The sequence below is a fragment of the Streptomyces sp. NPDC005423 genome (assembly GCF_040606415.1).
Lineage (GTDB): Bacteria > Actinomycetota > Actinomycetes > Streptomycetales > Streptomycetaceae > Streptomyces.
Genome location: NZ_JBEXET010000057.1, coordinates 1 through 42528 on the forward strand (window position 1 = coordinate 1; position 42528 = coordinate 42528).

Sequence of the window (42528 nt, forward strand, 5' to 3'; positions counted from 1 at the left end):
GTCGGGGTGACCGGCGAGACCCTGCGGAGCTGGGTGCGCCAGGCCGATGAAGACGCGGGCCGCGATCACGGCTGCGGTGAGCAGAGCGCGGAGAGTCGGGACGAGGAACTGGCCCGGCTGCGTGCGGAGAACGGCCGACTGCGCAAGGCAGAGAAGGAATGGGAACTCGAGCGGGAGGTCCTGCGCCGGGCAGCCGCCTATTTCGCGAAGGAGATGGAGATGAAGTGAAGACCCGCCGCTGGGACTTCGTCTCCGCCCACGCGCAGAGGTCTTCGGCGTCCAGCGGATATGCCGGGTCCTGCAGGTCTCGCGCTCGGGCTACTACGGGTGGCTCGCCGGCGCGAAGGCCCGCCGAGAGCGGCAGGCCGCCGACGACGCCCTGCTCGGGGAGATCCGCGAGATCCATACCGAGCACAAGGGCGCCTGCGGAGTCCGGCGCGTTCATGCCGAACTGCGCGGTTTCGGGCACGCCATCCACCGCAAGCGCGTCGAGCGCCTGATGCGCCGGCACGGCATCGAGGGCCGGCACCTACGGCGCCGCAAGCGCACCACGGTCCCCGACCGGCATGCACCACCGGCCCCGGATCTCGTCCAGCGCAACTTCTCCGCCAGGCAGTTGAACGAGAAGTGGTGCGGCGACATCACATACGTGCAGGTCGGCGGGACGTGGCTGTATCTCGCCTGCGTCATCGACATCTGTTCACGCCGACTGCTCGGCTGGTCGATGGCCACGCACATGCGCACAGAACTGGTCATCGACGCCCTGAATATGGCTGTGGCGACCCGCGGCGGCCACGTGGACGGGGTGATCTTCCATGCGGACAGGGGCTCGCAGTACACATCGGCCGCGTTCGCGCAGGTCTGCGACGGTTTCGGGATCCGCAGGAGTATGGGCCGGGTCGGCTCGAGCTACGACTGTCAGTCTCTTTGCACCGGATCCCGCAAGGATCGGGTAGCCCCGGCTGAGGCGGTCTGACTCTTGCTTATGACTGACCCCGTGAGTGTCCTGGCGTTGATCTGTCGACCACCCGGCCGGGCACGCAGCAAGCGCTGCCGCCGGACGGACGTGACCTGATAAGAGCCTGGAGCCGACTCGCCAAAGCGTCCCCGTGACAGTCCTGTCCGTCCGACCGGCGACAGCGTGAACCCCACGCTACCGAGCGGAAGGACCACCCGTGCCCAACAGCGAGCAGCCCAGGTCCGGGCATGTTGTGATCGGCGTCGACACGCACAAGCACGTGCACGTCGCAGCGGTGATGGACACGATCGGCGGGATCCTGGCGACGTTGACGATTCCCACCGACACCGGCGGCTTCCGGCAACTGGCGGACTGGGCCGCCTCGTTCGGCACCATCCTGGCCTTCGGGATCGAGGGCACCGGCTCCTACGGTGCCACGCTGACCTCATTCCTGCGCAGGGCCGGCCACAAGGTCGTCGAGGCCGGACGCCCAGACCGGCGACTGCGCCGGATGAACGGCAAGTCCGACACCCTGGACGCCGAGAACGCCGCCCGCGCCGTGCTGGCCGGGTTCGCGACAGCCACGCCGAAGACCGCCGATGGCGAGGCCGAGATGATCCGCCAGCTCAAGATCGCCCATGACCAGGCCGTTGAACAGCGAACAGGCGCGATGGTCACGATAAAGGCGATGCTCGTCCACGCCCCCGATGCCCTGCGCCAGGAGACCACCGGAAAGACCCAGATCACCCTGGCACGACAGCTGGCAGCCCTGCGCCCTCGCCGCCTGGCGGAACCCGAGGACGCACTTCGCCACACGCTGCGGACGCTCGCCAAACGGTGGCAGTACCTGGACACCGAGGCCAAGGAGCTGACGAAGCTGATCGGCGACCTGGTCCAGCGGATCGCCCCGCAGCTGGTCGAACCCTTCGGCATCGGCGTGGACACCGCCGCGGAGATCCTCGTCGTGACCGGCGACAACCCTGAGCGGATCAAGTCCGAGGCCGCTCTCGCCAAGCTCGCGGGCATCGCCCCGGTGCCCACCGGCTCCGGCATGACCAGCGGCAGGCATCGCATCAACCACGGCGGCCATCGACAGCTCAACGCCGCAATCTACCGAACCGTCATCGTCCGGATGCGCTTCCACCAGCCCACGATCGACTACGTCGCGCGCCGCACCGCCGAAGGCAAGACGAAACGCGAGATCATTCGCTGCCTCAAGCGCTATGTCATCCGCGAGGTCTACCACCTGCTCCGACCCGCGCCACGGACGCCCTCCGCAGCGAGTTGACAACTATAGGAGCGTCAACGCCCTCGCCGAGAGCTTCTGGCAGGGACTCAAGAGGGAGACGCGCCAGAGACTGTTCTCCACGATGCGTCAGACGAGACTGGAGATCTTCCAGTGGCTCACGTACTACAACGTCCGCAGGCGCCACAGCGCCCTCAACTACCTCTCACCAGTCGAGTTCGAACAACAACAAAGAGCACGTAAACTCACACTCGCAGCATGAACCCCCGTGTCCACACTCCGGGGGACGCCTCAACCGGGCCCATTCACCGCGTCCTGTACCGGACCTTCGATTCGGTTCGCATCGTCCGGGCCGAGAAATCGACCACCGCGCCGACCTCTACCGCCCCTGAAACGCATGCCGCGCACAGGGCCGTCCCCGATCAGGGACGGCCCTTCGCTCGCCCGGAAATTCATGACACTTCCTGGACTGCCGCCTGGTCAGCGGTGAGCCGGGATGGCTGTGCCGTTGTGGCTGATCCCTTCGGGATCGGCGTTCGCCAGGGCCTGCAGCAGCGCTGAGTGGTAGTCGGTGATCAGCCCTGGAATCCTGCCCAGGATGGCGGTCAGGCGTTGTCCTTGTTTGACGGTGTCTGTGCCGGACTGCTCGAACTCGATGACCCCGTCGCGGAGGATCGAGCTGAGCTTGGCCATGAAGGCAAGGTCGTGTTCGCGGATTGTCTCGCACACCGCTCGCAGGGTGAGCCATGTTCCTGGACCGATGTCGGCCGGATCGTCTGATACCGATTGGTAGGCAGTGCGGAACTGTTCGGCGAAGCGGCTGGCCGCCGTGGCTTGTGGCGAGGACATGACCGTGGTGAGGGCGTCGGCCAGGACCGGCAGGGAAGCCGGATCGACGTGGGTTGCGGCCAGTGTGAGGGAGTCCAGGGCCGGGAGTTCCTGCGTGGTCAGCGGTATGAAGTAGCTGTCGAGGAATCGCTGGTGGGTGCTGGCGCCGTGAAGGATCTTGAGCGCGTTCAGCGTTTCGGGGTCGTCGCCGCGGGTCATGGTGCCGGTCAGGAAGTCCCAGTCGTTCTTCAGTGCGTTCGACATTGCGGTGACCAGGTGAAGGAGTTTCACCCAGGCCTGGTACAGGGCGGCCGGAGAGATGCCGGTCCCAGGTTCGTCGGGGCCAAGGTCTAGGGCGCGGACCGCTCCGATGCGATACATGGCCAGCATCGCGTTGATTTCGCTGTTCTCGTGGTGCAGGACGGCGGCGTACTCGGCGGTGGCGTCCAGTCCGACGCTCTCGGTCAGGATCCGCGGTCCGCCGGGGTGGAGTTGGAGGAAGTCCGTCACGTCGTAGACCTGGCCGCCGATGATCAGCCATTGGCCGGCTTCCGGCGTGGTCCGTAGCGCAACCTCCGAGACGTCGAAAAAGGGGCCCTCGGCGGTCGCGGGACTGAAGGAGGTAAAGATGTCCTGCATGAGGCGGCCCTCGGCCATGAGGCGCGGCACGGCCATTCGGGCACGCTCGGGGCCGTCTGCGAAGCGTTCGGCAACCGCTGTCAAGAGCTGGATGATGTTGGCGGCGAACTCCGCGCGCCCGCAGATGTAGAAGTACGCCCCGGGGCCGCCATCGTGGCGGCCGCGCATCAGCTCCCACAGCCGCCGCTGCGTCTCTTCGTCGGCCGCGAGCACGTCATGCAGCCAACCTGCCGAGTGGGTGCCCCCCTGGATCTGGCCGCCAGGTGTCGCACGCATTCCGCCGTCCTGCGCCGAGTAGGCGACATAGAGTCCAAGCTGCCCGTTGCCCACGGCCGACCGGATCTCCGGTTCACCGTACAGGTGGTGCTGGGTACGGGTGCCGAAGAAGAGCCAGTCCGCCGTGGCCTGAGAACCGGCGGCATCAGCGTTGCGCTGCGCGATGAAGCTCAGGAACGGTGATATCCCGACGCCGGCGGCGAACATGACGAGCGGGCGCGACGGGTCCCAGGGGAGCCGGAACCGGTTCGGCCGAATCATCTGCAGCGGAACGGTCGTCGTGCTGCACTCGTCTGAGGTCAAATAGGTGGAGGCTGTCCCCAGCAGTTCGACGCCGTGGCGATCACCATCGGGGTCGGCGGAGTGACGCAGCTGTGCGACGGTGAGTCGCACGTCGTCGCTGACCCGGTCGGCCCCGCCGGTGGGGCGGGAAGACGCGGAGTACATGCGGAAGTCCTCGGGTGGCACCAGCCGGGCCAGCATCTCCGGGTCCGCGAGATCTGCCGTCGTCAGCCGGGCGGTGTCGTAGCCTTCGGTACGCAGGAGGTTCAAGGCGTCGCACAGCTCCCACTTGTCCGTGCCGCCCGCTATCGCGGCGCGCAGCCCCGGGGATCCGGTCACGTTCAGGAGCGCGAGCGCCGTGGACCGGCTGAGCGGCCGGAGTTTGGCGTAGGACAGGAACGTGGCAAGGGGCAGGGCTTCCGTGCTCGGGGGGTAGCCGGTGCGGTAGCGCAGTGCCTCCCTCCAGGTGGCGGTCAGGGGCACGTGCTCGGTTCCGGTCGCCCCGAGGGCGAGCAGTGTGGCCTGGACGGCTTCGGCCCGGTTGACCGGCAGTACGCCGACCCGGTCACCCGGCCGGTAGATGACTCCCGAATCCTTTGCATCCAGCACGACGTGCGTGACATCCCCGAGCGCCGCCGCAGGCTCCTGGGAGCAAATCGTCGCCTGCTGCACGTGCGGCGGCAGCTGAAGGAACCGCTCCAGGCGGGTCTCTTCCAAGATTGCGTCCAGGGTCCGCCAGTGCCCGTCTTTGAAATCGCCGACAATCCCGGAGATGGTCTTGTTCCGGCCGATTTTGAATGCGAGTTCGAGGAATCCGTAGACCTTGGTGCGGTGGATGCCGAGGTAGCCCCGGCGCCCGGCATAGGTCTCGAACAGCGTTGCGAAGAGGTTCTGCAGGCGCCGGTTGCCGCTCGCAGCCGCGTACTCCCGCACCGAGACCTCCTCGACCGCGTCAAGGAACGCCACGTGGTGTGCGGGGAACCACTCGCGGATCTCCTCGACCTCACGGGCAAGCCGGGCCCGCTTGTGCTTGCGGCCGAGGAACGCATCCATGAGATGGAAGGCCGGCGAAGCCTCACCGCCAGGGCCGACGACCCCGTCAAAGATCGGTACCGCCAACGGCGCGACGGTTTTGGACCAGATCACCTGGTCGACGTAGGTCGCGGACAACGGGTTCGGGTCGACCTTGCGGAACGACAGTTCGATGATGTCACGCCAGGTCTCGCTCATCAGGATCAGCTCGTCGGCGAGCGCCTCGTCATCGCCGCGTACTACGGCCTCCTGCGCCCTGACCACCGCCGTCACGAGCGGCGTGGCCCGCGCAAGGATCTCGACCTGGGCCAGGTAGAACCGGCGCTCCTCGATGTTGTCAACACTTGGGATGAGCAGTTCCATATTCTCGATCACGTACGGCTCGCCGACCGCCGCATCGACTAGCCGGTGGTTGTACACAATCAGGTCGTTGTACGACATGTGGGGCTTGCGACGTCCTAGGCGCCGGCTGACCTCGGCCCAGGGGGCGGTGATGGACCGCGGCAGTTCCGTAGCCGCGGGCTCGACGCGAATATAGGCATGGGCGGACATTGCCATCGCCACGGAGGCCCGCCACACGTACGCGTCGGGCAACTCCTCGGCCGAGGCACCAAGGACCGGCATCTGCTCAAGAGTCCTGCGCAGTGTGACATCCCGCCACAACCGGGGCATCGATGCCGCTACCTCGTCCCAGGCCGCGTGGCTCGACGGAAAAGCACGCACCGTCGGATACATCGGGATGAAGCCTTTGTCGGCCGAGAGGAAACCTTCCAGCTCGTGGCCAGCGGACCGGTTGTAGTCCTCCGCAGCTTCCAGGAGCCTTCGGCTCGGCACACGGACATCCGCCAAGTTTAGGGGGGGCAACACTATTGATCCGCACTCCATGATCAGCGGCGCAACCCTGGGGTCAGTGCACCGCGAACGAAACTGTCATCAAGTGCTGTCCCAGGCGTGCGTCGGCACGGCGCCCACCCTGCTCCCGCCCTCGGGCAAGCAGTGGCCTGATCGCTCCCCCGGTCGGGACTGAGGGATGCTCATCCGTCCGCGGTGATCGACGTCGACCCACCTCTGGCCCAGTCCTCAACTCCAGCGAGAATGTTTAATTATTACCAGCCAGCCAGGGTGGCGTGATCAGTAACTGGTACTCGTTTTGATCATTAACCTCGCCGCCGGATTGAGCTGCAGAGATTCGCGGGTTACGGGACGAGGGACGCGCGGCCGCCCCTCACGCTTCGAAATGTCGAGTAACGGAGCGCGTAGAACGGCCGCTGGCATGCGTCTTCCGGTTGCTGTCTCGGACCGGCGTCTGTCTACCACGGCAGCTGTAGTTCGTGATCTGGATGGTATTGGTGCTGGTCAGGGCATTGTGTCGGCGTAGGTGTGCCAGGTGAGGTGGCAGGTTCGGGCTCGGTGTTGGTGGTGTCGGCGCCAGCTGGACCAGGGCAGGACGTGGTCGGCGTCGCGCCGGGGGGCAGGACGAGTGACCGCAGTAGGCGCAGGAGTTCGGGGCAGGTGAGCGGGATCAGCCGTACCTGGTCGCCGGGGTGGTGGGCGCGTTCGAGGGCGGTGGCGACGGCGAGGAAGGCGTAGGCGGTCAGGGCGGCGGTGCTCCAGCGGTGCCAGGAGGTCCAGCTCGTGACCTGGCCCTTGTCCAGGCCGGCGACGCTCTTCGCGATCTGGAAGTCCTCCTCGATCGTCCAGCGGCGGCACACCACCTGGACGAGTCGGGCGAGTGGGACCGGGGCTGGTGACCAGCAGCGGAAGTAGGACACGGTGCGGGTGTAGCGGTGCCGGCGGGCCATCAGCACGCTGGTGCCGATGTCGTCCTGTCCGTCGGGGGTGTCGTCCGCGGTGACCTCGAGCATCGCCCAGTCGTAGTCACGGGTGCCCTTGAAGCCGGTGCCGGTGCGCATCCGCTGCCAGGCCCGCGCCGGGATCAGCTTGAGCGCGTCCTTGCAGGTCATCGCCCCGCTGGGGATGGTGACCGCCTGGTTTGAGCGGACCGCGATCGCATAGCCCAGTGCCAGGGAGCGGCAGGTCGAGCGCAGGGCACGGGAGCCGTAGACCTCGTCGGCGGCGAAGAACGCGGCCCGGACACCGGTGTCGGCCACCGCCCTGGTCAGCAGGGCGGCGGCCAGCCCCGGCTTGGTCGCGGAGCCCGCCTCGTCGGGAACACCTGCCAGCTCACGGCGTTCCTCGTCACCGGCCCAGTCCCTCGGCAGGTACAGGGCCCGGTCGATCACCGCGTGCCCGCGGCCGGTGGCGAAGGCGTGGGTGCACTTTGATCCGCTGCGTCACGACCCACACATCTTGCGCCAGCGGCCCCGCGGCGTTGCCGGCACGGAGCGGGACACGGAGAGCGTGATGGCCGACCTCCGCCTGGGCCCGAGGCGGACGGAGTGCGCCACGCCGGGGTGCGGCAACGGGAGCGCCTCGCAGGTCCCCGAGGGGTGGGTGTGCTCGTTCTGTCAACGTAGGCGGGAGCGCCGCGACCGCACCCATCAGAAATGGGCCGACCCCCAAGGTCCGCGTACAAGGCGGTCTCGGCGGGACAGGTGCGGCTGAGTCCCTCACGTCCGCTGTGCGCCGCCGAGACCGGCCGCGTCTCCTGCAAAGGGCATTCAGGGGTGGCGGGTCACCGTAGTGGTCACCTGAGGGCGACCGCGTCCCCGGCCGACACCTTCAGCGAGGTTGTCGTGGTGCCGGGGAAGTACCAGCGCCAGCTGCCCGCCGCCGTGGCGGTCACCTTAAGCCTGTGGGGCGGGGGAGCGGGACGCTGGGTGGGCAGGGTCACTCGTTCGGAGGACGGTGCTGTGGCCGTGGTGGTCCCTCTGCACGGGGGCGTCGCCTTCAGTTTCCGGTGGCGGCCAGGGCCCGGGTGGTGGTTGTGGTGAGAGATGCGGAACGCCTCCGCCCGGCGGCGGTGTTCGGCGTCGGTGTGGGATACCTCCACTTGAGCGGAGGTATTCCGTACTTCACGGGGCTGATCGCCCTGTACCTCGTGTTCGCTCCGCGCGAGCGGAGGTGTTCTGAGCGACGACGGCACCGAAACCGTGATTGTTTCGTTCGTGAGGGGAGGTGTTCCGCTGTCGGCCGGGCTGGCGAAGGTCCCCAGGGAGTTCGCTCCGCGCGAGCGGAGGAGTGGCGCATCACGCCGGCTCGAACCGTTTCCGGAACTGGTTCGCTCCGCTCTCTGCGGAGCGGGGGCGTCACCCGCTTCCGCCCACCGCGTGAGCGAATGGGCGGAAGCGGGGCGGTCCCCTTCGGTGGTTCTTGAGCACAAGGGGGCCGCGTGGCCTTCCAGACCGGAAGGTGCGACGCCGGGGGAGGCGTCCGTCTTCCATGGTGCGTCATCCCGTCGGCGTTACAACCAGAAGTACGGTTTCGCCATCAAAAGCGTTCATTCGGTCATGGTTTGCTAGTACTCGCGGCTTTCGGGAAGTGACGGAGCGGGGCGCGAAGGGGCCTATTTGTTTCGTAACCCTCGGATCACGTTGAGTGGTGTGCGCCCGGCGCACCATGCTGTCGGTCAACTCCTCCGGGGCGCTTGAGCACCGTCCCGGGGGAGCCTTTCCAGACTCTTCTCCCTTTCAGGGAAGGTGCAATGACGAGCAAGCAGGTGTTGACCGTGGCCGTGCTGGCGGCGGTCCTCGCATGGAGCACGGTGATGGCCGTGCTGGGGCAACTCGCGGCCGTGGCCGCGCTGTTGCCCTCGCTGGGACTCCTCATCCAGCAGATCGTCTCCGCGTTGAACGGTACGGCGTCCCGGCCGGGCATGCCCCCGGCCGGTGCGGCCGGGAGTGAGGAGCCGTCGCGGTGAGGCCGCCCCAGGTGCCCGAGCAGTCGGGAGGGGAGCCTCCCAGTCGCCGCGGCCGTCCGCCGGAGCCGATCGACGAGATGGCCGGGAAGACGCACCGGACGTGGCTGGAGCCGGTCCGTAGCCGGCTTACCGAGAGTGGGCTGACCCTGGACGACCTCGTGGGCCGTTCCGGATATTCCAAGGCCCAGCTCTCCAAGCTCCTGCGCGGCAAGGGCTACTACCCGGGCTGGGAGATCACCTACAGCGTGGTCCGTGCGCTGGACATCCCCGTCGACCCGACGCGCCGTCTGTGGACGGCGGCGGCCGTGGAGGCTGCCAAGGACGCCGCCTGGATCCAGAAGCGTCTCGGTGACGTCCCGCAGTCCGGCCTGGAGGAACAGCCCCTCGCCCATCTGGGTCTCACTCAGGCCATGTGGCACCCCTACGTCGCTTACGCACGCGCCTTTCTGCAGTCCGACCATCGTGCCCAGCAGGTGGTTGCGGAGACGTTCGACATCCTCTGGCTCACCTGGGACGAGGCGACCAGGAGCCCGAACACCCCGCGTCACGCCTGGCTGCTGCTGCGCAAGCGGGTCATCTCCCGCGCCCCGCAGCGGCCCGGCGGCCACCCAGACCTGCGCGCGGCGGCGTTCTCCACCGTCACCCAGGCCGGCATAGGCGACCTCACCGAGCGTCTGGCCCGGATCGATGTCGTGGCCCGCTTCTTCGACACGGTCGCCTGCCTGCCCCCCGACCAACTGGACGTCACGGTCCTGCGTTACCTGTGTGGCATACGCAGGGACGCCGTCCCCGGCATCGTCGGTCTGTCTCCGGCGATCACCCACAGCGTGGACCGTCACGCCCGAGGGGCGCTGCAGGGTCTCTATCCCGACACCGACACCCAGGAGTGATCACCCGGCCATGAGCACCATCGACGACCTCCTCGCCCAGTCCCTGCTGTTGCACCAGCCTGACGTCCCCTCCGACGTCGTCCCCTATGACGACCTCGCCTATGTCGACCTCACCTACGCAGGTCTCGCAGAAAGCCATCTGCTGTGGGACGTGGGGCCAGAGGCGGCCGACGATGGCGCTGCGCAGAACCTCACCGCCCTGTGCGAGGCGGTCGTCGCCCACTGCACCGCCGAGCAGCTCGCCGACTTTCTCACCGACCAGGTGCCCCAGCCGCGGGCGGCGTGGATCCTCGGCTGCGCCCTGCAGATCGCCGGCGTGGATGACGGCGCCCGTTTCTGGTGGCAGTACGCGGCCGGCGCCGAAGACGCGCCCGCCTCCTACTGCCTCTACTTGCAGCACCTCGCCCAAGGCGACGCCCACGCCGCCGCCTTGTGGCAGGCCCAGGCTGGCGCCCACGCACCGCAGACCCGAACGGACACCGGCCGGGGCGACGACGCCCCTGCCTACCGGATGATGACCGCGGACGCCAGCTTCCCCACCGTCCTGCGCATCCTCAGCCGCCTTACCCGGACAGCCCCGCGCCGCCACACGCCGATGGCGCGGGCCGTCATCGAGTTCGTCGCGACTGCCGTCGCCGTCGGCTACGACCAGCACCCTGACTTCGAAATCCCGGTGCCGGGCACTGATTTCGCCGAACAGCTGGAGATTGTCGCCAGTGCGGCCTCCGGCCGGGGCAAGCGCACCTGTTCCACCGAAGCGGCGGCTGCTGGGACGGAGGAACTACCAAACCGGCCCCCGGTGGGCAGCGATGTCGAGCACACCCGCGCGAACGGACCAGAGCGGCTGCGCGTGGAAGTCACCACCGACGACGAGGAGGAGTCCGCGAGCGCGGCCACATTCTTCCGGGAGGCGAGCGCCGTCAACTTCTGGGAGACGGCGAGCGCCGAGAGCGGCACGGAGGAACACGGCCGCCGCGTTGCCTACTACCTCAGCCGTCTGCGCATCCGGGCTGCCAGGACGTTCTCTTCCGCTCCGTCCGGATTCGGGGTCACGGTCACCTCGGGGTTCGGCTCACCGAGTTTTCGGGGGTTGTAGTGGACGTTTCGGAGTCTTTCCGGCGCGACCGGGAACCGGCCAGTCTCCGGAAGGCGTCACCAGCCCGCAGATGCGCTTCAACGTCGTCCTCGCCCCGGTGCCGCGAGCTGCCGACGCCTATCACCGCACCCACGGCGCCATCGAGACCATTTACGAACGCACGGCGTTAGAGGTCGGCCGCCCAAGCCTGGCCCGCGTGCAGGGCAGGGCAGAGCAGGGATGAGCCTGCCCTGCGCATCCGCTGGGAGATCCGCGACGACATCCACGACGCGGTGTCGACGCTGTCGCCAGGCGAAGCCGATCTGCGAGACGGCCCGCCGGATCTGGCAGGAGCCGGTCCGTAGCCGCTTGGCCGCGAGCGGCCTGACTCTCGATGACCTCGGCCCAGGCCGTCGCGCTGGCGCGATGCGTCGAGCCGACCATCGCGGAGGCAGTGGAGCGGCGGTCCCGCGCGATGGGGGTGCTGCAGCAGCAGGGGTTCCCCAAGGCTGCAGCCGCACGCGGCGATGCGCCGCCCCCGATCGAAACGTCCCGTACCCAGCGTCGCCGCGAAGCAGACGCAGTCCGGGCCAAGACTTTGCTCCGCGCCCGAATCGAAGGCGCGGGCCAAGCGCGGCAGGGGGCCGTGGGGAGGTTCGAAGGCGTCCTGCTCGTCCACTTGTTCGTGTGCTTCGAACCCAGTGTGATGGCTTTGCTGCGACGGTTACTGCTGCGTGACGGTCCGTCCGGTCTGCCCTGGTGCCGCAGTCGGCGGATGCATGCTCGTTTCTGCGAACCACCAGAAGGGGAAATTATGCTGAGTAAAGTCCGGGGCACGGTTGCGGCAGCGGTGATGTTGGGGGCGCTCCTGGTGCCTGTAGCCGTGGCGAGTGACGCGGCGGCTGCGTCTTGCGCGCGGCACACGACGGGAGTGTGCCAGGCGAACTCGCCGCATCCGCGCGGCGCTACCGCGAAGTGCAAGGACGGCTCGTACTCCTACAGTGCCCACGCCCGCGGGACGTGCTCGCACCACCGGGGCGTCAAGTACTGGTACCGGTAGAGGGCACATGCCGCCGCTGCCCGGACGGACTACGGGCAGCGGATGATGTCCCGCCGAGTGGTGTAACGGGTCAAGGTAAGTGAAGGCTGCTGTCGGCAGACTTCTGCGGGCCAGAGTGGACCTTGAGCTGACTGGCGCAACTCCGGTCGACTGAAGCTGCGTTGATGGTCCAAGGCCAGACGTCCCGCTTCCTGCGGGGAGATGCAGGTGCAAGGCCTGCCCGGCGCTCGGTTACGAATCGAATCCCCGTCCCGCATTGCGCGGGGCGGGAATTTCGTGTCGCACGCCGCCACCGCCGCAGCGTGCGACAGGCGTGCACCTATGCGCGGTACCCCGCCCGGTAGAACGGCAATCGGATAGGGCAGCATCTGCTCAGCGATCGCCTGCCCATGAGGGGTCATCATGCCTTCCACCCGCTGTTTCGCTCCGTCTGTCCTGCTCACCTGCCTCATGCTCACGGGCTGCTCGCCCACTGCGTTGGGCAGTTCCGCGCCGTCCGGGAGCGCGAGTGGGGCGCCGGGGCCCTCGGGCGCTGCCGGAGCCACGCGGGCGATCGCGGCGGGAGCGGGCCCGCAAAAGCAGTACACGGTGCAGAAGCAGCCGACCGCGGGCACCTGCCACTACCGGTACGAAAAGGGGGAGCCGTTGGAGGATCCGACGTGCACGCCGGGCGCGGTCTCCCCGGCGGTCACCCAGTCCAATTTGAAGTCGACGATCTGCCGCAAGGGCGGCTACACCTCAGGCATCCGCCCCTCCACCTATGTGACGGGCAAGGAAAAGAAGCTGAACGCCGCCTCCTACGGCTACACGGGCCCCATAGGAGATGCCGAGTACGACCATCTCATCAGCCTCCAGCTCGGGGGTGACCCCAACGACTACCGCAACCTGTGGGTGGAACCAGCCGACCCCGGCCACCAGAAAGGTGTTGGGGTCAACAATCTGAAGGACCCGGTGGAGACGAAGCTGCACACCGCGGTCTGCAAGGGCACGGTCACCCTCGCCGCCGCGCAGCAGGCCATCATCACCGACTGGACCACCGCACTCAGCCGCCTCGGCCTCGGTTGAGGGCTATCAGCAGTCCGCGAGCGCCTTGAGGATGCGCTGGTAGTCCACCGACAACGCCGACCACGCAAGCCCTTCACGCCACACCGGCACTTGCGACTTCACCTTCGCTGCTTCCGGCGTTGACGATGCCTCCTCGGCCTGCCCGCCGGCGGTTGGTGCTGTCCGGTCGGCCTGGTCGTGGCCATGCTCGGTCTCGTCTGCCGGGGCAAGCACCTCGCCCACCCGCGAGCGAGCGATGGCCCATTCCTTCCAGTCCCGCTCAGCTACGGCCAGTTCAGCCTGGATGCGGTCGGCCTCCTCCCGCAGCTCGTCCACACGACGGCGAGCGACGAGTTCGCGCTGTTCCAGCAGCCCCACGACCGACGGCATCCATGACCTCCACAGCAGCGGCGACACGACAGACCACCGCTCCCACAGGATCGTCGACCCTATGCCCGACCAGCGAAAAAGCCGTCCTCAAGCATAGAAAGACAACAGCTTCTCAAACAGTTGCGGGCTGCCAGAGGAGTCCTGTACCGCACCAGTTCTGCTGGTGGAGATGGTCGAGCATGGCCGTCTCCGCCGCGCCCGGATTACGCCGCACGCCGACGAGGACGGGCTCGGTCAGGGAGGGCAGTAGCGGGCAGGCCAGTTCTTCGAAGCCTTCGGGGATGGCCGAGGCCGGCACCACGGTGACGCCTAGGCCCTGCGCCACGAGCCGCACCGCGGTGGAGATCTGTGACGCTCGGGCCACTGTGTGCGGGCTGAGGCCCGCGTCGGCGAGCAGGCGGGCGAGGTAGTCGTCGAGCAGGCTGCCGCGCCGGAACCGGATCCACCCCTGTGACGCCAAGTCCTCCAGGCGCAGGGCGGCGCCGTCCGAGAGGAGCGGGTGCCCCTTCGGCAGGACGGCGACGTAGGCTTCCTCGCCCAGCGGGTGAACGTCGAAGGTGCATCCGGCGGGGAATCGGTGCACGAGGATCATGTCGAGGGTTCCCTGGCGGACCAGTCGTTCCATGTCCGTGGGGTCGGGTTCCTCGTGGAGAGTCACCTGCAGCTTCGGGTGGCGCTTGCGCAACTGCCCCAGTACCTGGGGCAGTTGGCGTGCTCCCAGGCCCATGTGGACGGCCATGATGAGTTCGCCCGCCAGTTCCCCGTCGGCGGCGCGGGCGGCCGTGATGGCACGCCGGGACGCGGTCGTCGCGATCTTCGCCTCCGCGAGGAAAGCCCTCCCTGGCACTGTCACCGTCACCCCGCTCGGGGTGCGGGTGAACAGCTGCACCCCGAGGTGCTTCTCCAAGGTGGCGATCTGCTGCGACAGCGAGGGCTGAGTGACCCCCAGGCGTTCTGCCGCCGCTGTCATGGAGCCCTCGTCGGCGACGGCCAGGGCGTACTCGTACTGGCGCAGGTTCATTCGAATCCAACCTTCGACATGACATAGGAGGTGTCAATGCAGAGTATACGTTGCCACTATTTGCCTCTATGTCTGGCCGGTCCTACCGTGGTGCCCACCCAGCGCAGCCACCAGGGCCGGGAAGCTGCCACCCGATCTCGGTGCGCGCAGCCAGACATTTTTTCTTTTCGAGGAGCACACGATGGATTTTGCGGGCAAGAGCGTTCTGGTTACGGGTGCGGGGTCGCGAGGAGGTATCGGCGCCGCGACGGCGCACGCGTTCGCACGCGACGGAGCGTCGGTGGTGATCACTGGCCGCAACGCTGAGCGCGGGGCCGAGGTGGTGGACGACATCACCTCCGGCGGAGGAAAGGCCCGGTTCATCCTCGCTGATCTGAGTGATCTCGCCGACGTCGAGCGGTTGGCCGGGGAGGCGGGTGAAATCGACGTGCTGGTCAACAACGCGGCAAGCTACAGGGCCAGCATCAAGCCGACCCTCGACCAGGACAGCGAAGCGAACGCGGAGTCATGGGACACCAACGTGCGCGCCACCTTCGTCCTCAGCACACGACTCGTACGGGGGATGATCGAGCGGGGCGGCGGCAACATCATCAACATCAGCAGTATCGCCGCCGCGATCGCCATGCCGCACATGGCGACGTACGGAGCGCAGAAGGCGGCCGTCGAATCCTTCACCCGCAGTTGGGCCGCGGAGTGGGGCCCGCACGGCATACGCGTCAACGCGGTGGCTCCTGGGAACGTGAACAGCGACAACGTGGTGGACTTCATCGGCGCCGACCAGTTCACGACCTGGTCCGAGGTCAACCCCCTCAAGCGCAACGCCACGCCCGAAGAACTCGCCGAGGTCATCGCGTTCGTGGCGAGCGAGCGCGCGAGCTTCGTCACCGGCCAGGTGATCGTGGCCGACGGTGGCCGCCTCGCCGTCTGAGCGACGCGGCGACCACCGCCACTGCGGAAGGTCTCCGGCCGCCCGTCCGTGTGCGGCCGGAGACCGAACCGGGTCACGACGCCGACCACCGGCCGGGCCGACGACGCACCCGCCTCAGTTTTTCAGGGCGCGGCCCGTCCTTCCCGACGGTTTCGGCGGCCTTCACCGACTGGGAGTCAATGGCGGTGGCCGCTGCCCCGGGTGCCCGGCCCATCTCGCGGCGGATGCGTTTACAGAGCTGGTCACGGATCTGGCCTCCGGTGAAGCCGTAGTGCACCCACAGCCTTCTTCGTCGCTGGTGCCGGGACGGGGTGCCAGAACACTGGTCTTTAGACGGTGTCCTACATGGTCAGTTTGCGGAGCCGTTTGTAACAGCAGAGGGTTGCCGCCGGACAGGAACACGCGGCTGACGCCCGTGAGGTGCTGGCGCATCGTGTCGAGTTGCTCGAGGGTGGGTTCCGGCATCTGCAGAGTCTCGGAGCAGAACGAGCAGTCGAAGGCGCAGCGCTTGGTGACCTGCATGATGACGGACAGCGGTGTTGTGAGCCCGGCCGCCATGTCCGTGATGCTCGCGTCCGCGGCGCGTCGAAGCGCTGGCCGTTGAAGGCGTAGCCGATGCCTCCGCCAAGGTCTTTGTGTCGCTGCTGGGGCACGCTCGGGCTTCCGAGTTCGGTCATGTCCGTTGTCCTTCTGGTTGGTCGAATTCGAAAGTGGACTGCATGGCGCTGCGGGTGGGTTGTGCCTGTTCCTGTGTGGCATCGCCGTTGCGGGGCTGCACAGGGCTTCGTCCTCTGGGCCGCGGTCCGGCCAGGGGAACGGAGTGTGGGCCCTGCCGTTGAGGGTGGGGGAGCGTACCCGGCGGCAGAGAGCGGTCCCGTGCGCGGCGGTTGAAGGGGGTGCCCCGCCCGGAGGGGGCCGGGCGGGGCGCGTGCGGGACGGGTCAGGCCGTGACGGACCAGGACCCGCGCGAGAGGGTGAGGGTGCCGTCCGGGTCGATGCGCACCCGGGCGCCGTAGACCGGCAATCCTCCTTCGCGGTTGAGGCGGTTGCGGATGCGGTCGAGTGCGTCCCACAGGCGGCGCGGGCCGCCCTGGTGCACGGTGGGTGAGTCCAGGAAGCCGGTCGCGGTTGCGCGTGCCCACGAGCCGTCAGGGTGGAGCATCCACACGGTGCGTGTGTCCCCGGCGGTGGTGGTGCGGTGGTCGATTCCGGGCGCGATGAGTCCGAGCATCGACATCACCTCCCACGAGTCCGGCACGAACAGGAGCGGATACCGGTTCGTGGTGACGCTTTCTCCTTCGGCTTCCTTCACCTTCTCCCACAGCTGGTCTGTGGTGTGGTTGTAGTCGTCGCCGTGCCGGGTGCGCATGAAGCCGGCCGGGTCGGGGGCGATACGGCCGGTGGCGCCGCCGTCCTCGGCCTTGTCGGCGGTGACGATGAGTCCGGTTCCCGCGAGGGTGGTCACCAGCCGTCCCCCGGGCCGCAGGGCGGCCAGCCACGATGCGGGGAGGGGACGTACGGACACGGTGGACACGATCCGGTCGTACTCGCCCGGCAACTCCGCGGTGATGTCACAGACGGCCGTGCGGGGGTGCAGCCCGATGGAGTCGAGCCGGTCGCGGGCCGTCGCGACCAGATACGGGTCGACGTCCACGCTCGTGACCTGCTCATCGCCGACGCGCCGGCACATCAGGGCGGTGCCGTATCCGGTGCCGGTGGTCACCAGCACGCGGGAGTCGTCGGCGATCATCGCGTGCCGGTTCATGGTGACCACCAGGCCCGGCAACGTGGACGACGACGTGGGGCTGCCCGTCGTGACGGTGGCGCCCGGCGCGGCCTGGTCGGCGTGCGCCGGACCGATACGGGTCACCAGCGTGCGGTCGGCGTAGGCGGCCTCCATCCACGCCTCGGCATCGGCGGCGCCGTCGTGCAGCTGCCACGCCTGACTGGTGTGCGCCCACCAGCGGGGCACGAACACGTGCCGTGGCGTGGCGGCAAGAGGCCCATACCAGCGCGACTCGGGCCGCACCACCTCCGCCGCCAGGCGCCCCGCATGCATCTGCCAGTCCATACCGCCACCTCCTTCTAGTACGAGGGTTCGCAAGCTTCGGTCTCGGCCGGGGAGCAGTCCGAACCGTCGCTGTCAGGGTTGCAGCCCATGCCGGGCGAGGGCTGGCACGAGTCCTCGTCGGGTGTGCATCCGGCGCGCTGCCGGCGCGGGCGCGGGATGGACGCAGCGACTTGCGCCCACTGCTTTCCGTCCAGCACTGCCGCGAGTCCGCCCGGCCCTTTCACGTTCCCGGCGGGCAGGAACCTGCCCAGCACGCACGGGGCGACCGTGCCGTCCGGCAGAATCGCGGCCTTCCCGTCCGCGCACCCCCCGCACAGCTCCGACGTGGACGGGAGCGCCTCGGTGCGCGCCGCGTTGCCCACCGCGCGTTCGCGGTCGACGGTGACGCGGTCCACGCCGAGGGCTTCCATCTCGGAGCGGGCCTGCTCGGTGCGCTGTCCCTCGCGCATGCGGATGATGCCGACTTTGAGGCGGATGCCGCGCTCGACGGCCTCGACGATGGCGGCCCGGGTCCTGGTGTGGCTGCCAGCGCGGCCGGTCAGTTCGTCGTGCTCGGCAGCGTCGTCGGAGTAGTACGACGTCGCCAGGCTCACACCGGGCCGCTCGAACAACGCCCAGAGTGGAGGGCTGACCCGGTAGAGGTTGCTGAAGACCTGCACCCGCAGACCGGCATCCAGGGCATGCCCGACCAACTCGACGAAGTCGGGATGCATGGTCGCTTCCCCGCCGATGAATTGGGCCGTCTCCACGCCGAGCGCGGCGGCCTCGTCGATGACGCGTCGCCAGTCCCCGACGGTCATGGTGCCGTGCCCTTTCGTCGGCCCGGACTCCGCGTAGCAGTGAGAGCAGGAGAGCTGACAGCGGCCGGTGATCTCCAGCTCGATGAACGTCAGAGGTGCGGGTGTTACGGGTGCCTCGGGAGCGATCGTCATGGTGTGCCTTTCTTTCGGCCTGTTTCGTGGGTCCTGCCGCCGAGGGCAGGGGAGCGTCCCCGGCGGCAGGATGCTGGGCCCGTGCCGATAGCCCGCTGGAGCACTACAAGGCTCGGCGCACGGGAGGCAGCCGGACTCGCTAGTGCTTCTGGGCCACGGCAGGCGTCCTCTCTGTTGGTAAGTGGGCACGAGGGGAGGCTTGTTCGGGTTTCGGTCGGTCCGGAAGGTGCTCGTCCGTGACGGCGAAAACGAGGTGCAGCGAGTTCCCCGGATGCTCGGGAGTGCTCACGTCGTGCAGCATTCCTTGGGGGAGGACCAGCACGTCTCCGGGCCGCATGAGCAGCTCGACAGGCGCGCCGTCAGCCCTTGGCCAGATCTGCCACTGCTTCGCCCCGCGCATCTGAACGATCACGCCGAGCCAGTGGTCGTAGTGCGCGCCCAGGGTGCGATCCCCGGTCCGGGATTCGTAGGCGGTACAGACCACGCCGCGGCGCAGCATGCCAGCCAGGTGGAGTGAGGCGAGGCTGAACCACCCGTCGCTGCGGACGTCCAGGCTCTCGTAGACCCGTGTCCGTGGCCGTTCTTGATAGGCGCCGGCCGCCATGTCCAGGGCGGTGCTGCGCTGGAATTCCGGCCCGTCGACGAGGGCAACTGTCTGGGCAGGCAGTTTTTCGTCTGCCACCGGTAGGGACGCAGCTGCAACCCATTCGGTGTTAAACAGGCCCGGGACGTGGTTGTGGTGCTCGGGCATCAACTCGATCGACGGCAGAACGGCCGGCCCGAGTCGCGCGAGGAAGTCGGACGCCGTGAGAAGAGGCAGCCGCGCATCTGGTGGGGTCATGGCTATGACTGCCTACTGGTGGTTGTGGTTGTGGGTGCCGGCGGTGGGCGTAGTGGCTGAGGGCGTGACCTCGTCGTACTCCTGGTAGTAGTGGTCGCGGTCGAGCATCAAGCACGAACGCCCTTTCACGCCGTAGGCGTAGTGGCTGAGGGCGTCATCTCCCAGGCTGATCGCCTGGGTGTTGTGCAGAACGTCGCTGCTGGCGATCTCGGCCAGGTCTCGCGGGCGGAGCTCCACGACGCCTCGGATGGCGTCGACCTCCTGGACGAGGACCGTGCCGGCCCCAACCGGCAGTTCGCGAGGCGCGTACAGAAGCGCGAAGCCTTCGCCGACGGAATGCCGCTTCAGCACCTCGTTGAGTTCGCTGAGCAGGTCTGCCGTCTGTTGGACCAGGGTGGGAACTGCTGTGGTCATCGGATTCTCCCTTGCATGGTGCTGAGGTTGGCTCCGGGACGGGTGCTGCTTCCCCGGAGCGGGCGGGTTGTGCCTGTCCCTGTGCGGCACCGCCGTTGCGGGGCCGCACAGGGCTTCGTCCTCTGGGCCGCTGTCCGGCCCGGGGAACGAAGTGCGGGCCCTGCTGCCGAGGGCGGGGGAACGTACTCGGCGGCATGAAGCGGTCTTGTACGCGGCAGCTGAAAAAGTGCGCCGCGCCCAGGTGTCAGCTGGGCCGGAACCTTCTGAAGCGGGCCGGCCACTCGGCGAGGGCGGTGTCGTCGCTCTCGTGACGGTGGGAAGGAGGTGCGGGGTGCTCCAGACGCGGTTGAAGTGGTCCGATGCCCTCGGTCTTGATGATCTGGGCCACGCTGTCGGCAGCTGGAACGGTGGGTGATGCCTTTACGCGGCGTTGGTGCTCCCAGTCGCCGACGACGGGCAGGTGATCGGAGGTGCTTCGTGCCGCGGCTGTGTCGTGGGTGCGGTAGTCGCTTTCCCCCGGATCGAACCCGGCACCGGCCTTCCGCTGCCCGAGCCTGTGACCATCAGGCTGATATCCGCCCGCGCCTGGCGGAAGTCCAGGACCTTGCCAGCGATGGTCTCGATGCGCTCGCGGAGTTCATCGAATCTGCAGGAGGTTTCGTTGCGTACGACAACGCTGGACAAGTGCGTGCTGCTTTCGGGTGGAGGGAGGACGGGTCTCGGGAGGAATGGGGAGGTGGCGACGGGCAGTTCGAGGCCGCCGGGTGTATCGGCCCTCCCGGCGGGCTGGCCGGCCGGGAGGTGATGGTGGCGCGGTGTCCGGGGTCTGGGTGGGTTCGAGCCGGAGGGTCAGGCGGCGGGCCTGAGCGAGGGTGAGTTGGAGCGTCACCTGCTCGGAATCGTGGGCGCATGAGGGGCTGTTCTCGGTCCGAACCGCGGAGTCTCGGCGAGCTGGCGGCGCAGCCGTGCGGCCGGTACGTCGCTGCCCGGATGGTGGCGCGGCGACGGATCTCGTCCTTCCCGGAAGACCGGCGGGCAGGCCGGATGCCCGCGGCTCGGGGTTACGTGGCAGCGCGGAATGCGTTACGGGAGCTGAGCAGTGGTCTGGGCAGCAGTGGGTCGGCGCTCCAGGGGGCGAGCGGTTGCACGGTTTGCCGGTGCAGGGTCTCGATGAGTTTGTGCAGCGAGAGGTCATAGATGGTGAGGTCGTGGTCGCTGAGCCCGGACATGTCGATGACGTGGACGTTCTCGACGGCCTGCACGGTGAAGGGGTCCATGAAGTTGCGGTCGAGGCGCACGGCGCCTCCTTGATCGGGGCGGGCCCGTCCGGCAGTCGCAGCCATGGCGCCGAACTGTCCCTGATGGGCCGCCCAGCGAGCGGCATCGTGCATGCCGGTCGCGAACATGATGTCGTCGAAGTCCGTGTAGCTGCGCCAGGAGCCGTCGGGAAGCTGCTGGGCACGGTGCGAGCGATGGACCAGGTCCGTGACCGTGGGCCAGTCGATACCCCCGACCAGCTCGCCGAGCGGGCTGGGCGACTCGTTGGTGTCGCCGAGCAGCCAGCACGCCGCCCATAAGACTGCAGTGCCCTGGTCGGCTTTGACCTTGTCGACCAGGCCTGTCAGGTTGAAGGCCTCAGTCTGGCGGGCGGGCGGCGAGCAGTAGGAGTTGTGGAACACGGCCGTGATGATGGGGACACCTGGAGCCTTGTCCAGGCCCAGGGTGATCTGGGTCGGCGGCGTTCTGAATCCGGTGCGGTGGTGGCGCTGGGCGCGAAGACCGATGGTGAAGTGCCTTTCCCGTATGAAGGCGCCGGTCGGGTTGTTTCCCTCGCCCATGCCTCCGAGGAAGCAGCGCATTCCCAGGAGGTCCTGTGAGGCGTTGAACCGCCGCTTGGCGGCGGCAACTTCTTCTTCGGGGGCGTAGGGGTGAGTTTGGGCGTGCGGGAGTTCCGGCATGCCGATCCAGTCCGCGCCCAGATGGTTGAGGAAGGCGTAGCCCTCGTGCCACGCATCGGGGAGCAGCCCGGGCTTCGGCTCTCGGCCGCCGTTCTCCTTGAAGTTCCAGTTCACGAGACGAACTCGAGTGTCAGTTCGCAGTGTCACAATGACCTCCTGGTCGGCACGGGCGGGTTGGGGTTTTGGGGTTTGGGCCAGCTGCCCAGGTGCCTCTGGGTAGCTGGTGGCCTCGTTCCCCGAGTGGTCAGGCGGTGGGGAGCGGGGCGTCGGCGAGACGGTCGGCCCACGTTGCGGGACGGCGGAGTTCGCTGAGCGTCGGAAGGAGGGCTGGGGTGTTCCACACCTGGTTGAACACTTCCGGCCCCACCGCGAGCATGGCCTGCTCCACGCACCGCACCGCGCGTCGTAGCAGCCATGGCATCCACGCGAACTCAAGGACAGGTTCCAGCGCCGCCTGAAGGAGGTACGCCGGGGAGCGCTGAGGCCAGGAGCGCGGGGGTAACTGCCGCTGGATGGCTTCGGCGACCCAGTGCGCGTGTCCGTCGCTCAGCTGTCCGACCGCGTCGCGCCGATACGGGAAGGTGAGCGGCCAGTTGAGTACTGGGACGACGCGGCCCTGGCTGGCGGCGACTTGGAACTGCTCGGCCAGTAAGACCAGCAGCAGGTGGTCGAGATGGTCGGGGGCGTGCAGGAGGCCGCCGGCCTTCAGGCCTGGGACGGTGATCAGTGTTGTCGGTCGGCCGTAGGAATCAGCGGTGATCCTCCCTGGCCTGATGGCCCAGTCTCCTCGCCGCCACGCCCAGAGGATCGGGGGCGCTGCATGGTCTAGCTGTATGTGTTCGCGGTCTGTCAGGGACAGGTCGCGGGTGACGCGGAGCAGATGCCCTCGCGCGAAGTCGACATATTCTGCAATGAAGGCGGGCGTGTCCAAAAGCTGGAACGAAACCGCTTGGGGCGCGGGCAAGGAGCTGACCTTCGCCACCTGTGGCAGTGCCTCGGTAAGGAATGCGGTGATCCGATCGGCGAGTTCCGGGTGGGCGCTGGTCGCGTCGTGTACGCGGACGGGAACGGGGAGCATGGAAAATCTTCCAGTGAGTGGTGAACAGAAGGGAAAAATAGGGGCGGGCGGTCGCCGGGCGAGCCGCGGCAGCAGGTGGAACCGCCGGCCGGCACGGTCTACGGAGTGCGGCCGACCCCTCCGGAGATGTCCGCCGGCGCAGTGGAGAGGGAGGGATCGGGGCGCCACAGGGCGCACGGACCGATGCCTGGCCGGAGCACATCGAGTTCCTCGTAATAGCGGGCGAGCTGGTCGGGGCTGCGCAGGATGTACGGGGCGGCCCCGGAGCCGTTGTAGGCCTGCTGCGCCTTAACCAGGCCCGGGTCGCTGTTGATGCCGTCGTAGTGCGCGACGTAACTGCCACGGGGGAGCGCAGTTTTGAGGCGCCGGACGATCGCCACCGACTCGGCGTAGTCCGGGATGTGACCGAGGACGCCCATGAGGAGCAAGGCGACGGGCTGAGTGAAGTCCAGCGTCCGGCGAGCGGCGTGGAGGATCTCGTCCGGGTCGTGCAGGTCGGCGTTGATCGCCTTTGTGATGCCTTGGGCTGTGCCGTAGAGCAGCGTTTGTGCGTGCAGCACGCTGATCGGGTCGTTGTCGATGTAGACGATCGCGGCGTCCGGCGTGAACTGCTGCGCCACCTCATGGGTGTTGCGGGCCGCGGGCAGGCCTGCGCCGATGTCGAGGAACTGGCGGACGCCGCAGTCACGAGTGAGGTGAGTGACCGTCCGGATCAGGAAGTCACGGGATTGGCAGGCCATGTCCCTGACCTGGGGCGCACTGCTGAGAAGGGCTGCGGCCGCCATCTCGTCGACCGTGTAGTGGTCCTTGCCGCCCATCAGGCAGTTCCACACGCGGGCGGAGTGGGGGCGGCCAGTGTCGATGGACGTCGGCAGCGGCAGGTCCGACGGTGCATCGAAGAGCGGGGCAATCTGGGTGGCGCGCCGCGTCGGCGCGCCGAACGTTCGGCCAGCCTTGTGCTGGCCGGCGATGGGCCTGCTGCGCACCGCTTTCTGGGGAGAAGGAGCGGGAGGGGTGGTGGGGATGGTGGTCATGCGGCGGGGGTCCATGCCCTCTCTGCGGTGAAGTACTGGGACCACTCGATCTCCGGGATGTTGAGAGCGGCTTTGGAGAGGTGGATGCGCTGGAACTCGCCGGTGCCGGCGGGCGCGTAGGTGTGCTGGATGTCGCGCCACAGGCGCTGGAGCGTGTAGTCGCCGTCCAGGGCGTGTGCGCCGTGCAGTTCCATGCCGTCCTGGCCGGAGGTGCGAGCGAGCTCGTGGCCGGTGTGTTTGGCGCTGATGAGTTCGCTGTCGCAGGCGATGCCGCGGTCCAGGAGATGCACCGCGTGGTAGGCGCTGACCCGGGCTGTCTGGAGGCGGGCCTGCATGGCGCCGAGGCGGTCGCGGACGACCGGGAGATCGGACAGGCGGCCGCCGTAGCGGGGACGGCTGTCCAGCCACTGTGCGGTGGTCTCGACGAGAGCCTCGTGCAGGCCGAGGCTGACGGCGGTCAAGTTGGGGCGGCCGTAGAGCACACTGCTGCTCATCGCCACGTCGAAGCCTTGGCCGACCTCGCCCAGGACGTTGCCGGCCGGTACACGGACTCGCTCCAGGGCCAGGCGGCCGAGGGAGAAGCCGTGCAGTCCCAGACGCCTGCGGTGCGGGGCCAGGCTGACGCCCTTGCGGTCGTCTTCGACGAGGAACGCGGTCAAGGACTGCCTGATGGCGCATGTGGGCGGGGCGGTACGGGCGACGACAACATGGAGATTGGCTAGGTGGCTGTTGCCGATGTGCAGTTTCTCGCCGGTGATCACCCAGTGGTCGTCCGCAGGTTCGGCGACGGTCTCGATGCCGCCGATCCGGCCGCCGGCGTCCGGCTCGGTGACGGCGATCGACAGCAGGACGGAGCCGTCGGCGGCCCGGGGAAGCCACTTCCTCTTCTGCTCGACAGTGCCCCAGTGGTGAAGGGCGCCGATGGGAATCAGCCCGGCCTGGAGGATCGTGGCGGCTGCGGCCGAGACGGCCGCGACCCGGTGGATGAGCACCGTCTTGGCGACATGCCCGGCCGCCATCCCTCCGTACTGAACGGGGAGGGTGACCCCGAACCAACCCTGCGCGGCCATGAGGTGAGCGGCTTTGCGTTCGACCTTGTGCGCGGCAGCCTCCATCGGCCCTACACGGGAGGCGATCTGGTAGATGGCGAAGTTCTCCGCCTCACACCACAAGCGGTGATGGGTGGGCGTGAGGTAGGGGATGAGTGCGGTGGGTGGTGTGTCGGGCATGTCGTCGTCCCTCTCCAAAAAGTGGGGTCGCAACAAGGCAGGCGCGGCCGGATCCCGGACGGCGGGGGTGATGGGTGGGGGTGGCGAGGCGGAGCTCAGTGCGGATGCGCGCCAGTGAAGGTGTTCAGGACCTCCGCGCCGGCCTCTTTGACCAGGTCGAGCAGGCGGCGGGCGTCGCTCAGAGGGCGGGGCTCGGGGTCGATGACGCACACGGTGCCCCAGGCGACGCCGCTCTGGCCGTCGAGGAGCGGAACACCGAAGTAGGACCGGATGCCGACTGCGTCGACGACGTGGTTGCCGGCGAAGCGGGGGTGGACACGCACGTCGGGCAGGGGCAGGCCCTTCTTGCGGCGGATCACTTCAGGGCACCAGCCATGCTGGCGGCTCATGGTCCGGCCGACCGTGACGAATCCGCAGTTGGCGGGCGGCTGGTGCAGGCCGATGAAGGTCTGCGTGCTGTCGATCACAGGGTTGACGAAGGCGTAGGCGAAGCCGGTCTTCCCGCCCAGCTCGCGGGCGATCTCGTCCATCAGCTCGGTCGGTCCGGTCGGTACGCCCAACCGCCGGAGCACATCTTGGCGGGCCCGATCCTCGGCCATCAGCCGCGCCAGGTGCCCGCTGATGGCCGGTGTCTGCAGTGCCCCGGCTGGAGGTACGACGACGTCGGGCGGGAGCGGTGTTCTGAGCTGTAACGCCGGGGCCGACGGGATGAACGGTGGGGGAGTAAAGGGTGGGTGAGAGGTCATCAGGCTTCCAGGAGAGTCGAGGCGACGAAACGGGCAAGGGCGTGGCTGACGAGAGTGATCAGGGCTGCAGCGACCTGGGGCGTCTGGCGGGCGTCGAGGGTCATCACGGGGACGGTGTGGGGGTCTAGTCCGAGGGCCTGGAGGACGTCGGCCGGGTTGTGTTCGTAGGAGCCGTTGAAGTGGTTGATCGCGATGATGAACGGCAGGCCGATCTGTTCGCAGAAGGTGACCGAAGGAAAGCTGGTGTCCAGACGGCGGGTGTCGACCAGGATCACGGCGCCCACGGCTCCGTCGCAGATGTCGTACCAGAACGGAGAGAAGCGCTCCTGTCCGGGCATACCGAACAGCATCAACTCGACAGGGAACTGTGGGTCGGGGAGGGTTTTGCGGCCGAAGTCGAAAGCGACCGTCGTGGTCGTCTTGGCCTCCACCCCGGTGAGGCTGTCGACGCTCTCGCCGGCCTCGGTCAGCTCAGCCTCGGTGGTCAGCGGCTCGATCTCGCTGACCGAACGCACGGCAGTCGTCTTGCCGGCCCCGAATCCTCCCGCGAACAGGACCTTGAAACGTGTATGGGTCATCGGTCAGCCTGCCCTCATGAATGACTCTGCATCAGGCCACATCCGTCGCATGGAAGCGCCGACTGCGGCGAGGAACTGCGCGTCGTCTCCCACGGTGCCGCGGGGCACCACCAGGGCCTGGGCGTTCACGAGATCACCGAGCAGGACGCGGGTCAGGGTGAGATTGCGCTGGATGGTGCCGGCGATCTCCGCGACCGATCTCGGCCGTGCCCGGCACAGGGTGAGGATCTGGCCGCACTCCTGTGGCTGCCCCGGTGCCAGCCGTCCGGGGCCCGCCTCCAGCACGGTGTCCACGCCCAGCATGTGGTCTGGCCGGGTGCGTCCCCCGGTCATCAGGTAGAGCCTGACGAACCCGGACTCGTCCCTGTCCGCAGGACGCCGCGGGCCGGGAACCCTCACGCCTCGGCCCCGGGAACGACGCGGACCGGGATCTGCATGTACGGCGCGAACTGGTTGATGAGCCTGCTCATCTCGAAGCCCACGTTGGAGAGGTGGGCGTTCGGGTCGGCGATCACGCACAGCAGGGTGTCGACCCGGTTCGGTTTCCCGAGGCCATTGTGGTTCTTGAAGTGGGTGCTGCTGCCTGCGTTCTGGACGAAGATGAAGCAGTCGCCACGCTCGATGATGATCTGCTGTGGAACCACGAGCTGACATGTCGGGCCGCTGATGCCGGCTCCCAGACTGGCGAGGCCGGAGACCGCGGCGGCCAGCCCATCGGCCCAGTCTTTCTCCGTGTTGCCGAACAGGAGGGCCATGCCGTCCTTCGAAACCAGGATCGCGTGCGTGACCCCGGGGACGTCGTCCGTGAACCGCGCGATCAGCCAGTCCATGGCTGACAGGGGACTCTCGGGATCCGGGATGCTGGCAGTACCGGTCGGGCGGTCGGTGGACATCATCATGAAGCTCCAGGCGTAGTCACGGTGGGGGTGCGTCAGGAGGAGATCGGGGACTGGCCAGACGAGCAGGTCTGTTCCGCGTCCAGGTCAAAGCCGGAACGGAAGGCGGCAGCCAGGTCGGGGGAGGCCACCGCTGCCGAGCCCTGGGGCCGCTCCTGTGAAGCAATGCGGTCCCAGCCTCTTTCCGGATTACGGCGGGGAAGGCGCGGCGGCCCCCCGTCAGCCCGCTCGGCCGCCACAGAAGCACTCGAAGGCGCCGATCTGCCCTGGAACGCGGGGCTGGTCGCGGGTCGCTGCAGACGAGCCGGCTGTACAGGAGGCGCGTCCCGGACCTCGGGACCATCCACATCGATCGGAACGAGGAGCCTGCCCGGAACGACGACGAGAGCCGTGGTGCCACCCATCGAGTTCTCAACCAACTCCACCGACAGGCCGTGCCGTTGCGCTATCTTCGCCGCCGTCAGGAGACCGATCTGGCCCGCACGCACCTGGGCCCCGACGTCCACCGTGTCCGGCTCGGCGAGCAGCTGGTTGAGCCGCGCCCGGACCGACGGCTCAATCCGCAACGCACGGTCGACGACCTCGATGGCCAGCCCCTTGGGTACCTCCTGCGCCCGAACCTGCACCTTCGTGTCCGGAGGGGAGAAAACAAGCCCGTTCTCGATCAGCTCGGCCAGCAGATGCGAGAGCTCGGGGCCAGCATGCTTGGCGAAGCCGAACCTGAAACCCACCTCGCCCGGCGCTGCCTCCACCCGCGCGTAATCGACGACTTCAGCGACCGATCCACGGATCACGGCCGAAAGTGACGCCTCGCTGCTGGTCGCCCGCAGCGACTGCCCCCCCAGTACTGCCATGCTTTCGATGTGGCGCCGCACCCGCGTCACCAGGTGATCAATCCTGAAAGTACGGTCAAGCAGTTCCGGATCGTCGGTCTGGCCCTCAAGCTCGCTGAGCCCGGCAAGCGCCCTTTCCACCAGCGCGTGCTCGCGCTGTGCAAGACATCGCAGGACATCCAACAGCACCGCCGGCTGCGAGTCGGTATGCACGGAGATCAGAGCGTTGACGATCTGCACTTTCAGCTGTGCCAGCTGCCACTCCAGGGAGGACATGGGGTCGCCGGGCCGGGGGGAGGGGTCCCTCTGCACGGCCACACTCCCACCGCGGCGCAGTTCCTCGGTCGCCCCCAGCGCGGCCTTCTGCGCAGCATGGATCGCATCCGCAAGCCGCAGCTGTCGCTGCTCAGTGACCTGCGCAGCCCGCTCCTCGGTCCTACGCTCAACCTCCGAGGCCGCAGAGCGTGCTCGGCTGCGGGCCACATACCAGCTCACGGCGAGACCACAGCCGAGCACGCCCAGGAGGGACCCGGTCGGAATGTGCATCGTCCACCGGCCGACAGCGGCGGCGCTCAGTAACGAGACGTGAGTGATCAGCGGTGTGGTGGTTGCTTTCCGAATCGGGTCATGGACTTGGGGGTCGATTCGGTCCGGGCATCGTGCTCTGTGTCGGCGGTGGGTGCCAGGGGGAGCGGGGGACACGCCGTCAGACATGGGAGGGATCCTCAACATCTGGTTTGGATAGAAGGGAGCGGAAACAACGGGTGATCGGTACTTGGACGCGCCGCACATCACGTGGGGGGAAGTACGGCCTGTACGGTCTTGCCGCTGCCGTCCTCTGCGGGGCGCCAGGCGAGACGCCCGTGGTAATGGAGAGCCCATTCCAGACCGTTGAGCGGGGGGCCGCCATTCAGGTCCCGCCCTGTTGCCTTGCCAAAGTTTGGGAACCCCGGGCCGGCGTCGTCGACCTCGATAACCAGCTCGTCGGTAGCCTTCAGGCACATCAGCCGCAGTCGGACTACGTTGCCATCGAACGGCTTTCCATGCCGGGCCGCGTTGTCCATCAGCGCACCGCACACGCGCGCCGCCGCGTCGGTGTTCCCCGGCCAGCCGGCCTTTCTCAGGCGAGGGTGGACCTGGATCCGGGTATCGCTGCCGATACTCTCCACTGCGTTCAGCACCCCCTCCCACCGAAGGGGCAGTTCCTCACCCGTGGGAACGACCAGGAACTCGTGCAGGCCGGCGCCGGGTTCGGGTCGAGCGGCTTCACTCTGGTACGTGGACGGCATCAGGCTGATCTCCGATGGGAGCGTGAGTTGCGGAGGGGAGAGGACGCACCAGGTGGTCGTGCCGTCATCGCTGACGCCCCAGGACTCGGCCATCGCATCGACGAGGAAGAGGCCGCGACCGCTCTCGTCGGCAAGGCCGGCGTGACGCAGCACCGGGCGGTTGAACGAACCGTCTCTGACCTCGATCACGCACTGTGCCCCCCGGAAGTAGAGGCGGACACCGATGTCGTCTCCGTGCGCGTGGCGCAGAGCGTTGGTCACGAGTTCGGAGAGCAGTAAGGCAACGACGTCACTGAGGCATGAACGGCCCCAGTGGCGGAGGGCGGCACGGGCGATGCGCCGGAGGCGGGCGGGCCAGACAGCATTCACAGGGGAGAGGTCACCAAAGTCCGGATCCGGGCAGCGTGCAATGGATACCTCGAAACCTCGCTGGTCACAGCACTTCTGCGTTGGGGGTGCAGATGTCATGTGAAGGACCCCCGAGCGTCTGATAGGCGCACATACAACTGGGGTCGGCTCGTCAGTTGTTCCACTCCGTCACGATCGACAGCGCAACCAGCACCACGTAGAGGGTGCACACCTAGGGGGGACTGATTGAACTTGTAGCCGTGTTGAGGGAGATGCTTCAGTACGGCATCGTCACGCCACCTGTGTGTCCTCCCGGGATCTACGTGCAGTACTGGGAGTCGACGAGTGATCGGGTGGGGCGACCGCACGCCAGAATCAGAGGCGGTGCTGTGGGCTGTAGGACTCACGACAGTCAATTGGAACTTCCTACCTTGCGGTTCCACAGCTGAAATGATGAGTCTGACTCCTGCCTCAAGCTCGCAGCGCGAGCGCCAGACGGCAAGATGGCTTGTCACACCGTTGGTTGTCGTCGCGGGTTGCCTTATCTCCGCATCTCGCGCGACCAGGACAAGATGAACAGGTGAGGGCTCAAACACCACAATCCCTTCCGAAGCCGCGTCGGCGGACCTTGCCTTCAAGTCGCTGCTTGATCTGCTGCGGCCGTGGCACGAGTTTGACGGCGGTGTAGATCGCCATGCATCGCCGTGGCGATATCGCTACAGCGATATCGATCTGGGCATAGTCTGTGACCAGAAGTAAGAACGACCTATCTCGGTACGACAGGTGCTGCTGTGAAGATGCCGATTCGTGTGTGCGGTAAATGCGGGAACATGCTGAGCCAGTACAACCCGGACCCCGTGTGTGGGCCGTGCTCGCGAACAAGTACTGCGGCCACGGTGCCCGACCGCGCATGGCGCGACGAGCAGGTGCAACGATCCCTTGCTGCCTGGGAGTTCGGAGATTTAATGCGCTTGCTGCGCCGGCGGGCAGGGTTGTCCCAGATGGATGTACGTGCCCTGACTGGGTTCACTCAGTCGTACATTTCGGACCTTGAGAACGGCCGCAAGCAGCTAGGAGGCCGCGACTCCATCATCGGCTTACTCAACGGTATGGGCCTCCCCTCAGACTTGCGGCCGCTTCTTTTGACGCCCCTTGTGGAGCGGGACCGGACAGCGGCTTCCGACGCACTGGATCCTGCGATGCCGTGGACGGCGGATCGTATGGTGACGTCACTTGAAGCCGTTGTCGGAGGTCCCATGAAGCGTCGACGTGTACTGACCGCCTTGAGCGGAGCCGCTCTCACTCAATACGTCCTACAATCGGCCATCGCCCCTACAGAGGCGCTGGCCCTGGGCGCGCGAGATGGAACACGGGTGACCAATCCACTCCTCACATCCCTACAAACCACCACAAACACACTGAGGCAGTTGGATGCGAGCAGTGGCAGCGGGACTCTGGCCGGAACGGCCAAGCAACATTTGCAGGTCCTGCTGGGGCTCATGAAGACTGGAACCTATGACGAGCGGACGGGGCGACAGCTCGCGGCGGTAACGGCTGACACGGCCATCCAGACCGGCTGGTATACGTTTGATGGCGGTCAACATGAAGAGGCTCAACGGTTGTTCCTTGGCGCGCTGCGTGCAGCGCACGCATCTACGGACTCAAGGCTCCGCGCCGGTGCACTCTCATTCCTTGCCATTCACGGCTATTCGGTCGGCGACCCTCGCCATGCGGTCGCCGCTGCCAGGACAGCACGCCAGAGCATCAATGATCAGGACGCCCCGGCGCTACATGCGATGCTCCTCACGCGACAAGCCCGGGGGCACGCGCGGCTCCACGAGGGGCGACACGCGCTGGCTGCCCTTGAGGAAGCGGAAACGCTGTGCGCCGTAGGGCCTGGCGAGGACGACCCGCACTGGCTGTACTGGATTAACACTGGTGAAATTTTGGGCCAGCGAGGCAGTTGCTTTCTCGAACTGGGACGTCCCGCTGCCGCGGCCAACGCCTTCGCTGCAGCTCGCGGTGTGCTGCGTCGAGATGAAACGCGCACGAGGGCTCAGTTTCTGTCCCGTGCTGCAACAGCGCAGATGCGAGCGGGCGATGTCGACGCCGGCTGTGCTACCGGACAGGAAGTACTTACTATGGTGGATGGGATTCAGTCCGCTCGTCTCGATGAACATCTACGCACGATGTTGCGTGAAGCTCGTCAGTTTGAGAGCGCGGCGCCCGTCCGCCCGCTCCTCGAACGAGGCGAAGCACTCCTTAAGGGCCGGTCGTCGGCATGATTTTGGTTCTCTGGGATATCGACCGGACACTGCTCTACGTCGGTGACACTGATCGTTTGGTCTATCGCGAAGTGTTCCGCGAAGTAGTCGGCCGTGACGCGCTACAACTCCCTGCCAGAGGGACCGGCGTCACCATGCCGCTTGCAGTGCGAGCGCTCCTATCATCCAACGGAGTGCCCGATTCGGAGGCTGATCACTTTGCGCACCTGATGGTTGACCGCTTGCCCGAACGGCTAAATCGGCATCGCGTGGAAATGCGTCACGAGGGCCACCTTATGCCTGGAGCTGTCGAGGCCCTTGTTGCTGTGCGCCAGTCAAGACTGCTCGTGCCAACGATCGTCACCGGCAACCTTAAAGCAAGCGCGGAAATAAAGCTATCCGCATTCTCTCTAACTGACTACGTTGACATTTCCGTCGGAGGGTACGCGTCCGACGACTCTTATCGGCCTGCCCTGGTTGGGATTGCCCAACGAAGAGCCAAGGCGACGTACCACTATCCCTTTAGTCGCGAGAATACCGTGATTATTGGTGACTCCCTTCAGGACGTCCGCACTGGACGGGAGGGAGGCGCCAAAGTCATCGGCGTGGCTTCCGGAACGACGTCGGCTGAGCGTTTGGCCGCCGAAGGGGCTGATCGCGTCATACGGGATCTCACGGACGCGGGACGAACCGTACAAATGATCCATGAAGTCGCAGGTCGTACTTTGGCGTAGGGGCCAAACCGCTGCCTGTGCCTCTACGGTTCGCATCCCAGGTTGATCGCTGGTCCACCCCTCACCCCAGGTCTGACCGCGGTACCCACCGCCACCCCGATCCTTCCATGCTGTGATCCCGGCTTGATCAACGGCCACTGCCCATGCGCAAATCGCTCCGGTACGGCTGCCTTTTTACTCACCCTGCCACCCCAACAGGCCACGGCCATGGATGTCCTTTGACAGGGAAGTCAGTCGCTCGGCTTACGCTGACCTGCGTCGACTGAGTTGGGTGGCAAGCGATCACGGCCCGGCTGACAGGGGAAGGGCCCCCACCGCTGAGTCGGGCCGCCGTCAGACGTGTCAGGCGGGAGGCGGAGCGTGGCGACGGCCCCGCCGTCGGGCGCGTTGGCGAAGGACAGCGACGCCCCGATGACCTGGGCCTGGCCGAGCGCGATGGTCAGCCCGAGGCCGTGGCCGCGGCCGCGTTCGGACGCGCCGGTGCGGAACCGTTGGGGTCCGTCGGCGAGCAGCCGGCGGGGGAAGCCCGGGCCGTGGTCCCGTACGGTGACGCAGGTCCCCGCCACGTGGACCTCGACGGGTGCGCGACCGTGCCGGTGGGCGTTGACGACCAGGTTGGTGACGATCCTGTCGAGCCGACGCGGGTCGGTCTGGGTGGTCAGGGTGCCGGACGCGGTGAGCTGTGTCTGCAGCCCGGTGCGCCGTACGGATTCCGTCACCAGTTCGCCGAGCGGTACCGGCTGGGTGTCGGCCTGTTCGGCGCCCGCGTCGAGCCGGGAGATCTCCAGCAGGTTCTCCACCAGGGTCCGCAGCACCCTCACCCGGTCCCTGACCAGATCCGCGGCCTCCCCCTCGGGGAGCAGCCCGCTCGCGGTGACCAGCCCCATCAGCGGGGTGCGCAGTTCGTGGGCGACGTCGGCGGTGAAGTGCTGCTCGGCCAGGAGCCGCCCGAGCAGGCTGTCAGCCATCGAATCGACGGTGGCGGAGATCTCGGCGAGCTCGTCGCTGCCGCGGCCGGCCCCGGTCCTGGCGGCCAGGTCACCGGACGTGATCCGGCGTGCGGTCCGCGCCACCCGCCGCAGTCTGCGGTTGGGCAGTTCCGCGGCGAGCGCCGACAGCGGTACGACGATGGCCAGCGCGGCCAGGGAGTACTTCCACATGTGCCGGTCCAGGGCCCGCCGGGTGAGCAGGTCGGGCGTCATGTCGACCTCCACCGCCACGGGGCTGCCTCGGTACGTCTGTGCCGCCCACATCGAGGGGTGGTCCCCAGGGCCGTCACCGTCGTACCAGGTGGCATACCCGTCCCTTAGCCCCTGCGGGCCGCGGAGGCGGCGCAACAGTTCAACGGGCATGGCCCCGGGCGACATCCGGAGCGAGTCGGGCAAGGTGGCGTCCCGTTCGTGGTCCTGCAGGTCTCGGGACAGCTGCGTCACGGCCTTGGCCCTGCCGTCGTTCAGGGACCGGGCCAGGGTGCTGCGGTGGACCAGCACGCCGACGGTCAGCGCGATGGCGCAGCAGGCCACGGCGACAAGCACAGCGATCTTCCAGCGCAGTGAACGCCAGTTCAGCAGGTCGCGCCGGATGCCCACGTCAGCGCCGCAACTTGTAGCCGAAGCCGCGGACGGTCTGGATCCGCTCGGCCCCGATCTTCTTCCGCAGCCGCTGGACGCACAGGTCGACCACACGGCTGTCGCCGTCCCAGCCGTAGTCCCACACGTTGCGCAGCAGCGTGTGCCGGTCCAGAACGACGCCGGGCTTAGCGGCGAACTCCAGCAGGAGCCGCAGCTCGGTGGGGGCCAGCGCGACCGGTTCGCCCGCCCGGAACACGTCGAGGCTGGCGGTGTCGATGGTCAGGTCGCCGAAGACCAGCGGGGCGCGCTCGCCCGGGCGACCGGAATCCTCCGGCCGTGCCGCACCGCCCACCGGTTCGTTCGGGGGGTGGTGCGGCACGGCCGGGGCAGTGGCGGGGTTGAAGTTCGCCCGCCGCAACAGCGAGCGGATCCGGGCCACCAGCACCGCGGTGTCGACGGGTTTGACCACGTAGTCGTCGGCGCCCGCCTCCAGGCCGGAGACCACGTCCAGGGCGTCGCCGCGCGCGGACATCATCAGGATCGGTTCCATGCTGGTCTCCCTGACTCGGCGGCACAGCCCGATGCCGTCGAGGGCGGGCAGCATCACGTCCAGCAGCAGCAGGTCGTGGCGGCCCTCCCGGAACAGTTCGAGTCCGGTCAGGCCGTCACCGGCAGAGGTGACACCGTAGCCGTAGCGCTCCAGTGCCAAGGTGACCGATCTGCGGATCACTTCGTCGTCCTCCACGAGCAGGATCGCCGCGGTCACCAGGGTGGTTCCCCCGGGCACTGGATCCGACATCTCTCCCCATCGGACGAAGTTGCTGGAGGTCCATCATGCGACAGGGCATCCCGCCCTGCTGAATTCTGCCTCCACCACGCATACGCCGGGGCCGGGTTCGCCGGTGATGCTGTCGGGTCAGGGCTCGCGGGTCTGGGGGCTGTGGTTCGGGTCCTGGTCACCGAGGTGGCTGTCGCGGTGGTCGGGACGAGGCGGGGCACCGGTGAGGGTGCAGCCCTGGCGCGACAGGTCCAGTTTCGATCCCTTGGCCAGACAGTCAGTGATCATGTAAACCTGCTGGCCGTAGCTACGACCCTTCGTGGACGTCACTTCCCCGTTCGTGCCCACTTCGCAGGGGTTGTTGTCGGTGCATTGCTCGCCGTCGTCGTTGTGGGTGTTGTGGATTCCCACGACCGTGGTGCTGTCGGGGGCCAGCAGAGCCGAACCGGAGTCGCCGTGCCAGGGGGCGCAGTCATCCATGGTGGTGTAGCGGATTGAGTTGTTCATCTGGTAGCCGCCTTCCCGTAGGCGTGGGACTACGGCTTCGGCGGTGCAGTGGTAGCGGGCGCCGAGGGAGGCCACGGTCAGTGGGTCGCCTGCGCGCACGGGGGCGGACGCGAGCTGGAAGACCTTCGCGCCTTCGGCCTTCAACCGCGCGTAGGTCTTGTCCAGGCGGTAGAGCGCGATGTCGGTGCCGGTCATCGTCGCGTACACCAGCCGTTTCGCACGGGCCGTGGTCTGCGGATAGCCCTGACGGTCGACGATGGGCACCTCGCGGTCGGCAGGCTGGTCCACTGTCGCGGTTCCGGGCGCGGGCCACTGTCCCTGCACACAGTGACCGTTGGTCAGCAATAGCGCCGGGTCCTGTGGACGGGAGGCGGGGGTACGGACCACCGAGCCCGCACAGCCGCTCAGGTCAACCGACCCTTCCATGTCCGGGATCGGATCATCGGGGGGCACGTCGGTGCCCGTGATGATGTCGTTGATCCAGTCGGCGTGCCTGGTGACATCGGAGTACAGCGTCTTGCCGCTTTCGTCGGGGCCGCTGACCACACCTGCCACGGCCCACTGACCGCCCTCGCGGACCAGCGCAGGACCCCCGGAGTCCATGTTCGAGGCGGCGACGCTGCCGTCGGCGCTACCGACGCACAACTCCCCGACGTTGTGTGACGGACACGTCGAGATCGGCTGCACCACGGTGTCGGCCTCCCGCAGTCGCGTGGGGAAACACGCCGGATTGGTACTGTCGTCGCAGGTCATGCCCCAGCCCATGATACGGACGGGCGTGTTGTCCGGGGGTGTGGTGGAGGCGATCCGCACGGGCTTGGCCCGGACCGGGGTCCGCAGGTGCATCAACGCCAGGTCGCGGCCCCAGAACCCTCCCTCATCGCGACTGCTCGCCAGCCGGTAGAAGTGGTCGACTTCGGCGACCTCGCCGCCGGAGGTGGTGTCCAGTGACCCGACCCGGACCTTCCAGCCACGCGGGACACCCGCCTTCGCATTGGTCGGGTTCCGGCCGGCGCAGTGGCTGGCGGTCAGGACCCAGCGTGGCGCGAGGACCTCCACCCCACAGCCATGCCTGTCCGGGCGCGGCGGAGCGGGGTAGGACAGCTGGAACGAGCCCATGAACGAGTAGGCCCGGGTGGACTCGGCGCCACCCACGACTGCCTGCGCCGACAAGGGTGATACAAGGGCCGCGGCCAGCGCGATCCCCGTCGTCAGGGCGGCGGCCGCCCTTCGGCCTGTCGATGTGTGCATGCGCGGCTCCCCTTGCGTCTGCCGCCGGCCATCGCTCCGGCGGGCTCGTGCTGGGGACAGCAGTCGGCTGTCCCGTCCGGCACCGAGCCTGGACCCAGTGGCCCTCCGGGGGGTCTCTGCCGCGTATCAAGTTCGGCGCGGCAGCCGCTCAGTTGTGTATCAGCGAGTCCGGTGAACAGGCCCAGCGGGATGACCTTTGCCACCTCGGTGCCAACCTCGTTTTCCGGCATGGGCTCGGCCGCCGGCGGGTCAGGGACGGGCCGGTCGGTGGCAGTGGTCCGAGTGCGGGCAGCGATCCGCCGGTCCCGCTTCGAGCGTTTGGCCGGGCGGTCTTTCTCAGCGGCAGGGCCGTCGTGGCCCGTCTCGCCGTGGTGCCAGTGCAGCCAGAAGGGCTGCGAGGCGATCCCCACCACCTCAGGACCGAAGTCCATCAGCACACGCCGGTCCCGCTCCAGCCATGACTCGAAACCAACGTGCCGACCGTTCGTCGCCGCCCAGTACCAGCCCGAGAAGTGACGCTCACCACGCGACCACCGAAAAAGCCGTACCGCAGCCACGTCCTCGAACCGGGCCGTCACGCAGTCCGGCAGCGGACGCCGACGACGCTCGCGTACAGCATCCACGTACGACAGCTCGACGTACGGCTCCGCAAGACCCATACCGGCAGGTACGGCCATCCAGCACCCCCAGCGCATCACCCCGTACGACTAGGTTCGCTGGCAAGGAAGCCGGAACGACTGGGTTCGCTGTCAAACGCCTCGATTGGATGACAGCGGACAATGGACCAGATGGCTTTGTTCACGAGAACCGGCTCTGGTCCACTTCTTGTGGCCGAGTACGCAGCGTGACTGTTGCTCGGCGTTGGATGTCTGACGAAGTCGCCCGAAAATCGTCATGCCAGGGTGAAGTGGGGCCGAGAGTTCTGCCCCGTGAGCGAAGTACGGCCGCAGCTGGATGAGCTTCTGTTCGGGTCAGTGGAAAACGTGTCGGTGGGGTCGGTCAACGTGGCTGACACGGTCGTGTACGTCGAGGCACAGACCACGGTCAGTCGGGCGGCATGTCCGAGCTGCGGGTGTTGGTCAGGGCGGATACACGGCTCCTACCTGCGGTTTCCCCGTGACCTACCAACCGCTGGCAAGCTGGTCGTGGTGTCGCTGCGAGTACGCCGGTTCTGCTGCTCTGAGGAGTCCTGCCCGCGCAAGACCTTTGTCGAACAGGTGCCGGGGCTCACCCGTCGGTTCGGCCGACGGACGGAGCGGCTGCGTTCGACGCTGGTCTCGGTCGGGCTCGCGCTCGCGGGACGTGCCGGCGCCCGGATGTCGGACGCCTTTGGGGTGCGAGTCAGCCGGAACACCCTGCTGAGGCTGATCACCTCGCTGCCGGATCCGCCCGTCTCCACGCCCCGCGTGGTCGGAGTCGACGAATACGCTCAGCGCAAGGGCCGGATCTACGGGACCGTGCTCGTCGACGTCGAGACCCGCCGCCCCGTGGACCTCTTACCGAACCGGGAAGCGGACACCCTCGCGGCCTGGCTGGCCGAAAGGCCCGGGATCGAGGTCATCTGCCGGGACCGCGCCCGCTTCTACGCCGAAGGAGCCACCCGCGGCGCCCCACAAGCTCTTCAGGTCGCTGACAGGTGGCACCTCTGGCACAACCTCGGCGAAGCCGCCGAGAAGTGCGTCTTCCAGCACCGCGCCTGCCTGCGACCAGCACCGAAGCCGCTGGAGGAGCCCCAGCAGACGCCGGAACCGCCCGCGTTGTCGCCGTGGCCGACCGGGCACCGGTTCGCTGAACGGACCCGTGCCAAGCATGCAACCGTCCACGCGCTCCTGGCCGCCGGCCACAGCAAGCGATCTATCGCCCGGCAGCTCGGCATGGGCTTCAGCACCGTCCTCCGCTTCGCGCATGCCGCCAAGCCGGAACAGTTGTTCACCGGCCAGTGGCAAAGCCGCCCCACCAAGCTCGACGCCTTCAAGCCCTACCTCGACGAGCGGTGGCAAGAGGGCTGCACCAACGCCTGGAAGCTATGGGAAGAGATCAAGGAACAGGGCTACTCGGACGGCTACGGCAACGTGCGCGCCTACGTCAGCCGGAACCTACGCGGCAAACCGCAGCCTGTCGGCCCCCGACCGCCATCCTCCCGAACCGTCACCCGCTGGATCCTCACTCGTCCCGAAGGACTGACCGAGAGAGACCGGATCCAGCTCAAGGACGTATTGGCGAACTGCCCCGAACTGGACGCACTCGCCGGACACGTCCGCTCCTTCGCCCACATGCTCACTCAGTTGCAGGGCCACAAGCTGCCGGCATGGATCGAAGCCGCGACCGTCTCAGACCTCCCCAGCCTCCAGCGATTCGCACGGCACCTGGAGCGCGACCTCGACGCCGTCACCGCCGGACTCACACAGCAGTGGAACTCCGGAGTCGTCGAGGGGCATGTCAACCGGATCAAGATGCTGAAGCGCCAGATGTTCGGCCGGGCCGGCTTCGAACTCCTCCGCAAGCGCGTCCTGCTCTACTCGTGAAGCATGCAGTCAGGGGCGTATAGGGCGTCGCTGACCTTGCGACTGCTGGCGCGCGGCCTGAAGCCGCGGCATTGTCAGCGGACAGTCCACTCGTCTCCGGGGATGCAGTCATGCACGGTGTAAGCCCAGCCGTCGAATCGCGCGAAGACCGGCCGTGACAGAAGGATGTCGTCGGCTCGTTGCGCACGGAGCATGATTCCAAGCTCGTCCGACGCCGGATCGCCCTCGACGGAAAACGTGGGGTCCATGCCGAGCCCCTCCTGATACTCGTGGAACTCACCCGCCAGCTCGGATGGCACCCGTCCAACCAACTGAATCCCCTCCATCGAGACCAGTGGTCCACACAGTGCGTCAACGACTACACAGGCCAGCCCGCCGGATTGCCTGTAGTAGACGGTGACGGCCCTCGTGTACGCCGGGGTGGTTGTCTCACGAAAGACCGCCTGGAGCACAAGGGCGCCGTGTCTCTGGGGCATGGAGGAGGCGATTCCAGCGAACCCCTGCAGCTCCATCGCGGTGTCGGCTTCCTCGTGGCTCATGCCGAATCGGAGCGGACCCACGCTCTCGAAGGGGGTGTAGTGCCACTGCACTCGTTCGGAGTTGTTCACGACAGACCACATAGTCCGGCCATCTCACCACACGGCACTGACATCACTATCCGTGAGTCTCCACAAGAAGTGGACCAGAGCCCGAGAACCGACAGCAGATGTTCACCACTTCGGGAGGCACCCGGCACGTCGGGGATTCGAACGCTGCGTTACACACCGTGGCCGTGCACAGTCCCGCGCCGCGGATGCGAAAACACGTGGAAGGTCCGCCACAGAGCTGCGACGATGCCCCCTGCTTTCTTCGCGGAGGACATTTGTTCGTTTTCGTGTGTGCGGGATGTGGCGCCGAGCTGACCATCCCGCTGTCCCCGGTCGCGCTGCCGGTTCATGCCCATCAGAAGTACGGGAACGGGATCCAGCTCCCGGTGCTCATGGAGTCGGGCACATTCGCCGTGGAACCGGAGCCCTGGGGGCCGCCGTGGCGGAGGTGGGGGGAGATCGACCCGGACGAGGCGGCGGCCCGCGGTATCTACGCTCCGCTCTACGCCTTGTCCGACAGCGCACCCGGCACCGTCGTCATCGCCCCCGGGGATACGCGCGGCACCGTGCTCATCCCGCACGAAGCCGGCGGCTACTGCTGCGGCCTCGACTGGGGTGACGGCTCCAACCTGGCATGCGAGGCGTGCGGCCTGCCGGTGGCGAGCCGGATCGACGACTGCTCCCTCTGGCAGGCGGTCTGGCTCGCGCCGGGCGCCGTGAACCGCCTCCCCGTGGACGACACCGACTCCGACTCCGCAACCCTCTCCTGGGAGGAACTCCTGGAGGAGGGGGTAGCCACGCCCCCGATGGCGCCGATCAGCAGATGGGGCTCGCTCCTCGGGCTGGACCACTGGTGGTCATGGAGCCCACAGTGGGAAGCGGCAGCCGGTCGGGCCCTGGCCCACCTCCTGGCAGCTTCCGACGGCCGACCGGTGACGGTCCCGCCCGGCCTGACCACGGAAGTGTTCCAACGCGCCCTCGACGCCCTGCTGCCCGCGGACCAGCCAGCGCGACGCGCCGTCCTGGCCGGTCCGGGGCTGTCCGCCCCCGGCCCGGACGCCGACATGATCCTCGTGCCGACCCACCCGCAGACGGGAGAACTCTGGAGCCCAGCCGGCCCGGACGCACCTGCACGCCCGGTGCCACTGCCGTTCGGGATATGGATGTGTATGGCCTTCCCCGAACCACACCTCTACCTCCCCACCTCGGGAACCATGCCCGACGGCGTACTGCGCGACGACCCACCCCCGCCACGCTCCCACCACCTGTTCCGAGCCGACCCGGGAACCTTCCAGCACACCCTGGTCCGATTGCCGGCGGTCCGCAGCCCGTGGCTGCGCGAGATCCTCGACAACCTCACGCACCACATGCAAGCCGGTCTCTTCTAGCTGACTGCCAGACGACGCCGGTACTCACGCTCCGGAGCTGCGCAATCGAACAGCACCAGGTAGTGGTGCCTCCCGAAGTGGTGAACATCTGCTGTCCGTTCTCGTGAACAAAGCCAGACCAGCGGATCCCCGCCGCACCCACACCATCAGGCGACGAGAGGACCTCGCAGCGATTCACGAACTGCCGTTTCAGATCGTCTATACAGGTCCAAAGGGCTGACGTCGCTCAACTTCACCTATTGGTAGGCCGCTGAGAGTAGCCTCGCTTAGCGCGTGCCAGCGGTGTTCGAACCTGTGGCGCTGTTTCTCCAGGTCGCGCACGTGGATGGGCTTGTTGTACTGGGCTGTTATGCCGCGTTGTGCAAGCTCCTTAACGACGCATTCGAGGGCTGGATGGTCATCGGCGGCTCGTTGCTCGGCCCAGACGATGTATATCCGAAATTGCAGAAAATAACGGGCCAGAGTCTTTGCTTTGAGGGGCTGGTTTTCACCGTCCACGATCCCCTGGCGGGCGAGATACGCCGACAGCTCGGCGGCGGTTGGCTCTCTTCCCTGCTGGTGCTGAAAGTCCTGCCAAGCAAGGAGGTAACGATCGACCGAGGACAGATTGCGCAGCGGTGACATCGTTTCCTCCTCCAGCCTAACGACCTCCCGCGAAGAAGGGGGCTCCGTTTCCTGGCCGGTGGCCGGGGAACCCTCGGGCACTACCGCAGTCGTACCGTCCGGGGCCAGGGTGCTCGACGCTGCCCCCTCATCGGTGACGGATCGTCCCACAGACGGTTCCTCGTTCCACTGCCGGTGCTCCTGCTCCAAAGCGCAGGAAAGGTCGAAGGGCGGCTCGTAGGACGGGTCGTAGTCAACCTCGTAGAGGGTGTTCCTATGGGGGGCCGTGAGCCACGGGTTTCGGTTGCCCGGGACCTGGTCCTGCTGTGGTTGCGCCTGCTCCACAGGCTCGGGCGACTGGAGGGTTTGGGGCAGAGGGAGTTGTTCGGCCGACTGCTGCTGGGGAGCCGCAGCCAGATCCGGCCCCGCGCCGTGTGGCACCTCGAACTGCTGCGCCTGCTGCGGCGCGGGCGGGAACAGCGCGGGCTTGATGCCGGCCGCCGCCAGACCCGAGGGGGCCGTCTCCGTCAGCGGGACGCCGTAGCGGGCGAGCCGCAGGGGCATCAGGGACTCGACCGGGGCCT

At 67.5% G+C, this 42528-nt stretch carries 33 protein-coding genes and 6 pseudogenes; 14 read left to right on the top strand and 25 right to left on the bottom strand.

The features are described 5' to 3' along the window. The 3 genes and pseudogenes from ABZT12_RS35105 to ABZT12_RS35115 all read left to right on the top strand — a co-directional run. Window positions 1-916: pseudogene (locus ABZT12_RS35105) on the top strand (IS3 family transposase); the annotation flags it as partial. Between the two features lie 259 nt (window positions 917-1175). Then, complete coding sequence (locus ABZT12_RS35110) at window positions 1176-2246, top strand: IS110 family transposase (RefSeq protein ID WP_356392523.1); 1071 nt, start codon at window positions 1176-1178, stop codon at window positions 2244-2246. 16 nt (window positions 2247-2262) lie between these two features. Further along, window positions 2263-2466 (top strand): annotated as a pseudogene (locus ABZT12_RS35115) (integrase core domain-containing protein); the annotation flags it as partial. Window positions 2467-2684: 218 nt separating this feature from the next. Here ABZT12_RS35115 and ABZT12_RS35120 read toward each other — a convergent pair. Next, window positions 2685-6095 (bottom strand): cytochrome b5 domain-containing protein, encoded by a 3411-nt coding sequence (locus tag ABZT12_RS35120; protein ID WP_356392525.1) that lies wholly within the window; start codon window positions 6093-6095, stop codon window positions 2685-2687. Window positions 6096-6571: 476 nt separating this feature from the next. After that, window positions 6572-7504 carry a transposase gene (locus tag ABZT12_RS35125; RefSeq protein ID WP_356392529.1) on the bottom strand — a complete coding sequence of 311 codons (933 nt, stop codon included), beginning with the start codon at window positions 7502-7504 and terminating at the stop codon, window positions 6572-6574. Window positions 7505-8865: 1361 nt separating this feature from the next. Between ABZT12_RS35125 and ABZT12_RS35130 the strand changes: the two genes are divergently transcribed. From ABZT12_RS35130 to ABZT12_RS35155, 6 genes are all read left to right on the top strand, one after another. After that, complete coding sequence (locus ABZT12_RS35130; protein WP_356392532.1) at window positions 8866-9081, top strand: hypothetical protein; 216 nt, start codon at window positions 8866-8868, stop codon at window positions 9079-9081. Continuing rightward, window positions 9078-9971: an XRE family transcriptional regulator gene (locus ABZT12_RS35135; protein WP_356392535.1), complete on the top strand. Its 894-nt coding sequence runs from the start codon at window positions 9078-9080 to the stop codon at window positions 9969-9971. The genes ABZT12_RS35130 and ABZT12_RS35135 overlap by 4 nt, the downstream gene beginning before the upstream one ends. 10 nt (window positions 9972-9981) lie before the next feature. Beyond that, entirely contained in the window at window positions 9982-11067 is a 1086-nt protein-coding gene (locus ABZT12_RS35140) for a hypothetical protein (RefSeq protein WP_356392538.1), read from the top strand. A gap of 70 nt (window positions 11068-11137) precedes the next feature. Then, entirely contained in the window at window positions 11138-11290 is a 153-nt protein-coding gene (locus ABZT12_RS35145; protein ID WP_356392540.1) for a hypothetical protein, read from the top strand. 609 nt (window positions 11291-11899) lie between these two features. Continuing rightward, the gene (locus ABZT12_RS35150; RefSeq protein ID WP_356392616.1) at window positions 11900-12106 is read left to right on the top strand and encodes a DUF3761 domain-containing protein; all 207 of its coding nucleotides are present in this window, start codon (window positions 11900-11902) and stop codon (window positions 12104-12106) included. 402 nt (window positions 12107-12508) lie between these two features. After that, window positions 12509-13171, top strand: a complete 663-nt coding sequence (locus ABZT12_RS35155) for a hypothetical protein (protein WP_356392543.1) — start codon at window positions 12509-12511, stop codon at window positions 13169-13171. A gap of 12 nt (window positions 13172-13183) precedes the next feature. On the opposite strand, the pseudogene ABZT12_RS35160 reads toward ABZT12_RS35155, so the two are convergent. Both ABZT12_RS35160 and ABZT12_RS35165 read right to left on the bottom strand, forming a co-directional pair. Beyond that, a pseudogene (locus ABZT12_RS35160) lies at window positions 13184-13540 on the bottom strand (hypothetical protein); the annotation flags it as partial. Window positions 13541-13652: 112 nt separating this feature from the next. After that, window positions 13653-14561: a LysR family transcriptional regulator gene (locus ABZT12_RS35165; protein WP_356392546.1), complete on the bottom strand. Its 909-nt coding sequence runs from the start codon at window positions 14559-14561 to the stop codon at window positions 13653-13655. A 181-nt stretch (window positions 14562-14742) separates the two neighbouring features. Between ABZT12_RS35165 and ABZT12_RS35170 the strand changes: the two genes are divergently transcribed. Further along, the gene (locus ABZT12_RS35170) at window positions 14743-15489 is read left to right on the top strand and encodes an SDR family oxidoreductase (RefSeq protein ID WP_356392549.1); all 747 of its coding nucleotides are present in this window, start codon (window positions 14743-14745) and stop codon (window positions 15487-15489) included. Between the two features lie 136 nt (window positions 15490-15625). Here ABZT12_RS35170 and ABZT12_RS35175 read toward each other — a convergent pair. The 15 genes and pseudogenes from ABZT12_RS35175 to ABZT12_RS35245 all read right to left on the bottom strand — a co-directional run. Continuing rightward, window positions 15626-15745, bottom strand: a pseudogene (locus tag ABZT12_RS35175) (IS5/IS1182 family transposase); the annotation flags it as partial. Window positions 15746-16429: 684 nt separating this feature from the next. Next, complete coding sequence (locus ABZT12_RS35180; protein WP_356392552.1) at window positions 16430-17560, bottom strand: methyltransferase domain-containing protein; 1131 nt, start codon at window positions 17558-17560, stop codon at window positions 16430-16432. A gap of 14 nt (window positions 17561-17574) precedes the next feature. Further along, window positions 17575-18492 carry a radical SAM protein gene (locus ABZT12_RS35185; protein WP_356392555.1) on the bottom strand — a complete coding sequence of 306 codons (918 nt, stop codon included), beginning with the start codon at window positions 18490-18492 and terminating at the stop codon, window positions 17575-17577. A 139-nt stretch (window positions 18493-18631) separates the two neighbouring features. Next, window positions 18632-19333: a cupin domain-containing protein gene (locus tag ABZT12_RS35190; RefSeq protein ID WP_356392559.1), complete on the bottom strand. Its 702-nt coding sequence runs from the start codon at window positions 19331-19333 to the stop codon at window positions 18632-18634. 12 nt (window positions 19334-19345) lie between these two features. Next, a complete protein-coding gene (locus ABZT12_RS35195; RefSeq protein ID WP_356392563.1) occupies window positions 19346-19747 on the bottom strand; it encodes a hypothetical protein in 402 nt (133 codons plus the stop codon). A gap of 1061 nt (window positions 19748-20808) precedes the next feature. After that, on the bottom strand, window positions 20809-21819 hold the full coding sequence (locus tag ABZT12_RS35200) for a hypothetical protein (RefSeq protein WP_356392565.1): 1011 nt from the start codon (window positions 21817-21819) through the stop codon (window positions 20809-20811). A 130-nt stretch (window positions 21820-21949) separates the two neighbouring features. Next, a complete protein-coding gene (locus ABZT12_RS35205) occupies window positions 21950-22783 on the bottom strand; it encodes a zinc-dependent metalloprotease (protein WP_356392568.1) in 834 nt (277 codons plus the stop codon). Window positions 22784-22881: 98 nt separating this feature from the next. Next, a complete protein-coding gene (locus tag ABZT12_RS35210) occupies window positions 22882-23817 on the bottom strand; it encodes an SAM-dependent methyltransferase (RefSeq protein WP_356392571.1) in 936 nt (311 codons plus the stop codon). Beyond that, on the bottom strand, window positions 23814-25046 hold the full coding sequence (locus ABZT12_RS35215; RefSeq protein WP_356392574.1) for an acyl-CoA dehydrogenase family protein: 1233 nt from the start codon (window positions 25044-25046) through the stop codon (window positions 23814-23816). Before ABZT12_RS35215 ends, ABZT12_RS35210 begins: the two co-directional genes overlap by 4 nt. Before the next feature lie 95 nt (window positions 25047-25141). Further along, window positions 25142-25606, bottom strand: a complete 465-nt coding sequence (locus ABZT12_RS35220; protein WP_356392577.1) for a GAF domain-containing protein — start codon at window positions 25604-25606, stop codon at window positions 25142-25144. Between the two features lie 185 nt (window positions 25607-25791). Next, window positions 25792-26370 (bottom strand): ATP/GTP-binding protein, encoded by a 579-nt coding sequence (locus ABZT12_RS35225; RefSeq protein WP_356392580.1) that lies wholly within the window; start codon window positions 26368-26370, stop codon window positions 25792-25794. A 3-nt stretch (window positions 26371-26373) separates the two neighbouring features. Beyond that, window positions 26374-26769 carry a DUF742 domain-containing protein gene (locus ABZT12_RS35230; protein WP_356392583.1) on the bottom strand — a complete coding sequence of 132 codons (396 nt, stop codon included), beginning with the start codon at window positions 26767-26769 and terminating at the stop codon, window positions 26374-26376. Beyond that, on the bottom strand, window positions 26766-27269 hold the full coding sequence (locus ABZT12_RS35235; RefSeq protein ID WP_356392585.1) for a roadblock/LC7 domain-containing protein: 504 nt from the start codon (window positions 27267-27269) through the stop codon (window positions 26766-26768). Before ABZT12_RS35235 ends, ABZT12_RS35230 begins: the two co-directional genes overlap by 4 nt. 32 nt (window positions 27270-27301) lie before the next feature. Then, window positions 27302-28594, bottom strand: a complete 1293-nt coding sequence (locus ABZT12_RS35240) for an ATP-binding protein (RefSeq protein ID WP_356392588.1) — start codon at window positions 28592-28594, stop codon at window positions 27302-27304. A gap of 296 nt (window positions 28595-28890) precedes the next feature. Beyond that, a complete protein-coding gene (locus tag ABZT12_RS35245) occupies window positions 28891-29856 on the bottom strand; it encodes an ATP-binding protein (protein ID WP_356392591.1) in 966 nt (321 codons plus the stop codon). Between the two features lie 776 nt (window positions 29857-30632). Between ABZT12_RS35245 and ABZT12_RS35250 the strand changes: the two genes are divergently transcribed. Both ABZT12_RS35250 and ABZT12_RS35255 read left to right on the top strand, forming a co-directional pair. Beyond that, window positions 30633-32021 carry a helix-turn-helix transcriptional regulator gene (locus ABZT12_RS35250; protein ID WP_356392594.1) on the top strand — a complete coding sequence of 463 codons (1389 nt, stop codon included), beginning with the start codon at window positions 30633-30635 and terminating at the stop codon, window positions 32019-32021. Next, window positions 32018-32734 (top strand): HAD hydrolase-like protein, encoded by a 717-nt coding sequence (locus ABZT12_RS35255; protein WP_356392597.1) that lies wholly within the window; start codon window positions 32018-32020, stop codon window positions 32732-32734. Before ABZT12_RS35250 ends, ABZT12_RS35255 begins: the two co-directional genes overlap by 4 nt. A 230-nt stretch (window positions 32735-32964) precedes the next feature. Here ABZT12_RS35255 and ABZT12_RS35260 read toward each other — a convergent pair whose 3' ends face one another. From ABZT12_RS35260 to ABZT12_RS35275, 4 genes and pseudogenes are all read right to left on the bottom strand, one after another. After that, entirely contained in the window at window positions 32965-34323 is a 1359-nt protein-coding gene (locus ABZT12_RS35260) for a HAMP domain-containing sensor histidine kinase (protein WP_356392600.1), read from the bottom strand. 1 nt (window position 34324) lies between these two features. Next, complete coding sequence (gene cseB / locus ABZT12_RS35265) at window positions 34325-35104, bottom strand: two-component system response regulator CseB (protein ID WP_356392603.1); 780 nt, start codon at window positions 35102-35104, stop codon at window positions 34325-34327. A 117-nt stretch (window positions 35105-35221) separates the two neighbouring features. Then, window positions 35222-36841, bottom strand: coding sequence for a trypsin-like serine protease (locus ABZT12_RS35270; protein ID WP_356392606.1), 1620 nt, complete (start codon window positions 36839-36841; stop codon window positions 35222-35224). A gap of 365 nt (window positions 36842-37206) precedes the next feature. After that, window positions 37207-37518 (bottom strand): annotated as a pseudogene (locus tag ABZT12_RS35275) (hypothetical protein); the annotation flags it as partial. Window positions 37519-37845: 327 nt separating this feature from the next. Here ABZT12_RS35275 and ABZT12_RS35280 point away from each other — a divergent pair. After that, on the top strand, window positions 37846-39366 hold the full coding sequence (locus ABZT12_RS35280; RefSeq protein ID WP_356392609.1) for an ISL3 family transposase: 1521 nt from the start codon (window positions 37846-37848) through the stop codon (window positions 39364-39366). Between the two features lie 74 nt (window positions 39367-39440). On the opposite strand, the gene ABZT12_RS35285 is transcribed toward ABZT12_RS35280, so the two are convergent. Continuing rightward, on the bottom strand, window positions 39441-39974 hold the full coding sequence (locus ABZT12_RS35285) for a hypothetical protein (RefSeq protein WP_356392611.1): 534 nt from the start codon (window positions 39972-39974) through the stop codon (window positions 39441-39443). Between the two features lie 254 nt (window positions 39975-40228). Here ABZT12_RS35285 and ABZT12_RS35290 point away from each other — a divergent pair, with 254 nt between their 5' ends. Continuing rightward, complete coding sequence (locus ABZT12_RS35290) at window positions 40229-41341, top strand: hypothetical protein (RefSeq protein WP_356392613.1); 1113 nt, start codon at window positions 40229-40231, stop codon at window positions 41339-41341. 198 nt (window positions 41342-41539) lie between these two features. Here the strand turns inward: ABZT12_RS35290 and ABZT12_RS35295 are convergent. Then, a pseudogene (locus tag ABZT12_RS35295) lies at window positions 41540-42528 on the bottom strand (hypothetical protein); the annotation flags it as partial.

What these genes read in the sequence shown, in the direction of transcription:
- ABZT12_RS35130 (WP_356392532.1), top strand. Translation starts at nt 8,866, where the DNA reads ATGACGAGCAAGCAGGTGTTGACCGTGGCCGTGCTGGCGGCGGTCCTC.
- ABZT12_RS35140 (WP_356392538.1), top strand. Translation starts at nt 9,982, where the DNA reads ATGAGCACCATCGACGACCTCCTCGCCCAGTCCCTGCTGTTGCACCAG.
- ABZT12_RS35145 (WP_356392540.1), top strand. Translation starts at nt 11,138, where the DNA reads ATGCGCTTCAACGTCGTCCTCGCCCCGGTGCCGCGAGCTGCCGACGCC.
- ABZT12_RS35150 (WP_356392616.1), top strand. Translation starts at nt 11,900, where the DNA reads ATGTTGGGGGCGCTCCTGGTGCCTGTAGCCGTGGCGAGTGACGCGGCG.
- ABZT12_RS35155 (WP_356392543.1), top strand. Translation starts at nt 12,509, where the DNA reads ATGCCTTCCACCCGCTGTTTCGCTCCGTCTGTCCTGCTCACCTGCCTC.
- ABZT12_RS35165 (WP_356392546.1), bottom strand. Translation starts at nt 14,561, where the DNA reads ATGAACCTGCGCCAGTACGAGTACGCCCTGGCCGTCGCCGACGAGGGC.
- ABZT12_RS35170 (WP_356392549.1), top strand. Translation starts at nt 14,743, where the DNA reads ATGGATTTTGCGGGCAAGAGCGTTCTGGTTACGGGTGCGGGGTCGCGA.
- ABZT12_RS35180 (WP_356392552.1), bottom strand. Translation starts at nt 17,560, where the DNA reads ATGGACTGGCAGATGCATGCGGGGCGCCTGGCGGCGGAGGTGGTGCGG.
- ABZT12_RS35185 (WP_356392555.1), bottom strand. Translation starts at nt 18,492, where the DNA reads ATGACGATCGCTCCCGAGGCACCCGTAACACCCGCACCTCTGACGTTC.
- ABZT12_RS35190 (WP_356392559.1), bottom strand. Translation starts at nt 19,333, where the DNA reads ATGACCCCACCAGATGCGCGGCTGCCTCTTCTCACGGCGTCCGACTTC.
- ABZT12_RS35195 (WP_356392563.1), bottom strand. Translation starts at nt 19,747, where the DNA reads ATGACCACAGCAGTTCCCACCCTGGTCCAACAGACGGCAGACCTGCTC.
- ABZT12_RS35205 (WP_356392568.1), bottom strand. Translation starts at nt 22,783, where the DNA reads ATGCTCCCCGTTCCCGTCCGCGTACACGACGCGACCAGCGCCCACCCG.
- ABZT12_RS35210 (WP_356392571.1), bottom strand. Translation starts at nt 23,817, where the DNA reads ATGACCACCATCCCCACCACCCCTCCCGCTCCTTCTCCCCAGAAAGCG.
- ABZT12_RS35215 (WP_356392574.1), bottom strand. Translation starts at nt 25,046, where the DNA reads ATGCCCGACACACCACCCACCGCACTCATCCCCTACCTCACGCCCACC.
- ABZT12_RS35225 (WP_356392580.1), bottom strand. Translation starts at nt 26,370, where the DNA reads ATGACCCATACACGTTTCAAGGTCCTGTTCGCGGGAGGATTCGGGGCC.
- ABZT12_RS35235 (WP_356392585.1), bottom strand. Translation starts at nt 27,269, where the DNA reads ATGATGATGTCCACCGACCGCCCGACCGGTACTGCCAGCATCCCGGAT.
- ABZT12_RS35245 (WP_356392591.1), bottom strand. Translation starts at nt 29,856, where the DNA reads ATGACATCTGCACCCCCAACGCAGAAGTGCTGTGACCAGCGAGGTTTC.
- ABZT12_RS35255 (WP_356392597.1), top strand. Translation starts at nt 32,018, where the DNA reads ATGATTTTGGTTCTCTGGGATATCGACCGGACACTGCTCTACGTCGGT.
- cseB (WP_356392603.1), bottom strand. Translation starts at nt 35,104, where the DNA reads ATGTCGGATCCAGTGCCCGGGGGAACCACCCTGGTGACCGCGGCGATC.
- ABZT12_RS35270 (WP_356392606.1), bottom strand. Translation starts at nt 36,841, where the DNA reads ATGCACACATCGACAGGCCGAAGGGCGGCCGCCGCCCTGACGACGGGG.